Annotated in this window: 50 protein-coding genes and 1 pseudogene (1 of these 51 running past the window's edge); 33 read left to right on the plus strand and 18 right to left on the minus strand. The window is 72.8% G+C overall.

All coding sequences use genetic code 11. The features are described from left to right. Nucleotides 1-50: 50 nt before the first annotated feature. A complete protein-coding gene (locus H9641_RS20730; RefSeq protein ID WP_191803867.1) occupies nt 51-1022 on the minus strand; it encodes a DUF4439 domain-containing protein in 972 nt (323 codons plus the stop codon). A 235-nt stretch (nt 1023-1257) separates the two neighbouring features. On the opposite strand from H9641_RS20730, the gene H9641_RS11460 reads away from it, so the two are divergent. The 5 genes from H9641_RS11460 (at nt 1258) to rbfA (ending at nt 7108) form a co-directional block, all read left to right on the plus strand. Then, nucleotides 1258-1806, plus strand: coding sequence for a ribosome maturation factor RimP (locus tag H9641_RS11460; protein WP_191803869.1), 549 nt, complete (start codon nt 1258-1260; stop codon nt 1804-1806). Between the two features lie 3 nt (nt 1807-1809). Beyond that, complete coding sequence (gene nusA / locus H9641_RS11465; RefSeq protein ID WP_191803872.1) at nt 1810-2925, plus strand: transcription termination factor NusA; 1116 nt, start codon at nt 1810-1812, stop codon at nt 2923-2925. A 147-nt stretch (nt 2926-3072) separates the two neighbouring features. Then, nucleotides 3073-3270 carry a YlxR family protein gene (locus H9641_RS20735; RefSeq protein ID WP_318244552.1) on the plus strand — a complete coding sequence of 66 codons (198 nt, stop codon included), beginning with the start codon at nt 3073-3075 and terminating at the stop codon, nt 3268-3270. Between the two features lie 221 nt (nt 3271-3491). After that, entirely contained in the window at nt 3492-6440 is a 2949-nt protein-coding gene (gene infB / locus H9641_RS11475; RefSeq protein ID WP_191803876.1) for a translation initiation factor IF-2, read from the plus strand. Nucleotides 6441-6631: 191 nt separating this feature from the next. Beyond that, nucleotides 6632-7108 carry a 30S ribosome-binding factor RbfA gene (gene rbfA, locus H9641_RS11480; RefSeq protein WP_191803878.1) on the plus strand — a complete coding sequence of 159 codons (477 nt, stop codon included), beginning with the start codon at nt 6632-6634 and terminating at the stop codon, nt 7106-7108. Nucleotides 7109-7286: 178 nt separating this feature from the next. Here the strand turns inward: rbfA and H9641_RS11485 are convergent, their stop codons facing one another. Further along, a complete protein-coding gene (locus H9641_RS11485; RefSeq protein WP_191803882.1) occupies nt 7287-8777 on the minus strand; it encodes an MFS transporter in 1491 nt (496 codons plus the stop codon). A gap of 77 nt (nt 8778-8854) precedes the next feature. On the opposite strand from H9641_RS11485, the gene H9641_RS11490 reads away from it, so the two are divergent. The 6 genes from H9641_RS11490 to H9641_RS11515 all read left to right on the plus strand — a co-directional run bounded on the left by H9641_RS11490 (nt 8855) and on the right by H9641_RS11515 (nt 14880). Further along, nucleotides 8855-9562: a TetR/AcrR family transcriptional regulator gene (locus tag H9641_RS11490; RefSeq protein WP_225220357.1), complete on the plus strand. Its 708-nt coding sequence runs from the start codon at nt 8855-8857 to the stop codon at nt 9560-9562. A 49-nt stretch (nt 9563-9611) separates the two neighbouring features. Beyond that, nucleotides 9612-10574 (plus strand): tRNA pseudouridine(55) synthase TruB, encoded by a 963-nt coding sequence (gene truB / locus H9641_RS11495; RefSeq protein WP_191803883.1) that lies wholly within the window; start codon nt 9612-9614, stop codon nt 10572-10574. A 149-nt stretch (nt 10575-10723) separates the two neighbouring features. Further along, nucleotides 10724-11836, plus strand: coding sequence for a bifunctional riboflavin kinase/FAD synthetase (locus tag H9641_RS11500; protein WP_191803886.1), 1113 nt, complete (start codon nt 10724-10726; stop codon nt 11834-11836). A 2-nt stretch (nt 11837-11838) separates the two neighbouring features. Continuing rightward, the gene (locus H9641_RS11505) at nt 11839-12534 is read left to right on the plus strand and encodes an ABC transporter ATP-binding protein (RefSeq protein WP_068627434.1); all 696 of its coding nucleotides are present in this window, start codon (nt 11839-11841) and stop codon (nt 12532-12534) included. A gap of 10 nt (nt 12535-12544) precedes the next feature. Then, on the plus strand, nt 12545-14248 hold the full coding sequence (locus tag H9641_RS11510) for a DUF6297 family protein (protein WP_191803888.1): 1704 nt from the start codon (nt 12545-12547) through the stop codon (nt 14246-14248). 101 nt (nt 14249-14349) lie between these two features. After that, nucleotides 14350-14880, plus strand: coding sequence for a flavodoxin family protein (locus H9641_RS11515; protein ID WP_191803890.1), 531 nt, complete (start codon nt 14350-14352; stop codon nt 14878-14880). 45 nt (nt 14881-14925) lie between these two features. Here the strand turns inward: H9641_RS11515 and H9641_RS11520 are convergent, their stop codons facing one another. Continuing rightward, nucleotides 14926-15648, minus strand: coding sequence for an ABC transporter ATP-binding protein (locus H9641_RS11520; RefSeq protein WP_191803893.1), 723 nt, complete (start codon nt 15646-15648; stop codon nt 14926-14928). Nucleotides 15649-15731: 83 nt separating this feature from the next. Next, nucleotides 15732-16841 (minus strand): ABC transporter permease, encoded by a 1110-nt coding sequence (locus tag H9641_RS11525; RefSeq protein WP_191803895.1) that lies wholly within the window; start codon nt 16839-16841, stop codon nt 15732-15734. A 174-nt stretch (nt 16842-17015) separates the two neighbouring features. On the opposite strand from H9641_RS11525, the gene H9641_RS11530 reads away from it, so the two are divergent. The 7 genes and pseudogenes from H9641_RS11530 to H9641_RS11560 all read left to right on the plus strand — a co-directional run bounded on the left by H9641_RS11530 (nt 17016) and on the right by H9641_RS11560 (nt 24575). Then, on the plus strand, nt 17016-18389 hold the full coding sequence (locus H9641_RS11530) for a sensor histidine kinase (protein WP_191803897.1): 1374 nt from the start codon (nt 17016-17018) through the stop codon (nt 18387-18389). Continuing rightward, entirely contained in the window at nt 18386-19015 is a 630-nt protein-coding gene (locus tag H9641_RS11535) for a LuxR C-terminal-related transcriptional regulator (protein WP_191803899.1), read from the plus strand. Before H9641_RS11530 ends, H9641_RS11535 begins: the two co-directional genes overlap by 4 nt. A 134-nt stretch (nt 19016-19149) precedes the next feature. Beyond that, nucleotides 19150-19419, plus strand: coding sequence for a 30S ribosomal protein S15 (gene rpsO, locus H9641_RS11540; protein WP_056648736.1), 270 nt, complete (start codon nt 19150-19152; stop codon nt 19417-19419). A gap of 223 nt (nt 19420-19642) precedes the next feature. Then, entirely contained in the window at nt 19643-21871 is a 2229-nt protein-coding gene (locus H9641_RS11545) for a polyribonucleotide nucleotidyltransferase (RefSeq protein WP_068627427.1), read from the plus strand. A 1-nt stretch (nt 21872) separates the two neighbouring features. Next, a pseudogene (locus H9641_RS11550) lies at nt 21873-23212 on the plus strand (M16 family metallopeptidase). Nucleotides 23213-23304: 92 nt separating this feature from the next. Further along, nucleotides 23305-24114: a 4-hydroxy-tetrahydrodipicolinate reductase gene (gene dapB, locus H9641_RS11555; RefSeq protein ID WP_404821942.1), complete on the plus strand. Its 810-nt coding sequence runs from the start codon at nt 23305-23307 to the stop codon at nt 24112-24114. After that, on the plus strand, nt 24111-24575 hold the full coding sequence (locus H9641_RS11560; protein WP_056648742.1) for a hypothetical protein: 465 nt from the start codon (nt 24111-24113) through the stop codon (nt 24573-24575). Before dapB ends, H9641_RS11560 begins: the two co-directional genes overlap by 4 nt. Nucleotides 24576-24924: 349 nt before the next feature. Here the strand turns inward: H9641_RS11560 and H9641_RS11565 are convergent, their stop codons facing one another. The 6 genes from H9641_RS11565 to H9641_RS11590 all read right to left on the minus strand — a co-directional run bounded on the left by H9641_RS11565 (nt 24925) and on the right by H9641_RS11590 (nt 29408). After that, on the minus strand, nt 24925-25266 hold the full coding sequence (locus tag H9641_RS11565) for an Imm10 family immunity protein (protein ID WP_056648744.1): 342 nt from the start codon (nt 25264-25266) through the stop codon (nt 24925-24927). Between the two features lie 80 nt (nt 25267-25346). Next, nucleotides 25347-25856 (minus strand): GNAT family N-acetyltransferase, encoded by a 510-nt coding sequence (locus tag H9641_RS11570; RefSeq protein ID WP_191803901.1) that lies wholly within the window; start codon nt 25854-25856, stop codon nt 25347-25349. Nucleotides 25857-25951: 95 nt separating this feature from the next. Continuing rightward, the gene (locus H9641_RS11575) at nt 25952-26272 is read right to left on the minus strand and encodes an AzlD domain-containing protein (RefSeq protein WP_056648748.1); all 321 of its coding nucleotides are present in this window, start codon (nt 26270-26272) and stop codon (nt 25952-25954) included. Next, nucleotides 26272-27192, minus strand: a complete 921-nt coding sequence (locus tag H9641_RS11580) for an AzlC family ABC transporter permease (RefSeq protein WP_191803903.1) — start codon at nt 27190-27192, stop codon at nt 26272-26274. Before H9641_RS11580 ends, H9641_RS11575 begins: the two co-directional genes overlap by 1 nt. A 31-nt stretch (nt 27193-27223) precedes the next feature. Then, a complete protein-coding gene (locus H9641_RS11585; protein ID WP_318244537.1) occupies nt 27224-27844 on the minus strand; it encodes a TIGR00645 family protein in 621 nt (206 codons plus the stop codon). 85 nt (nt 27845-27929) lie between these two features. Further along, entirely contained in the window at nt 27930-29408 is a 1479-nt protein-coding gene (locus H9641_RS11590) for an NAD-dependent succinate-semialdehyde dehydrogenase (RefSeq protein WP_191803905.1), read from the minus strand. 1595 nt (nt 29409-31003) lie between these two features. On the opposite strand from H9641_RS11590, the gene dapA reads away from it, so the two are divergent. Further along, on the plus strand, nt 31004-31930 hold the full coding sequence (dapA, locus tag H9641_RS11595) for a 4-hydroxy-tetrahydrodipicolinate synthase (protein WP_191803907.1): 927 nt from the start codon (nt 31004-31006) through the stop codon (nt 31928-31930). Between the two features lie 29 nt (nt 31931-31959). Beyond that, complete coding sequence (locus tag H9641_RS11600) at nt 31960-33645, plus strand: ribonuclease J (RefSeq protein WP_191803909.1); 1686 nt, start codon at nt 31960-31962, stop codon at nt 33643-33645. Nucleotides 33646-33703: 58 nt separating this feature from the next. Here H9641_RS11600 and H9641_RS11605 read toward each other — a convergent pair whose 3' ends face one another. Beyond that, nucleotides 33704-34348, minus strand: a complete 645-nt coding sequence (locus H9641_RS11605; RefSeq protein WP_191803911.1) for a TetR/AcrR family transcriptional regulator — start codon at nt 34346-34348, stop codon at nt 33704-33706. A 101-nt stretch (nt 34349-34449) separates the two neighbouring features. Between H9641_RS11605 and H9641_RS11610 the strand changes: the two genes are divergently transcribed. The 3 genes from H9641_RS11610 to H9641_RS11620 are packed head-to-tail and all read left to right on the plus strand — an operon-like array spanning nt 34450 to nt 35819. Further along, the gene (locus H9641_RS11610) at nt 34450-34860 is read left to right on the plus strand and encodes a hypothetical protein (RefSeq protein ID WP_191803913.1); all 411 of its coding nucleotides are present in this window, start codon (nt 34450-34452) and stop codon (nt 34858-34860) included. 42 nt (nt 34861-34902) lie between these two features. Next, a complete protein-coding gene (locus H9641_RS11615) occupies nt 34903-35268 on the plus strand; it encodes an Imm51 family immunity protein (protein WP_191803915.1) in 366 nt (121 codons plus the stop codon). An 11-nt stretch (nt 35269-35279) separates the two neighbouring features. Next, entirely contained in the window at nt 35280-35819 is a 540-nt protein-coding gene (locus tag H9641_RS11620) for a hypothetical protein (RefSeq protein ID WP_191803918.1), read from the plus strand. A 70-nt stretch (nt 35820-35889) separates the two neighbouring features. On the opposite strand, the gene H9641_RS11625 is transcribed toward H9641_RS11620, so the two are convergent. After that, a complete protein-coding gene (locus H9641_RS11625; protein ID WP_191803920.1) occupies nt 35890-36831 on the minus strand; it encodes an MBL fold metallo-hydrolase in 942 nt (313 codons plus the stop codon). Nucleotides 36832-36969: 138 nt separating this feature from the next. Here H9641_RS11625 and H9641_RS11630 point away from each other — a divergent pair, with 138 nt between their 5' ends. Then, entirely contained in the window at nt 36970-39756 is a 2787-nt protein-coding gene (locus H9641_RS11630; RefSeq protein ID WP_191803922.1) for an FtsK/SpoIIIE family DNA translocase, read from the plus strand. A 16-nt stretch (nt 39757-39772) separates the two neighbouring features. Here H9641_RS11630 and H9641_RS11635 read toward each other — a convergent pair whose 3' ends face one another. Beyond that, nucleotides 39773-41089, minus strand: coding sequence for a CapA family protein (locus H9641_RS11635; RefSeq protein ID WP_191803924.1), 1317 nt, complete (start codon nt 41087-41089; stop codon nt 39773-39775). Nucleotides 41090-41225: 136 nt separating this feature from the next. Here H9641_RS11635 and pgsA point away from each other — a divergent pair, with 136 nt between their 5' ends. The 3 genes from pgsA (at nt 41226) to H9641_RS11650 (ending at nt 42987) form a co-directional block, all read left to right on the plus strand. Beyond that, on the plus strand, nt 41226-41825 hold the full coding sequence (gene pgsA, locus H9641_RS11640; RefSeq protein ID WP_191803926.1) for a CDP-diacylglycerol--glycerol-3-phosphate 3-phosphatidyltransferase: 600 nt from the start codon (nt 41226-41228) through the stop codon (nt 41823-41825). Nucleotides 41826-41835: 10 nt separating this feature from the next. Beyond that, nucleotides 41836-42327 (plus strand): CinA family protein, encoded by a 492-nt coding sequence (locus tag H9641_RS11645; protein ID WP_191803928.1) that lies wholly within the window; start codon nt 41836-41838, stop codon nt 42325-42327. Between the two features lie 312 nt (nt 42328-42639). After that, nucleotides 42640-42987 (plus strand): helix-turn-helix domain-containing protein, encoded by a 348-nt coding sequence (locus H9641_RS11650; protein WP_056648772.1) that lies wholly within the window; start codon nt 42640-42642, stop codon nt 42985-42987. A gap of 3 nt (nt 42988-42990) precedes the next feature. On the opposite strand, the gene H9641_RS11655 is transcribed toward H9641_RS11650, so the two are convergent. Both H9641_RS11655 and H9641_RS11660 read right to left on the minus strand, forming a co-directional pair. Next, nucleotides 42991-43836 (minus strand): DNA-formamidopyrimidine glycosylase family protein, encoded by an 846-nt coding sequence (locus H9641_RS11655; protein WP_191803930.1) that lies wholly within the window; start codon nt 43834-43836, stop codon nt 42991-42993. An 18-nt stretch (nt 43837-43854) separates the two neighbouring features. After that, nucleotides 43855-48918 carry an Lhr family helicase gene (locus tag H9641_RS11660; RefSeq protein ID WP_191803932.1) on the minus strand — a complete coding sequence of 1688 codons (5064 nt, stop codon included), beginning with the start codon at nt 48916-48918 and terminating at the stop codon, nt 43855-43857. An 88-nt stretch (nt 48919-49006) separates the two neighbouring features. Between H9641_RS11660 and H9641_RS11665 the strand changes: the two genes are divergently transcribed. Together H9641_RS11665 and H9641_RS11670 are read left to right on the plus strand one after the other, a co-directional pair. After that, nucleotides 49007-49240, plus strand: coding sequence for a DUF3046 domain-containing protein (locus H9641_RS11665; protein ID WP_191803935.1), 234 nt, complete (start codon nt 49007-49009; stop codon nt 49238-49240). A 160-nt stretch (nt 49241-49400) separates the two neighbouring features. After that, nucleotides 49401-50348, plus strand: a complete 948-nt coding sequence (locus H9641_RS11670) for an IS481 family transposase (protein ID WP_191803937.1) — start codon at nt 49401-49403, stop codon at nt 50346-50348. Nucleotides 50349-50394: 46 nt separating this feature from the next. Here the strand turns inward: H9641_RS11670 and H9641_RS11675 are convergent, their stop codons facing one another. Beyond that, a complete protein-coding gene (locus H9641_RS11675) occupies nt 50395-50652 on the minus strand; it encodes a hypothetical protein (protein WP_191803939.1) in 258 nt (85 codons plus the stop codon). Nucleotides 50653-50842: 190 nt separating this feature from the next. Between H9641_RS11675 and H9641_RS11680 the strand changes: the two genes are divergently transcribed. The 4 genes from H9641_RS11680 (at nt 50843) to H9641_RS20165 (ending at nt 56164) form a co-directional block, all read left to right on the plus strand. Then, nucleotides 50843-53047 carry a phage holin family protein gene (locus tag H9641_RS11680; RefSeq protein WP_225220358.1) on the plus strand — a complete coding sequence of 735 codons (2205 nt, stop codon included), beginning with the start codon at nt 50843-50845 and terminating at the stop codon, nt 53045-53047. Further along, nucleotides 53044-53910, plus strand: coding sequence for an MBL fold metallo-hydrolase (locus H9641_RS11685; RefSeq protein WP_191803942.1), 867 nt, complete (start codon nt 53044-53046; stop codon nt 53908-53910). The genes H9641_RS11680 and H9641_RS11685 overlap by 4 nt, the downstream gene beginning before the upstream one ends. Nucleotides 53911-54176: 266 nt before the next feature. Continuing rightward, a complete protein-coding gene (gene recA / locus H9641_RS11690; protein WP_191803944.1) occupies nt 54177-55265 on the plus strand; it encodes a recombinase RecA in 1089 nt (362 codons plus the stop codon). 365 nt (nt 55266-55630) lie between these two features. Continuing rightward, the gene (locus H9641_RS20165) at nt 55631-56164 is read left to right on the plus strand and encodes a regulatory protein RecX (protein ID WP_318244538.1); all 534 of its coding nucleotides are present in this window, start codon (nt 55631-55633) and stop codon (nt 56162-56164) included. A gap of 163 nt (nt 56165-56327) precedes the next feature. On the opposite strand, the gene H9641_RS11700 is transcribed toward H9641_RS20165, so the two are convergent. Both H9641_RS11700 and H9641_RS11705 read right to left on the minus strand, forming a co-directional pair. Next, nucleotides 56328-57242 (minus strand): amino acid ABC transporter permease, encoded by a 915-nt coding sequence (locus H9641_RS11700; protein ID WP_191803948.1) that lies wholly within the window; start codon nt 57240-57242, stop codon nt 56328-56330. Next, a protein-coding gene (locus H9641_RS11705; protein ID WP_030150550.1) for an amino acid ABC transporter permease crosses the window boundary here: on the minus strand, nt 57239-57671 show its 3' portion. The gene runs 257 nt beyond the window's last position; 433 of the gene's 690 nt are visible here — the last part of the coding sequence; its start codon lies beyond the right edge, outside the window; the stop codon is at nt 57239-57241. Before H9641_RS11705 ends, H9641_RS11700 begins: the two co-directional genes overlap by 4 nt.

Genomic DNA, 57671 nt, shown 5'->3' on the forward strand with positions numbered 1-57671 from the left:
GGGTTCCGGAGCGATGCTCCAGGACCCGGCCCGTCCGTTGAGGAGCGTCCTCAGCCGGCCGCCGGGGGAGTCGTCGACTGCTCGGGCAGGCCCGGGAACGCACCCAGGGGAGCGCCCCACGCGACGGCCGCGAGGCTCGCCTCGGTCGACAGGTCGGCGAGCGGCAGGCGCGTGCCCGTGCCGGCCTCGGCCGTGAGCGCGGCGTACGACTCCGCGAGCGAGGACTCGAGCTGGACGGCGAGCTCCGCCGTCGGGACGTCGGCCGGGACCGAGTAGGCGACCCGGCGCGGGTCCTGCGCCCCTCCCGCGGTGCCGGCCGCCTGGGCCCAGGCCTCGGCACGGGCGCGGTGCAGCACCGCGCGGTCGAGGGCTGCGGCGCGCACGTCGCCGTCCGAGAGGGCCGCGCGGACCTCGAACGCGTACCCCGCGGCGTCCTCGGCCTCGATGATGGTCGCCAGGTCCGTCGCGGTCAGGCCCGACGGCGTGGTCTCGGGGACGAGCAGGCCGGTCGGGAGCACGAGGGACTCGGGCAGCGGGGTGCCCGTCATGGCTGCGAGCTGACGCGCGGAGGCGTCCTGCGAGGACACGATCGACGTCAGGAGCCGTGCGAACGGGCCGTCGTCGGTCTGGTCGATCCCCTCGCGCATGCTCGCGCTCGAGGCGGCGAGCGCGTCGAGGACCTCGGCGGGCGTGGCCGCGGTGGGCGTGGTGGGCTCGTCGGTCGCGCTCGCGGTGGGCTCGGGCTCGGGGAGGCCCGAGTCGTAGACGCCGCCCAGCTGCGTCACGTGGAGGTCGGCGAAGGTGCCCGTCTCGGTGAGCGTCGCGAGCGCGGTCGGGTCCAGGCCCGACGACGTCGCCACCGCCGCCTCGGCGAGGTCACCCACGAGCAGCGCGCCGTCGACCGCGCTGCGGCGCAGCGTCTCCTGGGCGTCGGGCACGGGCTCGGTCGGGGGAGGGGTCTCCAGGCGCAGGCCGCACCCGGCCACGGCGAGCAGCGCGAGGGACGTGACGATCGACACCACCGCGCGACCTGCGGGACGACGACGATTCGCCCGGACCCGTGAATATCCGGGCGAAGCGGACCGTACGGCGTCGCTCGGGGCGCTCGACGGGTGGAGGCGGGGAGTCGGTTCGGCAGTCATCGAGGGTGATGATGTCACGTTCCTGGCGGGTGAGTCGTTAGGCTGAACCCGTACAACAGCACACCGGTCGATTCCACTGCCCGGTGGGCTCTGGAAGCCGACGGGAGACCGAGACATGAACAAGGCGAAGCAGGCCGGTGCGGACAGGGTCCGCCAGGTCGTGGAACCTGCGGTGCAGGCAGCGGGCCTGTACCTGGAGGACGTGACCGTCTCCCTGGCCGGCAGCCGCTCGGTCGTCCGCATCACGGTGGACCTGCCCGAGGACGCGGTGGGCAACCTGGACCTCGACGCCGTCGCGGAGGTCTCGCGCGAGATCAACAACGCGCTCGACGCGTCCGACGCCTTCCCCGGTGCCTACACGCTCGAGATCTCGACGCCCGGCACCTCGCGTCCCCTCACCGAGCTGCGCCACTTCAAGCGCGCTCGTGGCCGCATCGTCAGGCTCACGCTCACGGACGGCGGGAGCGTCGAAGGGCGCCTGCGCGAGGTCGAGGACGGCCGCCTGCTGCTCACCGGTGCCCCGGTGGACTCGGTGGCGCTCGACGACGTGACGCGCGGCGCCATCCAGGTAGAGCTCAAGCGTGCGCTCGAGGCGGACCTCGGCCCGGAGATGGCTGTTGACGAGAACCCCGGGGCGATCGCCCCGAACGACGAGGAGGTCTGATCGATGGACATCGACATGAGCGCGCTGCGCCTGCTGGAGCGCGAGAAGGACATCAGCCTCGACATCCTGGTGGCGGCGATCGAGCAGGCGCTGCTCTCCGCCTACCACCGGACCCCTGACGCGCACGCCCGCGCGCGGGTCGAGCTCGAGCGCCGCACCGGCCACGTGACGGTCTGGGCGCGCGAGGAGATCCCCGCCGAGGAGGACGCCGACGACGCGGCCGACGAGGTGGACGAGGACGGCGAGCCCGTGCGGCGCTACCGCGCGCCCGTGCTGGGCCCCGAGTTCGACGACACGCCCAAGGACTTCGGTCGCATCGCGACCGCGACGGCACGCCAGGTCATCGTGCAGCGGCTGCGCGACGCGGAGGACGACCAGATCCTGGGCAACTTCCGCGGCAAGGAGGGTGAGGTCCTCGCGGGCATCATCCAGCAGGCCAACGACCCGCGCATGGTCCTCGTGGACGTGGGCGGCACCGAGGCGGTCCTCCCGCCGCACGAGCAGGTCCCGACCGAGGACTACGTCCACGGCGAGCGGCTGCGCGCGTACGTCCTGGACGTCGCCCGCGGCATGAAGGGTCCGCAGATCACGCTGAGCCGCACGCACCCGAACCTCGTCCGCAAGCTCTTCGAGCTCGAGGTCCCCGAGGTCGCCGACGGCTCGGTCGAGATCATGGCGATCGCCCGCGAGGCGGGTCACCGCTCCAAGGTCGCGGTCCGCTCGCGCGTCGCAGGGCTCAACGCCAAGGGCGCGTGCATCGGACCCATGGGCGGGCGCGTGCGCGCGGTCATGGCCGAGCTGCACGGCGAGAAGATCGACATCGTCGACTTCAGCGACGACCCGGCGGAGTTCGTGGCGAGCGCACTGTCGCCGGCCCGTGTGACGTCTGTCACCGTGGTCGACGCCGAGGCCCGTGCCGCACGCGTGGTCGTCCCCGACTTCCAGCTGTCCCTCGCGATCGGCAAGGAAGGGCAGAATGCCCGGCTTGCCGCGAAGCTCACAGGGTGGCGCATCGACATCCGCTCGGACGAGGGTGCACACCCCGGTGCGGCCGACGACCGGGCCCGCGGAGGCTTCGACGAGGTCGACGGACCGGGTTCCGGCGACGGAAACCGGTAACACTCGGTGAGCGGGCGCGCTAGACTGTCCCTGACTGGGCCACGGGTCCGGAATCCGTCGCACGACCCTCCAGGCGCTCACGCGCCCGTTCGGACGTGCGTCGGGTGCCGGGAGCGTGACCTACGGTCTGTTCTTCTCCGCCTCGTGGTGGACCAGCCCGACATCCCAGAGCCCCGGCTCGTCGTCGATGTCGGCAGGTCGCTCCCGGGGCGCGGCGCCTGGCTCCACGATGCTCGGCGTTGCCTCGAGCTGGCCGAGCGTCGACGAGCCTTTCCCCGGGCGCTGCGTCTCGCAGGACCCGTGGACCTCGCCGGAGTTCACGCCCATCTCGACAGGGAAGACTGACCCGTCGTCAGTCATCGCCAGTCATCGTCAAGTCGGCGGTCCCGGTCGGCGGCGCACCCGCGCCGCCCCAGCCGAGCCGCGCCAGTACCGCACGAACACCGCACGAATCGTCGACAAGGAAGCGGGTTAGAAGCCGATGGGCACCCGATGAGTACCCAGCGATGAGCACCCAGCACTAAAGACGGTCCTCCCTGTTTCGGGTGGGCCGAGACAGGAGAGTTGTGGCAAAGGTCCGCGTCTACGAGCTCGCAAAGGAGCTCGGGGTGGAGAGCAAGACCATCATGACCAAGCTGACGGAACTCGGTGAGTTCGTCCGCTCGGCATCCTCGACCATCGAACCGCCGGTCGTCCGCAAGCTGCGCGACACCTTCCCGGTCGGTGGCACGGAGAGCGCAAGCGCTCCCGCCAAGCCCGCCGCCGCGAAGCCCGCGCCGGCACGTCCCGCCGCGCCCAAGCCCGTGCCGGCCGCCGAGGCCGCACCGGCTGCGCCCGCAGCAGCGGCTCCGGCTGCCCCCGCGCCGGCACCCGCCGCGCCCAAGGCACCGGCACCCCAGAAGGAAGCAGCGAGCCCCGCGTTCGTCGAGCCCACGCCCGCAGCCCCCGCTGCAGCCAAGCCCGCCGCCACGCCGGCTCCCGCCGCCGAGCGCAAGCCGTCGGCGTCGCCCAAGCCGGCAGGTGGCGGCAACGCCCCCGCGCCGGGCCCCCGTCCCGCAGCAGCTCGCCCCGGCGGCTCCGGCGGAACCGGTGGTGGCGGACGTCCCGGCGCCCCGCGCCCGGGCAACAACCCGTTCGCCTCGAGCCAGGGCATGCCGCGCGCCGGCGCCCCGCGCCCGGGCAACAACCCGTTCGCCTCGAGCCAGGGCATGCCCCGTCCGGGTGCACGCCCCGAGCGCGCCGCGGACCCGGCAGCGAACGCCAACCCCGCAGCAGCAGCAGGCAGCGCCGAGCGCACCGGTGGCCCCCGTCCCGGTGGTCCCCGTCCTGCCCCGCGTCCGGGTGGTCCCCGTCCCAACCCGGGCATGATGCCCGGTCGTACCTCGATCGGTCGCCCCGGTGACCGTCCTGCTCCCGGCGGTCGTCCGGGTGGCGGCGCCGGCGGTGCCGGTGGCGGTCGCGGCGGCTTCGCCGGTCGTCCCGGTGGCGCAGGTGGAGGCCCCGGCGGCGCTCCCGGTGGTGGCGGCGGTTTCGCCGGTCGTCCCGGTGGCGGTGGCCGCGGTGGCGCAGGTCGTGGCAGCACCCAGGGTGCGTTCGGTCGCGCAGGAGGGCGCCCCGTCCGTGGGCGCAAGTCGAAGCGGGCGAAGCGCCAGGAGTTCGAGCAGATGCAGGCCCCCTCGCTGGGTGGCGTGCAGGTTCCCCGTGGGAACGGCTCGACCGTCGTGCGCCTGCGTCACGGCTCCTCGCTCAACGACTTCGCGGACAAGATCGACGCGAACCCCGCGAGCCTCGTGACGGTGCTGTTCCACCTCGGTGAGATGGCGACCGCCACGCAGTCGCTCGACGAGGACACGTTCGGTTCGCTCGCCGCGGAGCTCGGGTACGTCATCGAGATGGTCTCTGCGGAGGAGGAGGACCGAGAGCTCCTCGGTGCCTTCGACATCGACCTGGACGCCGAGCTCGAGGGCGAGGGCGACGACGAGCTCCAGGCCCGTCCGCCCGTCGTCACGGTCATGGGTCACGTCGACCACGGTAAGACCCGACTGCTCGACGCGATCCGCCAGACCGACGTCATCTCCGGCGAGGCCGGCGGCATCACGCAGCACATCGGTGCCTACCAGGTCCGTCACGAGCACGAGGGCGTCGACCGTCCCATCACGTTCATCGACACCCCGGGTCACGAGGCGTTCACCGCCATGCGTGCTCGTGGTGCCCAGGTGACCGACATCGCGATCCTCGTGGTCGCAGCGGACGACGGCGTCATGCCGCAGACGGTCGAGGCGCTCAACCACGCGCAGTCGGCCGGCGTGCCGATCGTCGTCGCGGTCAACAAGGTGGACAAGGAGGGGGCCAACCCCGCCAAGATCCGCCAGCAGCTCACCGAGTACAACCTGGTGGCCGAGGAGTACGGCGGCGACACCATGTTCGTCGACGTGTCCGCCAAGCAGAACCAGGGCATCGACGCGCTCCTCGAGGCCGTCCTCCTCACGGCGGACGCCTCGCTCGACCTGCGTGCCAACCCGGACAAGGACGCACGAGGCGTCGCCATCGAGGCGAACCTCGACAAGGGCCGCGGCGCCGTCGCGACCGTCCTGGTCCAGTCCGGCACGCTCCACGTCGGGGACGCGATCGTCGCGGGCACCGCTCACGGACGTGTCCGTGCGATGTTCGACGAGCACGGCAACAACGTCACCGAGGCCGGCCCTGCCCGCCCCGTGATGGTGCTCGGGCTCGCGTCCGTGCCCAGCGCCGGTGACACGTTCCTCGTGGCTCCGGACGAGCGCACGGCCCGTCAGATCGCCGAGAAGCGCGAGGCGGCCGAGCGCGCAGCCCTCCTGGCCAAGCGTCGCAAGCGCGTCAGCCTCGAGGACTTCGCCCAGGCTCTCGAGCAGGGCAAGGTCGAGACCCTCAACCTGGTCCTCAAGGGCGACGTCTCCGGTGCCGTCGAGGCACTCGAGGACGCGCTGCTGCAGATCAACGTCGGCGACGAGGTCCAGCTGCGGATCATCCACCGCGGCGTCGGTGCGATCACCCAGAACGACGTCAACCTGGCGACCGTGGACAACGCGATCATCATCGGGTTCAACGTCAAGTACGGCGAGCGTGTCGAGGCACTGGCCGAGCGCGAGGGCGTCGACGTCCGCTTCTACTCGATCATCTACCAGGCGATCGACGACGTCGAGGCTGCACTCAAGGGCATGCTCAAGCCCGAGTACGAAGAGGTGCAGCTCGGCACCGCCGAGATCCGCGAGGTCTTCCGTTCCTCCAAGTTCGGGAACATCGCCGGTTCGATCGTCCGCTCGGGCGAGATCCGACGCAACACCAAGGCACGCGTCCTGCGTGGGGGAGCCGTCATCGGCGACAACCTCACGGTCGAGTCGCTCAAGCGGTTCAAGGACGACGCCACGGAGGTCCGCGAGGGCTTCGAGTGTGGTATCGGTCTCGGTTCGTTCAACGACCTGCAGGTCGGCGACACGATCGCGACGTTCGAGATGCGGGAGAAGCCGCGTAGCTGACGTACCTCTCCGCTGACGCCTACCCGTGAGGTGTGGCGGGTCTGCCGCGGGCCTGGTGGCCCGTGCCAGACCCACCACGACCCGCCACACCTCACGGCCCGGCGTCGGCGGAGCTGTTCGTTCAGGACGTGGCCCGAAGGGCCCACCAGGAGCTGACTTCCTGCGGGGCCCTCTGATGAAAGGACTGAACCATGGTCGACAAGCCCAGGGCTCGCAAGCTCGCTGACCGCATCAAGGTCATCGTGGCGCAGATGCTCGACACCCGGATCAAGGACCCGCGTCTCGGGTTCGTGACCATCACCGACGTGCGTGTGACCGGTGACCTGCAGAACGCCTCGGTGTTCTACACGGTCTACGGCGACGACGAGGAGCGGGCAGGGACCGCCGCGGCGCTCGAGAGCGCCAAGGGGATCATCCGCTCCGAGGTCGGCAAGCAGACGGGGATCCGGCTCACGCCCTCCCTCGAGTTCCACCTCGACTCCGTGCCGGACACCGCTGCGCACCTCGACGTCGCCCTCCACGAGGCCGCACGTCGCGATGCCGAGCTGGCCGCGCTGCGCGAGAAGGCCACGTACGCCGGCGACGCCGACCCGTACAAGAAGCCTGTTGCTGACGACGAGGTCGAGGCCGACGGGTCTGCGGACTCCGACGAGGTCGCGCCCGCCTGACGGCGCCCATGCACCTGGCCGAGCGATCGGGCGGGTGCGGCACGACGAGCACACGAACGGCCGGTCCCCGCAGGGGACCGGCCGTTCCGCTGTCCGGCCTCCGGCTGGGCGTTGCCGGCGCCTGCGAAGGGCGTCCAGCCGTCCCCGCATCCCACCGGACCCGCCCCCGGCGGGCGACCTACGCCGTCGGGCGGGCGGAGCGGCGCGGCAGGAAGGTCGCGGCGACCGCGCCCACCCCCACGCTCGCGGCACCCACCCACAGCGCGGCCGGCAGCCCGGCCGTGAAGAGGTCGGGCGTGAGCGCTCCGCCCGCGGCCTGGAAGACCGCGACGAGGACCGCGACGCCCAGCGCGACACCCACCTCTCGGAGCGTCGAGTTGGTCGAGCTCGCGGTCGCGTTGTCGGACTCGTCCATGTCGACCAGGACGGCCGTCGCGCTCGGTGCGAACGTCAGACCCATGCCGATCCCCGCGAGCACGAACGCCGGGACGAGCTGCGCGTACGTCGCGCCCGACGAGACGATCGCGAGCCAGGCGAGCGCGAGCGTCTGGAGGGTCAGCCCGGTCACGAGGAGAGTCCGGATCCCGAGGCGCGGCGCGAGCATGCCCGCGACGGGAGCGACGAGCATGGGGGCCGCGGTCCACGGGAGCGTGCGGATCCCTGCCTCGAGCGGGGAGAGGCCCTCGGCGATCTGGAAGTGCTGGATGAGCAGGAACACGGCGCCGAACATGCCGAGCGAGAACGCGAAGCCGGACACGTTCGCGACCGCGAAGCTGCGCGAACGGAACAGGCGCAGGGGGACGAGCGGCGAGCCGCCCCGGCGGGCCACTCGCTGCTCCCACGCGACGAAGGCCGCGAGCAGCAGGACCGAGCCGGCGAGCAGCGAGAGCACGACCGCTGACGTCCACCCGTCCTCGTTGCCCCGGACGATGCCCCAGACCCCTGCGAAGACACCGGTCCCTGCGAGCGCGAGGCCCACGAGGTCGATCGGACCGCGGCGCCCGAACGACTCGCGCAGCGCGACGAGCACGAGCGGGACCGCGACGAGAGCGACGGGCACGTTGATCCAGAAGATGGCCTCCCAGCTCATGCCCTCGACGACCGCGCCGCCCACGAGCGGCCCGAGCGCGACACCCAGACCGGAGACGCCGCCCCAGATCCCGATCGCGAGCGACCGGCGGGCGCGGGGGACAGCATCGGCGATGAGCGCGAGGGACAGCGGCATGATCGCGGCGGCCCCTGCGCCCTGCACGGCGCGCGCCGCGATGAGCGCGGACGGGGTGTCGGCGAGCGCGCACGCGACCGATGCGAGCGTGAACACCGCGATCCCGACGACGAACACCCGGCGGCGGCCGAACCGGTCTCCGAGCGAGGCCGCCACGAGCATGAGCGTCGCGAACGCGAGCGTGTAGGCGTTGACGAACCACTGGAGCTGTTCGACGCTCGGCCGCAGCGCGCGGGCGATCACGGGCAGGGCGCCGGTGACCACGAGGTTGTCGAGCGTGGCCATGAACATGGGCAGCGAGGCTGCTACCAGGACCAGCGCGAGAGGCCGACGGCGCCGCGCACCGGGGGTGCGTGCGTCGTCGATCGCGGTGGTGAGGTCCGCGGGGAGGGCGGCGTCGGTCGCGAGGGTGGGCGGTCGGTCGGGGGCGGCGGTCGTGGACATGAGGACTCCTCGAAGAGGTAAGCATCGGATGATTACTAGGATTCCGACGCTAGTAATCAACTGATAACCTTGTCAACATGGAGAGCGCACCGAGTTCCGCACGGGCCCAGGTCGCCGAGCCCGAGGCCTCGACGCGGCGCATGTCGCGCGACGAGCGCCGCGAGCAGATCCTCGACGCCGCGACGGCCGTCTTCGCCGCGGGCGGCTACGCCGGGACGAGCACCGACCAGGTCGCCCGGGCCGCGGGCGTGTCCCAGCCCTACGTCGTGCGGATGTTCGGCACCAAGCACGAGCTGTTCGCCGAGGTCTTCGACCGGATCGGCCGCCGCATCGTGGCCGCGTTCTCCGCGGTGCCCGCCGGGCCCGCGGCCGGGGACGAGCTCGCCGCGACCTACGTCCGGCTGCTCGCCGACCGCAACCTCCTGCTCGTCATGATGCACGGCTTCGCGGCCGGCGCGGACCCCGTGTTCGGGGCGCGGTCACGCGAGTTCTTCGTCGAGGTCTTCGAGGTCTACGTGGACCGCACGGGCGGCACGCTCGACCAGGCGCGAGACTTCCTCGCCCAGGGAATGCTGCTCAACACGCTGCTCGCGATCGGCGCCCCCGAGCACTTCGGCGCGGACCCGCGTCTGGGCGAGCTCGTGCGGTGCGCGTTCGGCGACGCGCTCCCCGCGGTCGACCCGGCTGCCCGGCGGACCGGCGAGCGAGGGTCGGGAGAGCCGGGCGGACCCCACGCCGGAGACCCCGACCCCGCCGAGTCCCGCCCCGCCGCCTCCGGGCGCTGAGCCCCCGCCTCCCCACCACCCCGTTCCCGAGCACCGAGGACCCCTCCCGATGACGCACGACCAGAAGCCGGTGCGCGAGCGCCGCCCCACCGCCCCCGACGGTCTCGTGATCGTCGACAAGCCCCAGGGGCTCACGAGCCACGACGTGGTGGCGCGCCTGCGTCGTCTCGCCGGGACGCGCAAGGTGGGGCACGCGGGCACGCTCGACCCCATGGCCACGGGCGTCCTGGTCCTGGGGATCGGGCGCGCCACCAAGCTGCTGACCTACGTGGTGGGCGCGGACAAGGAGTACACCGCGACCATCCGGCTGGGCGCGGCCACGACCACGGACGACGCCGAGGGCGAGACCACCTCGCGCGCGGACGCCTCGGCCGTGACGCGCGAGGCGATCGACGCGGGGGTCGCGCTGCTGACCGGACCCATCGAGCAGGTACCGAGCTCGGTGTCCGCGATCAAGGTCGACGGGCAGCGCGCGTACGCGCTCGTCCGCTCGGGCGAACAGGTCGAGCTCAAGGCGCGGCCCGTGACGATCTCGCGCTTCGACGTCCACGAGGTCCGGCCGGTCGCGGCCGCGGAGCCGGGCGACCTTCCTGCGCTCGACGTGGACGTCACGGTCGTGTGCTCGTCGGGAACGTACATCCGTGCCCTCGCCCGCGACCTGGGTGCGGACCTCGGCGTCGGGGGACATCTCACGGCCCTGCGCCGCACGCGCGTGGGCGGCTACGCGATCGACGGGGCCTCGACGCTCTCCGAGCTCGAGGCTCAGGTCGAGCGCGACGGCGTGCTCGTGACCGTTCCGCTCGCCGACGCCGCCCGCGCCACGTTCCCGGTGCGCGACCTGACGCCCGAGGAGCGCAACGCGCTGTCCTACGGCAAGTGGGTCGACCCGTCGCCCCAGGACACCACGACGGCCGCGATCGGCGACGACGGGTCCCTCGTCGCGCTGCTCGAGAACGTGGTGCGCGAGGGCAAGCACAAGGCCAAGCCTGTGATCGTGTTCGCCCCGGCGTGAGCCCGGGCACGTCCGACGGGTGACCGTTCGCCGGTTCGATGGGGAACACCCGGGCGAGACGTGGCAATCTTGACCAGGCGCGCCGTGGGTGCGCGCCGTCGTCGGGCTTCCTGAGCAGGCCCGCCTCACACACATCTCGAGGAGTACGCGTGCACCTGTGGACGGACCTGGACCAGGTTCCGCCGGGATTCGGACCGTCGGTCGTGACGATCGGCAACTTCGACGGCGTCCACCGCGGCCATGCCGAGGTGCTCGGCCGCATCGTGTCCCTCGCCCGGGAGTCCGGCTCCCAGGCCGTGGCCGTGACGTTCCACCCGCACCCCGCGATGGTCCACCGACCCGAGCAGGCACCTGAGCTCCTGACCGGGATCGCCGACCGCCTGGAGCTCCTGGAGGCCACGGGGCTCGACGCCGTGCTGCTCGTCGAGTACACGCTCGACTTCGCACGGCAGAGCCCTGAGGAGTTCGTGCGGACCTACCTGGTCGACGGCCTGGGCGCGCGCACGGTCGTCGTCGGGCACGACGTACGGTTCGGGCGCGACAACGCGGGCAACCTCGCGACGATGATCGAGCTCGGCCGGACGCACGGCTTCGAGGTGCGCGCGATCGACGACGTCGGGACCGTCGGCGGGGAGCCCGGGCCCGCGAGCGCCTCCGGCGACGCCGCCTCGACGGCAGCGGACACGGCGCCCAGCGGGCGCTGGTCCTCGACCGAGATCCGCGGCCTGCTCACGGACGGCAAGGTCCGCGAGGCCGCGGCGCTGCTCGGACGTCACCACCGCCTGCGCGGCGTGGTGATCCACGGCGACGCGCGCGGGCGCGAGCTCGGGTTCCCCACGGCCAACCTGGGCGCGATCAGCGGCATGGTCCCGGCCGACGGCGTCTACGCGGGTTGGCTGCGTCGTCCCCAGCTCCTCGCGGCGGACCCGGGGAACTGTGACGGCGTGCTGCCCGCGGCCATCTCGATCGGCACCAACCCCACGTTCGACGGCGTCGAGCGCCGCATCGAGGCCTACGTCCTGGACCGCACCGACCTCGACCTGTACGACGAGGAGGTCGTCCTGGAGTTCGTCGAGCACCTGCGCCCCACGCTGCGCTTCGACGGGATCGACGCGCTCGTGGAGACCATGCACGACGACGTCGCGCGAGCCCGCGTGATCCTCGCCCCGGGCGCGAGGACGCCTGCGCGGACCTCCCCCGAGCCGAGCGGGCCAGGTGGACCGGGCGGCGTCGGCGCGTCCACGACCGGGGCGGGGGAGTAGCCGTGTCGGTCAAGAAGCAGCCCGTGCTCGAGACCCGTGCCCTGCGCGTCGGGTACGCCGAGGCACCCGTGTGCGCGCCCGTCGACCTGGCCGTCCGGCCGGGCGAGCTGTGGGCGATCATCGGGCCCAACGGCAGCGGCAAGTCGACGCTCCTGCGTGCGCTCCTGGGGGTGCTCGCGCCCCTGTCCGGCAAGGTCCTGGCGTTCGGGCGGGACGTGGACGAGCGCGAGCGCGACTTCCGCGCCAAGGTCGTCGGCATCCTCGACGACGACGCCTACTTCCCGGGGCTCACGGCGCGCGAGCACCTGGTCCTGACCGCGCGCGGCCACGGCGTGGCGGGCGCGGGCGAGGTCGTGGACCAGCTCCTCGACCGGTTCGGCCTCGCGGCACAGTCCGGGGCCATGCCGACCGAGCTGTCCTCGGGGCAGCGGCGGCGCCTCCTGCTCGCGGCCGGGTTCGCCCGCCCCCGCGAGGTCCTGGTGCTGGACGAGCCCGAGCAGCGCCTCGACCCGGGCATGCGGGCCGACCTGGCCCGCATCCTGGTCGAGGAGGCCGGGCGCGGGGCCGCCGTCGTGTTCGCGACGCACGACCCCGAGCTGGTCGAACGCACCGGTGCGCGCGGGCTCCTGGTCGGCGACGACGAGTGCCTGCGCCTGGGGCACCAGGCCGCGCTCGACGCGCTCGCCCGGGTCCGTTGAGGAGCGGGCGATGAACGCGGCGCAGGGCAGGGGCAAGAAGCGCCCGCACGGCCCGACGAAGGGACCCCACGACGTGGCGGCCGCGGCGGCCGCGGCCGCCGCCCCGGGTGGCCCAGCGGCGCCCGGGCCGGTGGCGCCGGAACCCGAGATCGAGCGCGCTCCGTTGCCGCTGCTCGTCGCGGACCCGGACGAGGAGTTCTCCGGTCGGGAGATCCGTCGCCTGACCGCACGCGTCACGGCCTCGCGGGCCGACGCGGGCCCGGGCGAGCTGCTGGGGAACATCGCCTACGTCGTGGTGTCGATCGCCATCTCGATCGGCTTCGTGATCGGCGCGGCGAACGTGCTCCGCGAGACGATCTTCGTCGAGCCCGCGGGCGGCCGTGACGCGGTCCTGACGGCCGCCACGATCCAGGCGCTCGGCTCGGTCGCGCTCCTGGCGCTCATGACGGGCATGGCCGTGCGCCTCGGCCCCCTGGGGACGGGCAGCGCGGGCGTGCGGTGGTGGGTGCCCATGCCCGTCGACCGGCGTGGCCTGCTCACCCCGTCGTACTGGCGCGGCGTCGCGGTGGCGCTCGTCGTGGGAGCGGGCGGGTTCGCGGTCGTCGCGCTGGCCTCGGGCGCGGACCCGGCCGTGGCAGGGCGCAGCGCGGCCCTGGGCGCCGCGGCAGGGCTGCTGCTCGTGGGCCTCGCGGGGCTGATCCAGCCCCGGACGCCCGTCGCGGCCAGGGTCGCTCGCGTGAGCGACGTGGTGCTCGCGGCGGTCCCGGTCGCGGGCGTCGTGCTCGTCGCGGCCGGCCGGTCCGACCTGCGCGAGCTCAGGGTCCCCGCCTGGGTGATCGGTGCGCTCGGGTTGGGTGCGCTCGCCCTCGTGGTCGTGTGGTGGCGCCGGCTCGAGGTGCTCGGCGCCCAGGTGCTGCGTGCGCAGAGCGCGGTGGCCGACCAGGCGGGCGGGGCGATCCTCTCGCTCGACACCCGCGAGCTGGGGCGCGCCCTGAGCAGGGCCGGCTCGACCCGTGGCGGCAAGGTCCGCAGGCCCACGCGATTCGGGCTCGTCCGGGGGCCGGTGTCGGCTCTCGTCGCGGCCGACCTCACGCTCCTGCGCCGCAGCCCGTCGGCGCTCGCTCAGCTCGTCGGCCTCACTGCACTGGTGATCGTCGCCCAGCAGGTGCCCGCGTTCACGGGCGGGTTCGGGCTGTTCGTCCTGCTGGTCGTCGCGGGCTTCCGCGCCGCGCAGCTCGGTGCGGAGGGGGCACGCACCGCGGAGATGGTGCCCGCGCTCGACGCGATGGTCCCGTTGTCCGCGCGCGACGCCCGGCTGGCACGGACCGTCGCGCCCTCCCTCACGGCGCTCGTGGCCCTCGTGGTCGGGACCGTGCCGCTCGTGCTGACCACGCGTGAACCGCTCTGGTTCGCGCTCGTGGCCGTGGTAGCGGTCGGCATGGGCGGCGCCGCGATCCGCAGCGCCTACCGCAAGCCGCCCAACTGGTCCGGCCCGCTCATGGCGACCCCTGCCGGAGCACTCCCGACGGGGGCGGCCTCGATGGTCGCGCAAGGACCCGACGCGGCCGTCCTCGGCGCGATCCCGCTCGGCATCTGCTTGCTCGTGGGCGCGCCCACGCCGGCGCTCATCGTGTTCCAGGGGATCGCGGTCTGGATCGCCTTGGCCGTGGCGTCGCACGTGCGGGCGACGGGGGCCAAGCCGTTGCTGGGGTGAACGCGTCCGGCCCGGGTCCAAGGACCCGTGCAGCCCGGACCAAAGGTCCTGGCGGTGGTGGTGCTCCGCGAGCAGCCTGGTGCTGACGACAGGAGCGAGCCATGGAAGCAGTCGTGATCTACGAGTCGATGTTCGGGAACACCGCCGAGATCGCACGGGCGGTGTCCGAGGGGCTGGCCGAGCAGGTGGACGTGCGGACGGTCGAGGTCTCCTCGACGCCGCCGGGAGACGACGTCCTCGGGGCCGACCTGATCGTCATCGGTGGCCCCACGCACGCATTCGGGATGTCACGCCCAGCCTCTCGCGAGGAGGCGGCGGGTCGACGGCCGGGCAGCCCGGTCGTCGAACGAGGCATCCGCGAGTGGCTCGACGCGATCGCCGACGACGCCTCGGGGCGGTTCGGCGCGACGTTCGACACCCGCGTCAAGACCGTCAAGCACCTCCCGGGCAGCGCCGCCCGCGCCGCCGACCGGGTGGTCCGCCGCCGCGGGCTCTCACCCGCCGACTCACCGCACTCGTTCTACGTCGAGGGCATGGAGGGGCCGCTGTGCCCGGGTGAGGTCGAGCGGGCCCGCGAGTGGGGCCGAGAGCTCGGGCGGACGGCGTTGCTCGCGCGGCAGAGCACTTCCTGAGGCGCCCCTTCGAGCGGTAGGAGCGCGCACGGGACGCTGCCCTCCTCAGGCCCGCACGACCGCGGCCTCTCCCGCTCCCACGAGCCGCCCGTCCGCCAGGTGCACGCGTGCGTCGACCGTGTCGAGGGTCGCCTCGTCGTGGGTCACGACGATCGTCGCTGCGCCGGTCTCGCGGGTCAGGCGCGTGACGAGCTCGATGATCTGGACGCCGCGCGCGTGGTCGAGCGCCGACGTGGGCTCGTCGACCAGCAGCACCTCGGGGTGGTTCATGAGGGCCCGGGCGATGGCGACGCGCTGACGCTGACCGCCCGAGAGCTGGCCGGGCCGCTTGGCGGCGACGTCGCGGAGCCCGACGGCGTCGAGCAGCTCGAGCGCCCGGTCGCGGTGCGTGGAGGGCCGCTCGCCGCGCAGGTGGCTCATGAGCTCGAGGTTCTCGAGCGCCGTGAGCGACGCGATGAGCTGCGGCTGCTGGAACACGATCCCGATCCGGTCGCGGCGCAGCCGCGCGGAGTCCGAGGACACGGCCGAACCGGCCGCCGCCCCGCCGGCGGGGGCGTTGACGATGTCGTCGCCGATACGCACCTGGCCCGCGGTCGGGGTCGTGAGCGTCGCGGCCACGGCGAGCAGGCTCGACTTTCCGGAGCCCGACGGGCCGAGCACCGCGGTCGTGGTCCCGGCGGGGACGGTCAGGGAGACGTCGTCGACCGCGGTGACGGTCGACTCGCCGTCGGGGTAGACGAGGGTGATGTGGTCGAGGGTGAGGTCCATGGTGTGCCTTTCAGGAGCGAGAGCGATGGGGGCGTGGGCCGCGACCGGTGGGCGCGACGCAGCGGCCAGGAGCGGGGAGCGCCTCAGCGGGCCGCGAGCGCCGCGTGCGGGTCGATGCGCGTGATCCGGATGATCGCCGCGACGGCGCCGACGGTCCCGAGCACCACGAGGATGAGCGCGGGCAGGAGCGTCGTGGCGGGGGAGACGACGACGGGCATGACCTGGGCCGCGAGGGCTCCGGCCCCGGCGGCGAGCGCGCTCCCGACGCCGACGCCGAGCACGAGCAGGACGAGCGCCTGGCCGATCGCGTCGCGCAGCAGGTAGGAGGTCGAGGCGCCGAGCGCCTTGAGCACCGCGACGTCGCCGGCCCGGTTGATGGTCCAGACCGTGAAGAACGCGCCCACGACGAGGGCCGAGATCGCGAGCAGGAAGCCCTGCATCATGGTGAGCGACATGTTCTCGGCCGAGAACGAGCTGACCGCGGCGCGTGCACCCATGGGCGAGAGGGTCGCGGTGCCGGTCTCGTCCGCCGCTGCGGCGAGCGCGGAGCTGCTCGGGTCCCCGGTGATCGCGACGACGGTGGCGACCTCGTCGCCCGACGCTCCGCCGCCGCGGGCGCCGACGGCCTGCCAGTCGGACAGGTCCATCCAGACGACGGGCGTGTGCGAGAAGTCGGCCTGGGTGTCGAGCACACCGGCGACGGTCAGGGTCAGCGAGCCCAGGGCGACCTCGTCGCCCTCCTGGGCACCCAGGTCGTCGGCCGCGCCGCTCGAGAGCAGCACGGTGCCGGGGGCGGCCTCGGCGCCGTCGGGCACGAGGCCCGAGCCTGCGCGCGAGCCGAACGCGGTGACGGCCGCGGTGGTCCCGGCCTCGCCGTCCGCACCCGCGGTGACCGACGCGCGCGTCGTGGCGATGCCCAGGGGCTCGGCCGCGTCGACGCCGTCGACCGCGGCGAACGCGTCCCACTGCGTGGCGTCGACCTGGGACTCGGTGAACGAGGGCTTGGCGTCGCCGGTCACGGTGAACGCGAGCCGGTCGACCGGGAGGTCGGTGATGCCCGACGTGCTCGCGCGGGCCAGGCCCGCGGTCAGCGACGCGAGGAACCCGACGAGGAACGTGATGAGGACGATGACGGTGGACATGAGGACGAAGCGTCCCCGGGCGAAGCGCAGGTCGCGCAGCGCGACGAACATCAAGAGCCTCCGGTGGGTGGGTGGGATTCGATCTGCGTCCAGCCTCCCGCCGGAGCGCCCCGCGCGGATCGGGCCCGTGGACGGTCTCTGGTGGCCGCAGGGTGGGGCCGAGGATCAACCTTTCGATGGATCGCTCGCGGCACGTCGCGCCCGCCGCGTGGCTAGGGTGGCGATGTGAAGCCTCGCGCCGTGATCTCCGCAGCCCTCGGGCTCCAGGTCGCGCTCGACGTGCTCCTCGTGGCCCTCGTGGGGCTCGCGGTCGGCTCGCGCTGGGCCGAGGCCCTGAGCGCCGGGGGGCTGGACGCCGGGGCGTGGGGCGCGCTCGCGTGCGGCCTGGCGCTCCTGGCCGTCTACGGCGTGGGGCGCGCACGGATCAACGTGCGCGACACCGCGGTCGACGCCCCGCGCGGCGCCTGGTGGCCCACGGGCGCCTGGGTCGCCGCGCTGATCGTGGGGTGGGCGCTCCTGCTGCTCCTGACCCCGGTCGCGCTGTGGATCGCTTTCCCCCTGATGTTCCTCGAGATGCACGTGCTCGGTCCGCGCCGCGGGATCCTGGCCGTGGCCGCGACCACGGTGTGCGCGATCGGCGGCGCGATCCTGGGCGGGCAGCAGCTCGTGGGCTCGATCCTGGGCCCGACGTTCGGCGGCCTCGTCGCGATCGCCGTCGTGCTCGGCTTCGAGACGATCGTGCGCGAGTCGCAGGGGCGCCAGGAGCTCATCGACGACCTGGTCCGCACGCGCGCGGACCTCGCGGCCTCGGAGCGCGAGGCCGCGGTCGCGACCGAGCGCGAACGCCTCGCGCGCGAGATCCACGACACGCTCGCGCAGGGCTTCTCGTCGATCGAGCTGCTGCTGCGCGCCGCGGACGCGTCGCTCGAGGAGGTCGTGGCGCCGGGGGCGTTCGCCCCGGGAGCCCCCGGCCCGACGGCGGCACGCGCCGCCCGCGGCTACGTCACCCAGTCGCGGCTCGCCGCGCAGCAGAACCTGGCCGAGGCGAGACGCTTCGTGCGCGACCTGGCACCGGCCGACCTCGAGTCCGCGACCCTGGTGGGCGCGCTCGAACGGGTCGCCGACCGCACGGCGCTCGCTGCCGGGGGAGGGCTGACCGTCACGGTCGAGGCCTCGGGGCAGGCTCGTCCGCTGCCCGTGCCCGTCGAGACCGCGCTGCTGCGCATCGCCCAGTCGGCGCTCGCGAACGTCGTGCAGCACGCGGGGGCGTCGCGGGCCGCGGTCACCCTCAGCTTCCTCGGTGACGCCGTGGCGCTCGACGTGGTCGACGACGGCCGCGGGTTCGACCCGCGGCAGGTGGTCGCCGGTCGGGCCGGCGCGGTGCCGGGCCCGTCACGGGGGATGCGCTCCGTCGTCGGGCAGACCGGCGGGGAACCCGGCGCCGCCGACGAGACCCCCGCGCCCCGCTCGGGCTTCGGCCTGACGGCGATGCGTTCGCGCGTCGCCGAGCTCGGCGGGACCTTCTCGCTCGAGTCCTCGCCCGGCGAGGGGACCGCGCTCGCGGTCCACCTGCCGCTCGACCCCCAGGAGGACTGGTGACCGTCCGCGTCGTGCTGACCGACGACCATCCCGTGGTCCGCGCGGGCCTGCGGGCCGTCGTCGACGCCGAGGGAGACATGGAGGTCGTCGACGAGCTCGCCACGGCCGAGGAGCTCGTGCGCCGCGTGAGAGCGGGGCTCGAGGCCGACGTCGTGCTGCTCGACCTGCGGTTCGGTGACGGGCGCATGGGCGGCGCGCAGGCCGCGCGCGAGGTCGTCCGCCTGGGCGGTCCGCCCGTGCTGATCCTCACGACCTACGACTCCGACCAGGAGATCCTCGCCGCGATCGAGGCCGGTGCCACGGGGTACCTGCTCAAGGACGCCCCGACCGACGAGCTGACCGCCGCGATCCGTGCGGCCGCGGCCGGGCAGGTCGCGCTCGGGCCCAGCGTCCAGCGGCGCCTCCTCGGGCGCATGCGGGCACCCGGCGTCTCGCTCTCTCTGCGCGAGCTCGAGGTGCTCGGGCTCGTGGCCCAGGGACTGTCCAACGACGAGGTCGCGCGCGAGCTCTTCCTGTCGAAGGCGACCGTCAAGTCGCACCTGGTGCACGTGTACGAGAAGCTGGGCGTCGACTCGCGCACGGCCGCCGTGGCCGAGGCGCGACGGCAGGGGTTGCTGCGCGACTGAGCCCGGGACCGTCTCCGAGCCAACCCTGCTAGACTATGGGCGCCGTCAGAACGGCCGCGGAGGCTGGTCAGCCTGCCGAAGAGCCCAGGGATCTAGCCCTGAGGCGCCGCGCAACGAACACTACAAGGAGAGCCGTGCCCCTCGACACTGCCACCAAGCAGCGCATCATGACCGAGTTCGCCACGAGCGAGGGCGACACCGGTTCGCCCGAGGTCCAGGTCGCGATGCTGACGCAGCGCATCAAGGACCTCACCGAGCACCTCAAGGAGCACAAGCACGACCACCACAGCCGTCGTGGCCTGCTTCTCCTCGTCGGCCAGCGTCGCCGTCTCCTCGGCTACCTGCAGAAGGTCGACATCAACCGCTACCGCAGCCTCATCGAGCGCCTCGGTCTGCGTCGCTGACACCCCCTGACACAGCCCGGTCCCACCAGGGACCGGGCTGGTCCGGTGTGATGTACCCGTAAGAAACCCACGCCGCCAGCCTTTCGTTCGGTCCTCGGTAGTGGCCCCCGGAACCCGCCTCGAGCGGGAAGACCGTGAGCCTCGATCGAAGACCGCCGAGCGTCGAGTGGATGCACCCTCGACAGGCACCGAAGGCGGCACTTCGAGAGTGAGGAGGGCACCCGTGGAGGGTCCCGAGATCGAATTCACCGAAGCAACGATCGACAACGGTCGCTTCGGAACCCGTACCGTCCGGTTCGAGACCGGACGCCTCGCGCGTCAGGCCGGTGGCTCCGCAGCCGCCTACCTGGACGGCGAGACCATGCTGCTGTCGACCACGACGGCCGGCAAGCACCCCAAGGACCAGTTCGATTTCTTCCCCCTGACGGTGGACGTCGAGGAGCGGCAGTACGCCGCCGGCAAGATCCCCGGTTCGTTCTTCCGTCGTGAGGGTCGCCCCTCGACCGAGGCGATCCTGGCCTGCCGCCTGATCGACCGCCCGCTGCGCCCCCTGTTCGTCAAGGGCCTGCGCAACGAGGTCCAGGTCGTCATCACCGTGCTCGCGATCCACCCGGACGACGCGTACGACACCCTGGCCATCAACGCCGCGTCGATCTCGACGCAGCTGTCCGGCCTGCCGTTCTCCGGCCCGATCGGCGCCGTCCGCGTCGCCCTGATCGACGGCCAGTGGGTCGCGTTCCCCAAGTACTCCGACAAGGAGCGCGCCGTCTTCGACATGGTCGTCGCCGGCCGTGTCGTGGGTGACGACGTCGCGATCACCATGGTCGAGGCAGAGGCCACCGAGGGTTCCTGGAACCTCATCAAGAACGAGGGCGTCGGCGCCCCGACCGAAGAGGTCGTCGCCGAGGGCCTCGAGGCCGCCAAGCCCTTCATCCGCGTGCTCGTCGAGGCGCAGCAGGAGCTCGCGGCCAAGGCCGCCAAGCCCGTGCAGGACTTCCCGACGTTCCCGGACTACCAGGACGACACCTACGCCGCGGTCGAGGCCGCCGCGTCGGCACGCCTGGGCGAGGCCCTGAGCATCGCCGACAAGCAGGACCGCGAGAACCGTCTCGACGAGATCAAGGCCGAGGTCCAGGCCGAGCTCGCCGGAGACTTCGCGGGCCGCGAGAAGGAGATCTCCGCCGCGTACCGCGCGGTGCAGAAGAAGCTCATCCGCGCGCGCATCCTCACGGACGGCTTCCGCATCGACGGCCGTGGGCTCGCGGACATCCGCACCCTGTCCGCCGAGGTCGAGGTCCTGCCCCGCGTCCACGGCTCGGCGATCTTCGAGCGCGGCGAGACCCAGATCCTGGGTGTCACCACGCTGAACATGCTCCGCATGGAGCAGCAGCTCGACACGCTCTCCCCGGAGACGCGCAAGCGCTACATGCACAACTACAACTTCCCGCCCTACTCGACCGGCGAGACCGGCCGCGTGGGCAGCCCGAAGCGTCGCGAGATCGGGCACGGCGCACTCGCCGAGCGCGCGATCGTCCCGGTGCTCCCGAGCCGCGAGGAGTTCCCCTACGCGATCCGCCAGGTCTCCGAGGCCCTCGGGTCCAACGGCTCGACCTCGATGGGCTCCGTGTGCGCCTCGACCCTCTCGCTCCTCAACGCCGGTGTGCCGCTGCGCGCAGCGGTCGCGGGCATCGCGATGGGCCTCGTCTCCGACACCGTGGACGGTGAGACCCGCTACGCGGCGCTCACCGACATCCTCGGCGCCGAGGACGCGTTCGGCGACATGGACTTCAAGGTCGCCGGCACGCGTGAGTTCATCACGGCCATCCAGCTCGACACCAAGCTCGACGGCATCCCCGCCTCGGTCCTGGCCGGCGCGCTGACCCAGGCCCGCGACGCTCGCCTGACCATCCTCGAGGTCCTCAACGAGGCCATCGACGTGCCCGACGAGATGAGCCCCAACGCTCCTCGCGTCATCGCGGTCAAGGTCCCCGTGGACAAGATCGGCGAGGTCATCGGCCCGAAGGGCAAGATGATCAACCAGATCCAGGAGGAGACGGGCGCGGACATCTCCATCGAGGACGACGGCACCGTGTACATCGGTGCCACCGACGGCCCCTCCGCAGAGGCCGCCCGCGCGGCGATCAACGCGATCGCCAACCCGCACGTCCCCGAGATCGGCGAGCGCTTCGTCGGCACGGTCGTCAAGACCACGTCGTTCGGCGCCTTCATCTCGCTGTCCCCGGGCAAGGACGGTCTGCTGCACATCAGCCAGATCCGCAAGCTCGTCGGTGGCAAGCGCGTGGAGAACGTCGAGGACGTGCTGTCCATCGGCCAGAAGGTCCAGGTCGAGATCGGCGAGATCGACCCGCGCGGCAAGCTGTCGCTGCACGCGGTCGTCGAGGAGACCGACGCGCCCGCCGACGCCGAGGCACCGGCCGGGGACGACGCCTGACGTGCCCTGGAACCTTCCGCTCGTCCCCTCGGGCTCGCCCGAGGGTGAGCTGACCGCCGGGCAGGACGGGGCGACCATCCGTCGCTCCGTCCTGCCCCCCCCCCCCCCCCGGCCGGGGTTCGGGTCCTCACCGAGTCGATGCCGGGCCTGCGCTCGGCGACCGTCGGGGCGTGGGTCGGCGTCGGCTCGCGCGACGAGACCGACGGTCACTTCGGCTCCACGCACTTCCTGGAGCACCTGCTCTTCAAGGGAACTGCACGCCGGTCCGCGATGGACATCGCCGAGGCGTTCGACGCCGTCGGTGGTGAGGCCAACGCCGCGACGGGCAAGGAGCACACCTGCTACTACGCTCGCGTGCTCGACTCCGACCTGCCGATGGCCGTGGACGTCATCACCGACATGGTGACCTCCGCACGCCTCGACGAGGACGAGCTCGAGACCGAGCGAGGCGTGATCCTCGAAGAGCTCGCGATGAACGACGACGACCCCTCGGACGTCGTGCACGAGGAGTTCGCGCAGGCCGTCCTGGCCGGGCACCCCCTGGGGCGCCCGATCGGCGGCACGCCGGACACCATCAACGCCGTGCCGCGCAGCGCCGTCTGGGAGCACTACCAGTGGCACTACCGCCCGGAGACGCTCGTCGTCGCCGCGGCCGGTGGCGTCGACCACGACACGCTGTGCGAGCAGGTCGCGACCGCGCTCACGACCGGCGGCTGGGACCTCGACCCTGCCGGCACCCCGCGTGCCCGCCGCGACAACGCGGACGTGCAGGGCGTGGGGACGGAGGCCGTCGAGCTCACGATCCGTCGGACCGTCGAGCAGGCCAACGTCATCATCGGTGGCACGGGCCTGTCCGCGACCGACGACCGCCGCTTCACGCTCTCGGTGCTCAGCGCCGTCCTGGGTGGCGGCATGAGCTCGCGACTCTTCCAGGAGATCCGCGAGAAGCGTGGGCTCGCGTACTCGACGTACTCGTTCGCGTCGGGCCACGGCGGGATCGGGACGTTCGGCCTGTACGCAGGCTGCGCGCCCTCCAAGGTCGACCAGGTCACCGAGCTCATGACGAGCGAGCTCGAGAAGCTCGCCGAGTCGGGCATCACGGCCGCTGAGCTCGACCGGAGCATCGGTCAGCTCTCGGGCGGACTGGTGCTGGGGCTCGAGGACTCGGGTTCGCGCATGAGCCGCCTGGGCAAGTCGGAGCTCGTGTTCGGCGAGCTGCTGAGCGTGGCCGAGTCGCTCGACCGGATCCGTTCGGTGACGTCCGACGACGTGCGCAAGCTCGCGGAGGAGCTCGCCTCCCGTCCGCGCTCGACCGTGCGCGTGGGTCCCTTCGGGGACTGAGTCTCACCAGGTGAGTCAGGAGGGCCGGTGCGCATCACGCGCACCGGTCCTCCTCGCGTTGCGGCTAGGGTTGTCGGGTGACCTCGAACGACGTGACCCCAGGCCAGAGCGCTCCCCAGCCCACCCCGCAGCCCGCAGGCTCGACGCCCCTCAAGGTCGCCGTCCTGGGTGCGGCCGGGCGCATGGGGGCCACGGTGTGCGCGGCGGTCGAGGCCGCACCGGACCTGGAGCTGGTCGCGCGCATCGACGCCGGGGACGACCTGGCGCAGGTCGCCGCGGCGGGTGCCCAGGTCGCGGTCGACTTCACGGTCCCGTCGGTCACCGAGGACAACGTGCACGCGCTGATCGACCTCGGGGTCCACGCTGTCGTGGGCACCACGGGCTGGACCGACGAGAGCCGTGGCCGCCTGATCGCGCACCTCGGGCGCCGGGCTGCCGAGGGCACGAGCGTCGGCGTGCTGATCGCTCCGAACTTCGGCCTGTCGGCGGTCCTGGCCATGACGTTCGCGGCCAAGGCCGCGCGCTACTTCGAGTCGGCCGAGGTCATCGAGCTGCACCACCCGAACAAGGTCGACGCGCCCAGCGGCACAGCCACGCACACGGCCCACGCGATCGCCCGTTCGCGCGCGGAGGCCGGGCTCGGTGCGAGCCCCGACGCGACCGAGTCGGGCTGGGAGGCGCGCGGCGCCGACGTCGACGGGGTCCGAGTGCACGCGGTGCGCCTGCGCGGTCTGGTCGCGCACGAGGAGATCCTCTTCGGCAACGAGGGCGAGCAGCTGATCATCCGCCAGGACTCGTTCGACCGGGTGTCGTTCATGCCGGGCGTCCTGCTCGGCATCCGCGAGGTCGTCTCGCGCCCGGGCCTGACCGTCGGGCTCGAGAACGTCATGGACCTCTCGTGAGGAACCGCAAGGGCCTGATCGGGGCCGTGGTCGTCACGGCCCTCCTCGCGATCTACGTGTGGGCGATCCTGGGCCGTGCCCGTGGGCTCGTGAGCACGGGAGAGCCCGTGGGGATCGCGATCGGGATCGGCGTCCTGCTCATCCCGCTGCTCGTGATCGGCCTCATCGCGTGGGAGTTCTGGCTCGCCGTCACGGTCCAGAAGATGGCCGACGAGCTGGCGGCCGCGGACGAGCTGCCCGTCGACGACCTGCCGCGTTCGCCGGGCGGCCGCATCGACCGTGCCGCGGCGGACGCCGCGTTCGAGGAGCACCGCGCCCGCGCCGAGGAGCACCCCGACGACTGGCGCTCGTGGTACCACGTGGCGTTCGCGTACGACGCGTCGGGGGACCGCAAGCGGGCCCGCGCCATGCTGCGCAAGGCCGCGGGCATGTACCGCGCCGAGCGCAAGGCGTCTCGCTAGCGCGTGTCTCCCAAGTGGCGAGCGCCCAGCAGAGGCGCTGGGAGTCTGCCCCACCCTGGACACGTGGGTAGCGATTCAGCCAAGGGGCCGTGGGTTGCGGCGCTCCCGAAAGGCGAACCCAGCAAGGTCTCCTTGGGTCGCCTGGTCCAAGCGGACGGCGGGCGCGACGACGCAGAGAACGAGTACTACGAGCGGGCGGCAGATCCGTCGGCAGACCGCATCGAAACCGCTCAACGGCGATTCAGAGCGCAGTTCCGGCGCCGTCAACGCCACCGAGAGGCACGAGCGCGGAGAGACGAGATCCAGAGCTACGTCTAGGCGTTTCTCTAGCCGCTGAGCCGCTGAGCGATCATGCGGTCGGCGCCACGATCCGGGGCAGGTGCTGCTCGATGATGCTGGCTGCATCGTCCACGGCGAGCTCGACCAGTCTGGGCAGTTCGAGCACCGCTGCTGCGTCAGGTGTCAACTCGAGCGCGAGGACGTCGCCCTGCATGGTGAACCGAACGAGGCCGCCATAGTGCACGGCGGCGCCACCACGCACGATGGCGTAGGTGTCCTGGCCGAGGGCCACGTCCTGCGGGTTGTGGGCCAACGAGCGTTGAAACTCGATCGTGTCTCCCGACTCGACGTCCAGCAGCACGATCGCCTCGTAGTTGTCCTCGATGCTGCGCGTAGAGCTCACCGTGATCACAGCCGAGAGTCTGCCCCACCGAGAGACCATGGATGCGCGGTCACCTGACCTGAGAGACACGCCCTAGCACGAGGCGCTCCTCAGATCGACGCGCTCCACCGGTGCTCGACGACGTCGCGCACCCCCGTGGCCAGCGTGCGGGTGCGGTGGTCGGGTCCCAGGCCCGCTCCTCCGAGGAACTGCTCGCGCGCGGAGTCGCCGTCGAGGATCCACGCCACGACCTCCTCCGAACCGTCCTGACGCAACCGGTCGACGGCTGCGGACAGGAGCCGCGACCCGTGCCCGGACCGCTGGTGGGACGGCTGTACCTCGAGCGCGACGAGCTGGCCCGGGGACACGGCTGCGAAGCCGACGATCCGGTCCGCGGCGAGGGCCACGAGCACCGCGAAGCCCGGGCCGGGCGGGGACGAGACCGCCCCGGCCCACTGCTCCTGCATCCGGGGGACGTCGAGCGCGTCGATCACCGCTGCGCCCAGCACGTCGCCGTGCGCGGACCTCCACGACTCGATCTGGATCGCGGTGACCGCGACCTCGTCGCCGGGGACCGCCGGACGGACCGAGACATCTGCCGCCTCGCTGAAGAGAGCCATTCGCCAGACCCTACCGGAGCGGCGTGCCCGGCCGTCGCGAGCGGCCTGGCGGGCACCGCGGCGGGCCGCCGGCGCGTCGACCGAGGACCTCGCCGTCAGGGGAACCCGAGAGCCCGCAGTCCCGCCGCGGTCGCGGCCGCGAGCACGACGACGAGCAGGAACGGGGCACGCAGCGCGAGCGCGACGGCTGCGACGCCGAGCGCCGGCAGCCGGGCGTCGATCGCGATGCCCTGCCCGTCCCCGACGGTCTGGACCGCGACGAGCGCTGCGAGCAGGGACGCCGTGACCAGTGCCGCGGTGCGCGAGACGCGGTCGGACGCGAGCCAGTGCTCGGGGATGAGGTGCCCGGCGAGCTTGAGGCCCAGGCACACGAGGGACGCAGCGACCACGGTGGCCCACAGGGCGGCGTCGGACATCAGGGCTCCTCGGGACGGTCGGTCGCTGCGGGCAGGTCACCTGGGCCGCCCGGCTCATCCGGATCACCGGGGTCGGGCGAGCCGGGCGACGCCTCGCCGGCACGGTCCTGCGGGGCGCTCGCTGCGCCGTCGGGCACGTACTCCGTGACCGTGACGGGCTGCCTGGGCTGCCGGGCGACCTGGCCGACCACGATCGCGACGGCCCCCGCCGCCAGGACGGGGACGCCCGGAGGGACGAACGGGAGCAGCACGACCGCGACGACCACGGCCAGGGCCGCGGTGAGCTGCATGACGCGGCTCGCGAGCCGCGGCCACACGAGCGCGAGGAACGCGGCCCCGGCGGCGGCGTCGAGGCCCCATGCCTTGGGGTCGCCCATGGCGTCGCCTGCGAGCGCCCCGATCAGCGTGAGCAGGTTCCAGACGACGAAGATGCCGATCCCTGTCCACCAGAACCCCGCACGGAACGCGGCGCGGCTCTTCTGGGCCGTGGCGACCGCGGTCGACTCGTCGATCGTGAGGTGGGCCGCGAGCACGCGCCGCCAGCCGTGGAGCGCGAGCAGCGGCGAGAGCTGGGCGCCGTAGAGGGTGTTGCGCAGGCCGAGCAGCCCGGCCGTCGTGATCGCTGCTGCGGACGTGCCGCCCGAGGCGACGACGCCGATGAGCGCGAACTGCGAGCCGCCCGAGAACAGGAGCAGGCTGAGCACCATGGTCTGCGCGAGGTTCAGCCCCGCGACGACCGCGAGCGCCCCGAACGAGACGCCGTAGAGCCCGGTGGCGACCGAGACGGACACGGCCTGCCGGACGGCGGCGCGGACCTCGAGGCGGTCCTCGTCCCCGACGGGGCGCGCAGCCCACGACGACCGACCGGAGCCGTCGCCGGACGAGGCAGCGTCCGGGGAGGGCTCCGGGGTGGTCGTCATCGTCCGCTCCAGGTCGGGGGTCGGGTCGGGGTCAGTGCGCGGGCGAGAGCTGCGGGTCGGGCTCGGCCTCGCCGGCGGCGACCGCGTTGGCGGCCCGCTGGTGCGCGGTGAGCGACATGCGGTCGATGACGGCGAGCGCCAGGGCGCTGACGACGAACGCGAGGTGGATGACCACCTGCCAGAGCATCTGCTGCTCGGGCACCCGGGCGCTGTCGATGAACGTGCGCAGCAGGTGGATCGACGAGATCCCGATGATCGACATCGCGAGCTTCGTCTTGAGGACGTTCGCGTTGACGTGGCTCAGCCACTCGGGCTGGTCGGGGTGGTCGTCGAGACGGATGCGGGAGACGAAGGTCTCGTAGCCACCCACGATCACCATGATCAGGAGGTTGGAGATCATGACGACGTCGACGAGCCCGAGGACGTAGAGCATGGTGTCCGCCTCGGTGAGCCCGTGGCCGGAGAAGGCGCCCTCCGTGAGGTGCCAGAGCTCCTTCATGAACTGCCAGACGTAGACGACCTGCGCGACGATGAGCCCGAGGTACAGGGGGACCTGGAGCCATCGGGAGGCGAAGATGAAGTAGCCGAGCGAGATGGTGGCGGGGTGCTGCTTTCCGGTCAGTGCGGGGTGGTTCGGGGTGGTCGAGGCCACGTGCGGTACTCCGGTGGTGTGCGAGGTCTGCCGGGCGCGAGCCCGGTCGTTCTATCGCTTTTACGGTATCAATCCCTGACCTTGCTCAGAGCGCGACGTACACGGTCTCGAGGTACTCCTCGAGCCCCGCCTCGCCGCCCTCGCGGCCCAGACCGGACTGCTTCATGCCGCCGAACGGTGCGCTCGCGTCGGACACGAGGCCCCGGTTGATCCCGATCATCCCGGCCTCGACCTCCTCGCCGACCCGCATCGCGCGCGCCAGGTCGCGGGTGTAGGCGTAGGCCGCGAGGCCGTACTCGGTGTCGTTGGCCAGCGCGATGCCCTCGTCGTCGTCGGCGAACGCGACGATCGGCGCGACCGGGCCGAAGATCTCCTCGGTGACCACGCGCGAGTCCGCGTCGACCCCGGTCAGGACCGTGGGGGAGTAGAAGTGGCCGGGGGAGCGCGGCCGGTCGCCACCCGTGAGCACCTGGGCGCCCTCGTCGGACGCGACAGAGACGAGCTCGTCGACCTTGTCGACCGCCTTGCGCTCGATGAGCGGCCCGACCTTGACGCCCTCCTCGCTGCCCGGCCCCACGCGCAGCTCGCCGAACGCCCGGGCGAGGCGCTGACCGAAGTCGCGCGCTACGGCGTCGTGCACCAGGAAGCGGTTGGCCGCCACGCAGCTCTGACCCGTGTTGCGGAGCTTGGCGACCAGCGCGCCCTCGACCGCGGCGTCGAGGTCCGCGTCCGCGAAGACGAGGAACGGCGCGTTGCCGCCCAGCTCCATCGAGGTCCGCAGGACCTGGTCGGCGGCTCCCTTGAGGAGCGTGCGGCCCACGCCCGTGGACCCCGTGAAGGAGAGCTTGCGCAGGCGCGGGTCCGCGAGCAGGGGCGAGGTCACCTCGGCGGCCGACGACGTCGGCACGACGTTGACCACGCCCGTCGGCAGGCCCCGGTCCTCGAGGTGCCCGCGGATGATCTCCGCGACCAGGGACGTCGTGAGCGGCGTGAGGTGCGCGGGCTTGATCACGACCGTGCAGCCCGCGGCGAGCGCCGGTCCGATCTTGCGCGTGGCCATGGCGATGGGGAAGTTCCACGGCGTGATGAGCAGCGCGGGGCCCACCGGGCGCCGCGAGACGAGCTGCCGGTTGGCCCCGCTCGGTGCCGTGCGGACCAGGCCGTCGGTGCGCACGGCCTGCTCGGCGTACCAGCGCAGGAACTCGGCCCCGTACACGACCTCGGCGCGGGCCTCGGCGAGCGGCTTGCCGCACTCGGCCGTGATGAGCGCAGCGATGTCGTCGGCGCGGGCCGTGAGCGTCGCGAAGACGGCGCGCAGCAGCTCGGAGCGCTCGCGCGGCGCGACGGCGCGCCAGGCCGGGGCCGCGGCGTGCGCGGCCTCCAGGGCGCGCAGGCCGTCGGCGGGGCTCGCGTCCGAGACGTCGAACAGGACCTCCTCGGTCGCCGGGTCCGCGACCTCGAACGTCCGTCCGGCCTCGGCCGGCCCCCACTGGCCACCGATCAGCAGCCCGGTCGGCAGGTGCGAGACCAGGGCGGGGGACAGGGCGTTCGTGGCGGGCGACATGCTTCGAGTATCACGCGACCTGCGCGGGTTCGCATCGATGGGCTGCCAGAGGACGTCAGGGTGCCGGTGCTCGGTGGCATGGCACGTGCAGGCGGTGGGGCCCGCTGCCGGGGGGGGGATGGGGCGGGATCCGTGGTTTGCACGCTTCGTAGGTATTTGCACTGGGGTCCTGGTGAGTTCTAGTGTCCTGGTACCACCGCTGACTGGATGTTCGCTGAGAGCCGGATTGGGGCCCGCCCGCAGGGGGTGTGTGGGTTTCGGTTCGTGGCCATCATTGATGACGGGTGCGCGGCGTACGGAGCGGCGGCCCGTGGTCTCGTTGTCCTTGTCTGGTGTTCGATCCAGGTTTTCTGTACTCCGTGTGCGTCGTTGTGGTGCGGCTCTTGGGCTTTCGGTGGTCCCGGTTTCCGGGCTTGTGCAGGCTGGGGTTGCTGCGAGTGCCACTTCCGAGGCTGCTGCGAGGTGCGCTGAGGCCGCAACCCTTGCTGACGAAGCCGCGCGGGTCGCGGTGTCGTGCGGTCATGAGGTGGAGACGTCTGCGGTGGCGCGGCACGGATGTCAATGGCGGGTGGCAGGACCTCGACACGAGTGTCGTTGACGGTTCTGAGTGGTTGGGCGTGGTGGCTCCGGCTCTGGCGATGTCGTGGACGGGTGGAATTCTTGATGACTGATGACTTTGCTCTTAGGGCTGCGCGATATACGGAGCGTGTCCGTAGAACAGGGTGGATCGGCAACTACTTTCTGTCGATCGGCATGGTCGGAGTTGGTGTGGGTGTCGGCTGGTGGGAAGTGGTGGCAATCGGGCTGTGGTCCGGGGTTCCAGGGGGCTTGGTGGCCTATGCTGCGCTAGTTGGCCGAAGGTCACGGCTTCAGAGTTCTGGCGGTGGCGGTCGAGTGGTGACCTATGCTTTTGCGCTTTTCGCATTGCTTGCGCTTTCTGCTCTAGGGGGATGGGTGTTGGGGTATGGCATTGCCGCAGTCCTGGGCGTGTTCGTCTGGGTGATGGAGTTTCTCCTTGCTCGCGAATGGCTGGCCCGACAGGCCGGTCGAGGATCGGCGGTATCGATGGGAGGGGATTCGCCTTCGGGTGCGCGGTTCGACCCGCCGACCGGGTAGCCGTCTTCGATGTGCTGGGCGGCCGGGCAGGTGCTCGGGTCCAAGGAGGCGTCGCGGCTCGGATCGAGATGGTGCGGCGCCCAACTGCTCTTCTTCCCGCTCCTCCTCGTGGCAAGGGCGGTGGTGACGTCGGGCGGGACCTGGTAGCCGAAGTGGTCGGGCGAGCCTCGCGCGTCGTCCGGGGGGGGGGGGGGGGGGGAACAGGATCGGCTCGTGCATCGCTTCGGTCGGTGCGTAGCGGGTCCGGGCGACGCTCGTGACGGACCCGTCGGCGGGCTGGGACACGTGCACGGCGTGCTCGACCAGCGGCACTCGCTCACAGCCGCCCCCCGACGCGGGTCTCGTCGGGGCCGGCGAGGTGCGTTGCGGGCCTCTGGCGAGCGGTATGCAGGAACAAGGCGCGCAGGAGCGACCGCGAGCCCCGGCCCCACGCGTGGACCGACACGCCGTTTCGGCCTCGCGCGCGGTAGTTTGTGCACATGGCACTTCCCCCCACGCAGGCCCGACCGTTCGGCGCCGTCCTGACCGCGATGGTCACCCCGATGACCCTCGCCGGAGAGATCGATCTCGACGCAGCGGTCAAGGTCGCCAAGCACCTCGTGGACAACGGGAACGACGGTCTGGTCCTGAGCGGGACCACGGGGGAGTCGCCCACGACGCACGCACCGGAGAAGGCCGAGCTCATCCGCGCGGTGGTCGACGCGGTCGGCGACCGCGCGCACGTCGTGGCCGGGGCCGGGTCGAACGACACCCAGCACGCGGTCCGCATGGCCGAGCAGGCCGCGGAGGCCGGTGCGCACGGGCTCCTCGTCGTGAGCCCCTACTACTCGCGCCCCTCCCAGGAAGGGCTGTACCGCCACATCACGGCCGTCGCCGACGCGACACCGCTGCCCGTGATGATCTACGACGTCCCGGGCCGCTCGGGCGTCCGCATCGCCCCGGCCACGATCGAGCGCCTCGCCGCGCACGAGCGCATCGTCGCGAACAAGGACGCGACGGGCGACGTCTACACCGCGGCCAAGCTCATCGAGTCGACCGGTCTCGCCTGGTACTCCGGGGACGACGCCATGCTGCTGCCGTTCCTCGCGCACGGTGCGGTCGGCATCGTCTCCGTGGCCGCGCACGCGGTCGGCTCGCGCTTCGCCCAGGTCGTCGCGGCGTTCGACGCCGGTGACAACGCGGCGGCCCTCGCGGCCTTCCGCTCGGTCACCCCGGCGATCGACGCCATCAACGGAGCGGGCTTCCAGGCCGTCATGGCCAAGGCCGCGCTCCAGCTCCTCGGAGTCACCGAGAACCGATACCTCAGGCTGCCGTACGTCGCAGCCACGGACGACGAGGTCGCCGTCGTCCGCGCCGGTCTGGAGGCCTCCGGCCTGCTGGACCCGGTGACCCCGCGGCCACGCTGAACAAGCTGAACAACAGGCCAGGAGGCCCCGTGAGCCACCCTCACCCCGAACTGTCCCTGCCCCCCGCGCTGCCGGCCGGTGCCCTGCGCATCGTCGCCCTCGGCGGACTGGGCGAGGTCGGACGCAACATGGCCGTCCTCGAGTACGACGGGCGCCTGCTCGTCATCGACTGCGGTGTCCTCTTCCCCGAGGACAACCAGCCCGGCGTGGACCTGATCCTGCCGGACTTCGACTACATCAAGGATCGTCTCGACGACATCGAGGCGATCATCCTGACGCACGGCCACGAGGACCACATCGGTGCCGTGCCGTACCTGCTGCGCCTGCGCCGCGACATCCCCCTGGTGGGCTCGCAGCTCACGCTCGCGTTCATCTCGGCCAAGCTCAAGGAGCACCGCATCGCCCCCGTGACCCGCGTGGTCAAGGAGGACGAGACGGTCGCCTTCGGCCCGTTCAGCTGTGAGTTCGTCGCGGTCAACCACTCCATCCCGGACGCGCTCGCGGTCGCGGTCACCACGGGGGCCGGCACGGTCCTGCACACGGGTGACTTCAAGATGGACCAGCTGCCGCTCGACGGCCGCGTCACGGACCTGCGCGCGTTCGCGCGCCTGGGCGAGAAGGGCGTCGACCTCTTCATGGTCGACTCGACCAACGCCGAGGTCCCGGGCTTCGTGACCCCCGAGGTCGAGATCGGCCCCGTCCTGGACAGTGTGTTCGGCGCGTCGGACAAGCGGATCATCGTCGCGTCGTTCTCCTCGCACGTGCACCGCGTCCAGCAGGTCCTCAACGCCGCGCACAACCACGGGCGTCGCGTCGCGCTCGTCGGGCGTTCGATGGTCCGCAACATGGGCATCGCGGCCGAGCTCGGCTACCTCAAGGTGCCGGACGGCGTCCTGATCGACCTCAAGAAGGTCGACTCGCTGCGCGACGACGAGATCGTGCTCATGTGCACGGGCTCGCAGGGCGAGCCCATGGCCGCGCTGTCGCGCATGGCCAACGGCGACCACAAGGTCTCGGTCGGCCACGGCGACACCGTGATCCTCGCCTCGTCGCTCATCCCGGGCAACGAGAACGCCGTCTTCCGCATCATCAACGGCCTGACGCGCCTCGGCGCGCGCGTCGTGCACGGCGGCAACGCCAAGGTGCACGTCTCGGGCCACGCGAGCGCGGGCGAGCTCATCTACTGCTACAACATCCTGCGGCCCAAGAACGTCATGCCGGTGCACGGCGAGGTCCGTCACCTCGTGGCCAACGGGGCGCTCGCGGTCAAGACGGGCGTGCCCGCCGACCGCGTGATCCTCGCGGAGGACGGCGTGGTCGTCGACCTCGTCGACGGCAAGGCCTCGGTCGTGGGCGCGGTCCCGTGCGGCTACGTGTACGTCGACGGGTCGAGCGTCGGCGAGCTCACGGACGCCGAGCTCAAGGACCGCCAGATCCTCGGCGAGGAGGGCTTCATCTCCCTGTTCGCCGTGGTCGACTCCGCGACGGGCAAGGTCATCGCGGGCCCGCACATCCTGGCGCGCGGCTTCGCCGAGGACGACGCGGTGTTCGAGGACGTCCGTCCCCAGGTCGTGCAGGCCCTCGAGGACTCGATCGCGGGAGGGGCCACGGACGTGCACCAGCTCCAGCAGGTCATGCGCCGCGTGGTCGGGCGCTGGGTCTCCAACCGTCTGCGTCGCCGCCCGATGATCGTCCCGGTCGTCGTCGAGGCGTAGTCGCTGATCGTCCGACGGGCCCGTCCCCCCGCTCTGCGGGAGGACGGGCCCGTCGTCGTCAGGGGGCTGCGAGGGTGGGGGCGGCTCGCAGCAGCGGCGGCCCGACGGCGAGGATCGCCCTCTCGTAGCGCCTTGCCGCAGCCTCGGCGCCCCCGGGCAGGAGCCGACCGATCTCGAGGCTCACGAGCCCGTGGACGAGGCCCCACAGAGCCAGCGACGCCTCCTCCGCTGCGGCGGCCAGGCCCGAGGAGGCCGGTGGTGCGCCGGCAGCGTCGGAGTCGGCAGAGGCGAGGACCCGGCCTACGGCCCGCCGCAGGACGTCGAAGGTCGGTTCGGCCACGGCAGGCACGGCGCCGGTCTCGGGCGGGACGGACCGCTCGAACATCACGCGGTAGAAGTGGGGGTCGGCCAGCGCGCTGGTCCGGTAGGCGAGGCCCAGGGCCAGGAGGTCGTCGGCGGGCGAGCCGGTCCTCGGTGCGAAACTCAGGTGCTCCGCGAAGCGTCGGAAACCCTCGACGCTCACCGCCGCGACCAGGTCCTCCCGGCTGCCGAAGAGAGCGTAGACCGCGGACGCGCTGGTCCCGGCGGCCTGCGCGACGCCACGGACCGTGACGGCCGACTCGCCGTGCTCGGAGATCTGCTGCGACGCGACGTCCAGCAGTGCCGCACGCAGAGAGTCGTCGTGAAGTCGGGGTCTGGCCACGGACAGGAGTCTAGATCCCTTGACGCAGGTTTGCGAACGGTGTTCTATAACAGTGTTCGTAAATTCTGCCGACCTCGCTCGGCCGACCAGGGGAGGCCCTCGTGCTCGAGCTCACCGACGCCGTCCGCATCACCGCCGGGATCGTCCTCCTGACGATCGTCGGGATCGAGTCCGGCGGGTTCTTCCTCGTCCGGGTCGTCACGGGCAAGGTCCCGGCCACGTCGTTCCAGACCTCCTTCCTCCGGGCCGGGCACGCGCACGCAGGGGTGCTCGTGATCCTGGGGCTGCTGTGCCTCGTGCTGAGCCAGGCGACGGGGCTCACGGGCTTCTGGAGCTGGCTCGCGGGGGTGGGCGTCCTCGTCGGGGCGATCCTCCTGCCCGGAGGGTTCTTCCTGTCCGCGACCGGTGCGGGGCGCGAGGCGCCCAACCGGTGGGTCGTGCTGCTGCCGGTCGGCGCCGGGTTCGTCGCCGCGGGGGTCGTGACGCTCGGGGTCGGGCTGCTGGTCGCGTAGGGCGCCAGGGTCGTGTGGGTGCGGGTCGCTAGCATCACGGCCATGGCAACCTCTGCAGACTTCTCCGGCCTCGCGCCCGTCCTCCTGGTGACCCACGACTCGAGCTCGAGCATCATCTACTCGCCCGGCGGTCCCGAGTACCACCAGCACAAGGACGCGCTCGAGCGCCACGGGGTCGAGGGTTCGGGGTACGACTTCTCGGGGGCTCTCCAGGCCGTGCTCACGGACGAGTCGCCCGAGGCGCTCGAGGCCGTCGGGTTCGACCCCGAGGGCGGGATGGTGAGCGTCTACGGCACCGACCTGGACGCGCTCCTGGTCGCGGCCCGGCACCTGTCGCGGATCATCACCGACGCCGCCGCGCTGGACGCAGCCCTCGCCCGGTCCGTCGAGCTCGGCCTCGACGACTGACGGGCCGCGTCGTGGTCGACCAGCTCTCGGTGGCGGGCGTGCCGGACCTCGGCGCGGTGTCGGTCGAGCTGCTCGGATCGCACCGCTTCGAGGACGGAGAAGGATTCCCGCCCTCCTACCGCCGCCTCGTGCGCCGGGCCGGGTTCTGCCGCCTGTTCGGCCTCTGGCTCGTCTACCCTCCCGCCCGGGACGGGTATGCCGACGGGTGGCAGCACCGCGCCGCGCACCTCACCGGCCGTTTCCGGGCGAGCTACCAGGACGGCCAGGTCGAGGGGTTCGACTGGATGGTCGAGCCCGACGGGGACTGGTCGCTGGCCGGGCGGCTCGTCGTCTTCGCGTACAGCGAGAACGGCGACGCGCTGCTCTGGGACCCCTCGACGCGCAGGGACGGCGAGCTCGCGGTCTGGTGCAGCACCGGTCTCAATGCGCTCACGTTCCTGGGGGCCTCGCTGACCGACGCCCTGCCCCGGGTGAGGGAGCTGAGCGGGCCGTTCGCGGACGACGCGTCGGCCGACCTCGAGTGCCTGGCCCCAGCACGGACGGACGGCTGACCAGGACCGCGTGCGGCGGGCTCGTCCGCGGTCAGGGCGGTCGCCTCGCCCGGCCGGCCGAGGGCGCGCGCTACGCCGAGCGCATCCGACGCAGGTGCGCGAGCTGCCTGCGGTGCTCACCCACGACCCACTCGCCCGTGAGGCGGGGGTCGTCGGAGCCGTCCGCGTCGTCCGTGTCGTCGCGGACGGCCGCCTCCAGATCGTCGAGGTAGGCCCGGTCGGCCCCGAACCGCTCCCAGACCGCGTCGCTGCCCGTGCAGACGTGCCCGTGACCCGGGACGAGCGTGTGCACGCCGTGCTCGGAGATCGCGTGCTCGAGCGCGTCGAGCCCCGCGCGGTAGTCGCCCACGGGGTCGGGTGACGCGAGGTCCAGGAGCGGGACCTCGAGGTCCGAGAGCATGTCGCCCACGACGATCACGCCCGCGCCCGGCAGGACCAGGGCTCCGTGACCGGGTGCGTGCGCCTGGTGCTCGACCACGAGCACCAGCGGCTCGCCCACCTCTGCGCCGGCGCCGGAGGCGGTTGCCGAGCCCGACGACGTCGCGCCCCTCGCAGGGTCGGGCCACGGGAGGCGGACCGCGCCGGACGGGGTGCCCTCGGCCGAGGCGTCCGTCGCGGTCGAGGGGAGGGGCGTGAGTCGACCGAACAGGGCGAGATCGTGCCCGGGTGCCTCTCGCTCGACCTTCACCAGGTCCTCGGCGAGGCTGCGCTCCTGGGCGCGGACCGCCGTCGGGCAGGCCCAGCGCGAGACGTCGCCCAGCGAGCGGGACCACAGGACGTGGTCCCAGTGCGGGTGCGTCGAGAAGCCCGCGGTCACGCGCCATCCCCGGCGCGAGACGGTGGCCGCGAGGGACTCGACCTCCTCGACCGTGATCCCCGGGTCCACGACCAGCGCGCGCCCGTCCGGGGCCACGACGACCGTCGTGATGCTCGTCCAGATCTCGGCGGTCGCGACGTGGACCCCGTCGGCGATCTCGTGCAGCTCGCGGAGGGCGAGGGGAGCGGTGCTCATCCCTCGATCCTGCCCCCGGAGGGCGCCGGTCGGCGAACGCGGGGCTCGCCGGGTGCCCGGAGAGAAGCCGACGTCACATGACACGCACTCCCCGGGTGCGCGCTCGAGCACCCGTGCGCAGGTACCGTGGTGCCTACTATGGCGACCCGGACGTCCACCTCGGCGAAACGGCCCGCGACCTCCCGCAAGAAGCCCACGGCACGTGGTGCGACGGCCAGGAGATCGGGGGGCCCTACGAGCGCGTCACGCGCTCCGACGGGTTCGCAGGCGGGTCGTCGACCCGCCCCCTGGCCGGTCCGCGCGGTGCGCGGGCTGTGGCTCGGATGTGCGCACGCGGTCGGCGCGGTCGCACGCAGTATCGGTAAGGGAGCAAGAGAGCTGGACCCCTCACATCGGCGCGACGGCGTCGCGTTCCTCCTCCTGGCGCTCGCCGTGATCGTCGCGGCCCGCGAGTGGTGGGGGATCTCCGGCGCGTTCGGCACCGCGGTGCACGCGGTGGCCGCAGGAGTCTTCGGCGTGGCTGCGGTCGCCCTGCCGGTCCTGCTCGTGTGGCTCGCGGTCCGGATCATGCGCCACCCCGAACGTTCCCAGGCGAACTCGCGCGTCGCGATCGGCCTGACCTTCATCGTGGTCTCCGTGTGCTCGCTCGTGCACATCGCCGAGGACCTGCCCGCCCCCCGCGACGGCTTCGCGGCCGTCCAGGACGCGGGCGGCGTGATCGGCTACCTCTTCGCGACGCCGGTGCAGACCGGGCTCACGCAGTGGTTCGCGGTGCCGCTCTTCCTGCTCTTCGGGTTCTTCGGGATCCTCGTGGTCACCGCGACCCCGGTGCACGCGATCCCGAGCCGCCTGCGCGGCATCTACGACCGGCTGACGGGCAACCACCGTGAGGGCGAGGACGGGACGGACCCGGACGGTCTCCAGCTGGCCGACGGCGTCTCGCGCCACGATGGCACCGACGAGACCGCGCCGCGCAAGAAGCGGACCGGGCGTGCCCGCAAGACCAAGGCCGAGCGGGACGCGGACACCGCCGAGCGCGAACGGCTCGACGGCGGCTACGTCGGCGACGAGGCGTTCGAGCGCGCGGCGATGCTCGAGGCCGAGGAGGAGGCCGCGCGCAAGACGGCCCGCAGCCGCCGGGCCGCGGCCGCCGCAGCGGCACCGCCCGACGCGCACGAGGACTTCGGGGACCTGCCCACCCAGGTGATCCCCGCGGTCGGGCGGACCGCCGCGTCGCCCACCGCCCCGCCCCCGCCGCCCCCGAACAACCCCGTGCCGCGGGGAGTGCAGCCCATGCTCGAGGGCGACACGGTCTACGTGCTGCCCTCCGAGGACGACCTGGTCAAGGGGGCGCCCCACAAGGTGCGCTCGGCCGCCAACGACCGCGTCGTCGAGTCCCTCACGCGCGTGTTCGACCAGTTCGAGATCGACGCCAAGGTCACCGGGTTCACGCGCGGCCCCACGGTGACCCGGTACGAGGTCGAGGTCGGCCCCGCGGTCAAGGTCGAGCGCATCACGAACCTCTCCAAGAACATCGCCTACGCGGTGGCCTCGGCCGACGTCCGGATCCTCTCGCCCATCCCGGGCAAGTCCGCGATCGGGATCGAGATCCCCAACACCGACCGCGAGACGGTCGTGCTGGGGGACGTGCTGCGCTCCTCGGTCGCGCGCCGCACCGAGCACCCCATGGTCATGGGCGTCGGCAAGGACGTCGAGGGCGGCTACGTCGTCGCGAACCTCGCGAAGATGCCGCACATCCTGGTCGCGGGCGCCACGGGCGCGGGCAAGTCGAGCTTCATCAACTCGATGATCGTCTCGATCCTCATGCGGGCCACGCCCGAGGAGGTGCGCATGGTCCTGGTGGACCCCAAGCGCGTCGAGCTCACGATCTACGAGGGCATCCCGCACCTCATCACGCCCATCATCACGAGCCCCAAGAAGGCCGCCGAGGCCCTCGAGTGGGTCGTGCGCGAGATGGACGCCCGGTACGACGACCTCGCGATGTTCGGCTACAAGCACGTCGACGATTTCAACACCGCGGTCCGCGCGGGCAAGGTCAAGCCGCTGCCGGGCTCGGAGCGCAAGATCGCCACGTACCCGTACCTGCTCGTGGTCGTCGACGAGCTCGCCGACCTCATGATGGTCGCCCCGCGCGACGTCGAGGCCTCGATCCAGCGCATCACCCAGCTCGCCCGTGCCGCCGGCATCCACCTGGTCCTCGCGACGCAGCGCCCGTCGGTCGACGTCGTCACGGGGCTCATCAAGGCCAACGTGCCCTCGCGCCTCGCGTTCGCGACGTCCTCGCTCGCGGACTCGCGCGTCGTCCTGGACCAACCGGGCGCCGAGAAGCTCATCGGGCAGGGCGACGCGCTCTTCCTGCCCATGGGGGCGGCCAAGCCCATCCGCGTCCAGGGCGCGTGGGTCGGCGAGAGCGAGGTCCATGCGGTCGTCGAGCACGTCAAGGCGCAGCTCAAGCCGTCCTACCGCACCGACGTCGCGGCGGCCGCGGCGACCAAGAAGCAGGTCGACGAGGACATCGGTGACGACCTCGACCTCCTGCTGCAGGCCGCCGAGCTCGTCATCACGACCCAGTTCGGCTCGACCTCGATGCTCCAGCGCAAGCTGCGGGTCGGGTTCGCCAAGGCGGGGCGCCTCATGGACCTGCTCGAGTCGCGGGAGATCGTCGGACCTTCTGAGGGGTCCAAGGCGCGCGAGGTCATGCTCACGGCCGAGGACCTGCCCGCGACGCTCGCGATGCTGCGCGGCGAGCCGGACCCTGGCGTCTACGACGGCCAGGGCGGGGGAGGCGGTGCGCCTGCGGGCAACGGCCGCGACTACTCCGACGGCGCCGACGGACACATGCCGCCCGTCGCGCAGGAGTACCACGACGACGCGGGCGACGAGGCGGACTGGCGCGAGCGCTGACCGACGGGTCCGGGCCTCAGCCCTGGTCCGCGGGTCGGGCGTCCGGGGTGGCGGCGTCGACCGCGGACGTGCTCCGTCCGCCCAGCCGCGGGGGAGCACCCGTCGCGACCGGGGGCGAGAGCCGCTCGGACGCCGTGGCACCGACAGCCGTCCGGACACGCTCGTAGCGTGCCGCGACCTCGGCAGGCCCCACGTTCGCGGTGCCTTCGGCGAGGATCTCAGGGAGCACGTGCACCGCGTGCCTGCCCAACCGGTCGACGGTCGTCGCGGTCCACCCGAACCCGGTGACACGCGCAGCGCCGCCCGCAGGCTGGGTCACGGTCGCCGTGACCAGGAGCCCCGACTCGGTCCCCGGGGTGCAGCACGCGGCGTCCTGGTTGGAGACGTAGTTGCCCAGGCCGTAGGCGACCCACATCCCCTGGCCGTCCGGTCCGCCCGGGAGCATCGCGACCGGCTGCGGGACGTGGGCGTGGTGGCCGAGCACCAGGTCGACCTGGCCCGACGCGGCGAGCGCGGTCGCGAGCTCGACCTGCTCCGTGGTGGGTGCCGACCGGTACTCGACGCCCGCGTGCATGCTCACGACCACGAGGTCCGCGCCCGCCGTGCGAGCCGCCGTCGCACGGGCCACCAGGTCGTCCGGGTCGAGCAGGGTCACCGACCAGGGCGCCGAGGAGGGGACGGGCATGCCGTTGGTCCCGTACGTCGCGGACAGGTGGGCGACGACGATCTCCCGTCCTGCGCGCTCGAGCACGTAGAGGGCGGGAGCTGCCGCCTCGGCGGCCGACCGGGCCGTCCCGACGTGCCCCAGGCCGGCCGCGTCGAGCGCGTCGAGCGTGGCGACGACCCCGGGCAGCTCCTGGTCCACGGAGTGGTTGGACGCCGTCGAGCACCCGTCCCACCCCTGCTCGCGGAGGTCGGTCGCCAGGTGGGAGTCCGCGACGAAGGTCGGGAAGCCCTCGGGGCGCCCGCCGGCGGCCGTCAGGGGAACCTCGAGGTGGCACAGCGCCAGGTCCGCCCCCGAGACCCAGGCGTCGGTCCCCGCCAGGAGCGTGCTGAAGTCGTACCCGGCGGAGCCCGTCCGGGCCGACGCGTGCACGGGGAGGTGGGGCAGGACGTCGCCCGCCGCGACGATCGTGAAGACCGCGTCGGGCTCGGGCGGGGGGCTCGGGACGGCGGGAGCCGAGGCGGGGGACGAGGAAGCCAGTGCCGGGGGCACCGCGTCGAGGTCGAGGAGGAGGGCCCCGGAAGCCGCGACGACGGCAGCGACGAGACCGGCGGCAAGGAGCTGGCCGAGCCGGCGGCGGCGTCGGGTCGCGCGGACGTGACGTGTCACGGCTGCGACACTAGCGGCATCGCGCGCGCATTCGAAGACCACGTGGTATAGGACGGATGTTCTGTGCACTCTTGCCCGAAGAGTCCTTTTCTGGACGTGGTCGGACGACCGCTCGCGGAGCGCCTAGGCTTGTCCCGTGGTCACAGCCGTCCCGTCCCCCTGGAACTCCGCGAACGCGGTCACTATCGCCCGGATCGCCGTGGTGCCGTTCTTCGCGTGGGCTCTGCTCGCCGACGGCGGGCACACGGTCACCTGGCGCCTGGTCGCGACGGGACTGTTCGTCCTCGCGGCCGCGACGGACCGGGTGGACGGTTACCTTGCCAGGAAGTACAACCTGGTCACGGACCTCGGCAAGCTGCTCGACCCCATCGCGGACAAGCTGCTGATCGGAGCCGCGCTCGTGCTGCTGTCGGCGCTCGGCGACCTCCCGTGGTGGGTCACGATCGTCATCCTGGCCCGCGAGCTGGGCATCACGCTCATGCGGTTCGCGGTGCTCAAGTACACGGTCATGCCGGCCTCCCGCGGCGGCAAGCTCAAGACGGTCCTGCAGTCCGTGGCCATCTCGATCTTCCTGCTCCCGCTCGACCAGATGCCGTCGTGGATCTCGGTGGTCGGCTGGATCGTCCTGGTGGCGGCTCTGGTCGTCACGGTCGTCACGGGGGTCGAGTACGCGTACCAGGGCTGGCGCCTGCGTCGGGACGCGCTGCGCGCCGCTCGGACGTCCGGGCAGGACTGAGCCGCGCGCCATGGCCACCCCGGACGCGATCGCGCCCCGCGAGGCCGTGGGCGTGCTCGAGGCCGCGACGTCGAGAGGGTGGACCGTCGCGGTCGCCGAGTCGCTGACCGGTGGTCTCGTGTGCGCCCGTCTGGTCGCCGTGCCCGGCGCGTCCGCGGTGCTGCGCGGTGGGGTCGTCGCGTACTCGACGGACCTCAAGCAGAGCGTCCTGGGGGTCGACGGCGAGCTGCTCGCCGAGCGCGGCGCTGTGGACCCGGACGTCGCACGGGAGATGGCCCAGGGGGTCGCCCGGGAGCTGGGGGCCGACGTCGGCCTCGCGACCACGGGCGTCGCGGGCCCCGATCCCCAGGACGGCAAGGCCCCGGGCCTCGTCTTCGTGGCGGTCGCGACGCCCGAGCGCACCGAGGTCCGCGAGCTTCGGCTCGAGGGCGGCCGGGCAGAGGTCCGCGAAGCCGCGACCCAGGGAGTGCTCGAGCTGGCTCGGGCGACGATCAGCGGGTGAAGGTCAGCGGGTGAACTTGCCCTCCGGTGGGACGACCAAGGCCGAGCGCGGGCGAACACGTGGAGAGTTCGTGAACACCAGGCAACCGCGTGGACTTCCGCGTGGTGCGGGAACAACCTTGGTGAGAAGGACGTTGAACAGCACGTGATCGCCAAGAGGCCATTCAACAGATCAGCACATGAGACTGCCCCGGGTGCGGGGTACGGTAGGACGATCCCCACGCGAGGGGCGCGGGGAACGACAGGACAGCGAACCACCACCGGAGCCAGGCAGGCTCCGACGGTCGCACGGGACACGGAAGGGGGCCGCCAGATGATTGTTCTTCGTCGAGAGATCGGGGACGTGCTGCGAGACGCTCGCCAGCGACAGGGCCGCACCCTGCGAGAGGTGTCCTCGGCTGCACGCGTCTCCCTGGGTTACCTCAGCGAGGTCGAGCGCGGCCAGAAGGAAGCGTCGTCCGAGCTCCTGGGCTCCATCTGCGAAGCCCTCGACATCCCCATGTCGTTGGTGCTGCGCGAGGTCAGCGACCGGGTCGCCGTGGCCGAGGGTCTGATGATCCCGGACACGATCCCCGCAGACTTCGCCGTCACGCTCATGGGTCGCGGAGCGGCTGCAGAGAGCGCGCGGCGCATGCGCGAGGACCTTCAGCCGGTCGGCTGAGCCTCAGGGCTTCTGACAGCTCGGACAGTAGAAGATCGGTCGCTCGAACGGCGCCTCGTTCGCCCGGGCGACAGCGACGGGCGTTCCACATCGGTGGCACGCCCGTCGTGCTCTGCCGTGGACGTGTCGCCGCACGGTTCCCACGCCCTCCGCGACGCTGCGGAGCATCTGGCCCCGTGCGGTCCGCAGGAGCGCCTCCAGGTCGCGGTCGGAGACGTCGGACACCTGGGTCCACGGCCACATCCCCTGGGCGAACAGGCTCTCGGCCGTGTAGATGGTGCCGAGACCGGCGACCCCGCGCTGGTCCAGCAGGGCGTCGGCGAGAGGCAGCCCTCGGGCGACGCGAGCGGGAGGTCCGCCCGCGGTCGCCTGCGCCGGGAACCCACCCGTCGCTGCCGCGTCGCGCAGGCGGGCGAGCGCGAGCAGGACGCCGGAGTCCGGAGCGCTGAGGAAATCGTCCGCGAGGACGTCGGGACCCAGGTGCCCGAGCAGGACCTGCTCGTCACGGGTGCGGACCACGTCGAGCATGCCGAGCCGTTCGCCGACGCACGTCCACACCTCGTTCGCGAGGACCGCCCGGACGTCCGTGCTGCGTGCGACGGCTCCGTCCGTCCCTGTGCGGGCGATGCGCCACTGCCCCTCCATCCGCAGGTGGGTGTGCAGGGTCGTCCCGTCGTCGAGGCGGGTCAGGAGATGCTTGGCATACGGCTTGACCTCGACGACGGTCCGACCGCTGAGGTCGACCCCGCCCGCGCTCGGCCACCGTAGGTCGGCACGTTCGAGGACCCGCCCGCGCAGCGCTGCGTCGAGGCGGTCGGCCGTCACCTTGACCACGTCACCCTCGGGCATCGCGAGCTCCTCGACCGGTCATGCGCGCAGGCCTCGCGGGGTGGGGCGGAAGCCCGCCTCCATGAGCGCGGCGGTCACCCCGAACGCGCGCGACGCGGTGCTGCCCGCGCCGGCGAGGGCGTCGATCCCGTCGATCCGTCCGATGACCATCTTGCCGAGCAGCCCGGCGCGCGAGGCGCGTGCGAGCTCGGCGCACGCCAGCGCGAGGCGGCGCGCAGAAATCTCGGAGTCGTCGCCGAACGAGAGGAGGGAGCGGCCACCGCGCTCGACGTACAGGACCAGGTCACCGCCGGCGAGCACGACGACGGAGCCCACCTTGCGCCCGGGTCGATGCGTCGCGCGGGGCGTGCTCCGGGCAGGCCCGGTGCCCGGTGCGAGCGCGACGGCCGTCGAGGCCCCCATGGTCGCGCTCGCCGCCGTGCGCACCTCCGGACGGCCTCCTGGTGCCGACCCGCTCCGCACCCCGAGACCGACGGGCGCCCCGCCTCCCGGCTCGTGCGGTACCCGGGGCTCGGGCCAGGGAAGGGCCGCGCCGTACGGGTTGGCCGGGTCGGTCGCGGCCAGGAGCAGGGCCGAGAGCTCACGGCGCCCCGCCGACTCGGCGGCGTGCTCGCGGTCCTGGGCGTCGGTGCGGAGCTGGTCGACGGCCCCCGGCAGCGCGAACTGCGAGCCTCCGAGGTGCTCGACGAAGTAGCCGCGCCGGACGGTGCCCGTGGTCTCGAGCTCGGACAGGACGCGGTAGACGCCGCGGAAGTAGTTCGTCACGCCTTCGGAGGGGGCTGCTCCGCGGGTCAGCACACCGTGACGGTCCAGCAGGACCCTCGTCAGGGCGTGCGTGCGCCGGGTGGGGTCGGGTTCGCGCAGGGGAAGAGCCGACCATCTGCCCGAGCCGCCGCGCAGGTCGGACTCGCCGCGGGCGGCGGCCATCGACCCTGCTCCGAGCGAGGCGAAGCGGCCGCGAGCCAGAGGGCGGGCACGGACCGGGGCGCGTGGAGCGCGGTGCGCGCCGCCCCCGGGACCGAGCCGGCTGCGCAGGGCCCCGAGCCCGTCGTTGGTGACCCAGCCCGCCCACACCAGGTCCCACAGGACCTCCAGGGTCGCTGCCTGCGAGGCCTCCGCGAGCTCGGCGATGCGGGGCAGGAAGAAGCCGCCCGAGCCGGTCAGCAGGTCGACGACCGACCGGTGCAGGTCGGTGTCGAGCGGGCCGTCCTCCTCGAGGGGCGTCACGTCGGGGAGCGTCAGCGGGGCCGCGTCGGCGAGGTGGAGGCTCACGAGCCCGTCCTTGCCGCCGGGCAACGACGAGTGCCCGCACCACAGGACCTCGCCCGTGGTGGTCAGCTCGTCGAGCAGCGCGGGGGAGTAGTCGGTCACCCGGGAGGGCAGCACCAGGGTCTCGAGCGCCGAGGCCGGGACCGCGGCCCCCGAGAGCTGCTCGACGACCCGCAGCAGCCCGTCGGTGCCCCGCAACGTACCGATCCCGTGCCAGCGCGGCAGGAACACCCCCAGGGCCTCGGGAGCGACCGGCTCGACCTCGGCCCGCAGCGCCGCGAGCGACCGGCGCCGCAGCGTCCGCAGCACCTCGGCGTCGCACCACTCCTCGCCCGTCCCACCGAGGGACTCGGGGCGCAGGCGGCCGCACACCAGCACCCGTGCGGCCTCGAGCCTCCTCAGCACGCCCGTGGCGACCGCCACGCCGATCCCGTACCGCGCCGCGACCTCGTGCGCCCCGAACGGTCCGTGGGTGCGGGCGTGGCGCCGCACGAGGTCGCCCACCGGGTCGGGGACCGGTTCGGTGAAGACCTCGGGGATGCCGGTGGGCAGGGCGACCCCCAGCGCGTCCCGCAGCCGCCCGGCGTCCTCGACCACGGCCCACTGCTGCGCGACGGCGTCGGGCACCCCGGCCAGACGCACCTGGATCACCCGGCGCGCCCCTTCGAGGCCCGTTAGCCACGCGGGCACCTCCTCGCGCACCTCCTCGCGCGTGCGCCGCGCGACCTCCGCGGCAGGGAGCGGCCCGAGCCTGCGCAGCAGGTCCCACACGTCCTCCGCGTGCCGCGCCTGGCGGCTCGGGACCAGGGCGCCGAGCTCGGCCTCGGTCCGTTCGACCGACTCCGGGTCCAGCAGGTCCGCGAGCTGCGAGGCCCCGCCCTCGGTGCCCAGGAGCTCGGCCAGGAGCGTCGGGTCGAGCGAGAGCGCGGCCGCGCGGCGCTCGGCGAGGGGCGCGTCGCCGTCGTACAGGAACTGGGCCGTGTAACCGAACAGGAGGGACTGGGCGAAGGGGGACGGGGTCGGGGTCGTGACGTCGACCAGCCGGACCCGGCCCGCCGTCAGGTCCCTCATGAGCTCGGTCAGCGCCGCGACGTCGAAGTCGTCCTGGAGGCACTCGCGCGCGGCCTCCAGGACGATGGGGAACTCGGGGTACTCGCTCGCGACCGAGAGCAGCTGGGCCGAGCGCTGGCGCTGCTGCCACAGCGGCTGACGCTTGTCGGGGCGGCGCCGGGGGAGCAGCAGGGCGCGGGCCGCCGCCTCACGGAAGCGCGCGGCGAACATGATGGAGCCGCCGAGCTCGGCACGGACCTCGTCGAGCACCTCCTCGGGGGCGAGCAGCAGGTCCTCGGCCGTCACGACGGGTGAGCCGGTGGTCCCGGCAGTGCCGCCGGGCTCCTCGCCCCAGCCGCCGTCTCCCAGGTCCGGGAGCCGCAGCACGATCCCGTCGTCGGAGTGCATGGCCGCGGCGTCGAGCCCGTAGCGGTCGCGCAGCCTCGCGCCCAGGACCAGCGCCCACGGCGCGTGGACCTTGGCGCCGTAGGGCGAGTGGATGACGACGCGCCAGTCGCCCAGCTCGTCGCGGAACCGCTCGACGACGACCGTCCGGTCGTCCGGGACGCGACCCGTGGCCTCGCGCTGGTCGGCGAGGTAGGCGACGAGGTTGTCGGTCGCCCAGGCGTCGAGCCCCGCGTCGCGCAGGCGCTCGGTGAGCGGGCCGTCCGCCGCCGCGAGCGACTCGAGCTCGCGCACCCAGGCGCCCACGGCCCGGCCGAGCTCGGCGGGGCGACCGGGGGAGTCGCCCTTCCAGAACGGCAGGCGTCCGGGGGCGCCCGGCGCGGGAGTCACCAGGACACGGTCCGGGGTGATGTCCTCGATGCGCCACGTGCTCGAACCGAGCGTGAACGTGTCGCCGACGCGCGACTCGTAGACCATCTCCTCGTCGAGCTCGCCCACCCGCCGACCACCCCGGGCCCGCGCTCCCGTCGCGGCGCCCCCGGGTGCGTCGCCGAGCACGCCCGCCGTGTCCTCGGGTCCGGCCGTCGTGGAGGGGTCCGTGGCGAGGAACACCCCGTACAGGCCGCGGTCCGGGATGGTCCCGCCGCTCGTGACCGCGAGCCGGAGCGCTCCGGGTCGCCCGCTGAGCACGCCCGTCGTCCGGTCCCACACGATCCGTGCGCGCAGCTCGCCGAAGTCCTCGCTGGGGTAGCGGCCCGCGAGCATGTCCAGCACGGCGTGCAGCGTCGCGTCGCCGAGGGCACCGTACGGTGCGCTGCGTCGGACGAGGGCCGCGAGCTCCGCGACGGTCCAGTCGTCGAGCGCGACCATGGCGACGACCTGCTGCGCGAGGACGTCGAGCGGGTTCGACAGCACGTGCAGGTGCTCGATCTGCCCGGTGCGCATGCGGTCCGCGATCACGGCCGAGGGCACCAGGTCGCCCCGGAAGGTGGGGAACACCACGCCGTGGGACACCGCGCCCACCTGGTGCCCCGCACGCCCGATGCGCTGTAGCCCGCTCGCGACCGACGGCGGCGCCCCGACCTGGACCACCAGGTCCACGGCGCCCATGTCGATGCCGAGCTCGAGCGAGGACGTCGCGACGACCGCGGGCAGCCGCCCGTCCTTGAGCTCGGTCTCGGTGCGGGTGCGCTCGGCACGGCTCATGGAGCCGTGGTGGGCCCGCGCGATCACGGGCTCGGTGCCCGCGCTCGCGCCCGACTGGGCCAGGACCTGGGCGGGCTGGAGCGTCCCGACGTCCGGCACGTCCTCGCCCTGGCGCTCGGCCCAGACCTCGTTCATGCGGGCCGTGAGCCGTTCGGCGCCGCGCCGGGAGTTGGTGAAGACCAGGGTCGAGCGGTGCTCGGCCACGAGGTCCACGACGCGCTCCTCGACGTGCGGCCACACCGACGGACGCGGAGGTCGACCGGTGGCCGGACCCGAGAGGTCGGGCTCGCCGTCGGGCAGGGCAGGGAGGCCCTCCGGCCCGGAGCTCCCGCCGGGCCCGGGCGCGCTGCGCAGGTCGGAGAGGTCCGGGACGGGGACGACGATGTCTACCTCGATCTTCTTCTCCGAGGGAGGCTGCACGACGACGACCTCGCGTCCCTGGTCGTCCGGCCGGCGGTGCCCCGCGAGGAAGGTCGCGACGGCCTCGACCGGGCGGACCGTCGCCGACAGGCCCACGCGCTGCGCGGGCACGGGAAGCAGGGCGTCGAGCCGCTCGAGCGAGACCGCGAGGTGCGCCCCGCGCTTGGTCCCGGCCACGGCATGGATCTCGTCGATGATGACGGTCTGCACACCGGCCAGCCCCGCACGCGCCTGCGACGTCAGGACGAGGAACAACGACTCGGGGGTCGTGATCAGGATGTCCGGCGGTGCGACGCCGAAGCGCCGCCGCTCGCTCGCGGGAGTGTCCCCCGTGCGGGTGCCGACCACGACGTCCGGGACCGTGGTGCCGAGCCGCACGGCGGCCTGCCGGATGCCCGCGAGCGGCGAGCGCAGGTTGCGCTCGACGTCCGCGGCCAGCGCCTTGAGGGGCGAGACGTAGAGGATCCTGCAGCGCTGCGCACGGTCGTCGCCCTGCCCCGGCGCGGGTCCCCCCGGTGGCTGCTCGTCGGGGCGCGTGAGCAGCCGGTCGAGCGACCACAGGAACGCCGCGAGGGTCTTGCCCGAGCCCGTCGGGGCCACGACCAGCGCGTGCCGGTCGCTGCCGATCGCCTCCCAGGCGCCCGTCTGCGCGGCCGTGGGGCGCTCGAACGCGCCCTCGAACCATGCGCGGGTCGGGGCGCTGAAGCCGGCGAGCGGGTCGGGGGACGTCACCTCGCCATTGTGGGCGCTGCCACCCACAACCGCTCCCCGCCGTGGAACCCCGTCAGGCGGGGCCGCCGAGACGTGGCAGGCTGTCCCCGTGCGGTATCGAGAGTTCTGGCAGCTGGTGGACGAGGTCTTCGGATCGGCCTACGGTCGCGCCCTGACCCGGGACCAGGTGCTCAACGCCCTGGACGACCGCACCGCGGTCCAGGCGCTCGAGGACGGCGTCGAGCCGCGCTACGTGTGGCACGCGCTGTGCGACGCGATGGAGCTGCCGGACGCGCAGCGGTGGGGCAAGGACGCGAACCGGCAGGCGCCGCCCGCGCGGTAGGTGCTCGCTGCGGGGTGGGCGGGTGTGCGGCCGCGAACCGGCAGGCGCCGCCCGCGCGCTAGGTGTACCCGGCCATGAGGTTGGTGTCAGTTCGGGTTGTCGAAGGGAGGACCTCCGGGCTTAGTGGAGATGTCGAAGTCTTCACAACCCGGAGGTCCTCGTGTCCCACGCTAATGCCCGCCTGACCGTTCGCGGCAGGATGTTGATCGTCGAACGTCGTCGTGATGGTTGGAAGCAGGCCCACATCGCGGCGGCGATGGGCGTCTCCCGCAAGTGCGTCCGGTACTGGTTGCACCGGTTCGCTACCGAGGGCGAGTCCGGCCTGGCCGACCGGTCCTCGCGCCCGCACCGGTGCCCGACAAAGACCGCGCCCGAGGTCGAGGCCAAGGTCGTGGCGCTGCGTCAGGCCGAGCGGCGCGGGCGAGACCAGATCGCCGCCGAGACCGGGGTCCCGGCCCGGACCGTCTCTCGAGTCCTGGCCCGCCATGCGATACCTCACCTGGCCGCACTCGACCCGATGACCGGCCATGTCCTGCGGTCCTCAAAGCAGACCGCGGTTCGTTACGAGCGCGACCGGCCCGGCGAGCTGGTCCACATGGACGTCAAGAAACTCGGCCGGATACCTGACGGCGGCGGATGGCGCGCCCACGGACGCGCGATCCCCCGCGATCGCGTGAACGGCCCCGGCTACGACTACGTGCACTCCCTGATCGACGACCACTCTCGCCTGGCCTACTCCGAGATACTGCCCGACGAGAAAGGCGCCACCTGCGCCCAGTTCCTGGCCCGCGCGCTCGACTACTTCGCGGACCACGGCATCCCCCGCATCGAACGCCTCATGACGGACAACGCGTGGGCCTACCGCTGGTCGCTGCGCGAGATCTGCGCCCAGCATGGCATCCAGCAGAAGTTCATCAAGCCCCACTGCCCCTGGCAGAACGGCAAGGTCGAGCGTCTCAACCGCACCCTGGCCACCGAGTGGGCATACCGGCAGGTCTTCACCTCGAACGCCGAACGGGCCGCCGCTCTGACACCCTGGATCGAGTACTACAACACCCAACGCCGCCACCAAGCCCTCGGTGGACTCCCGCCGACCAGCCGGCTGTAACCAACGTCGCGGCCGGGTACAGCTAGGTGCTCGCTGGGAAGACGGGTCAGGACGCGCGTCTGCGGGCCCGGCGGTTCCGGACGGTCGCGACGATGTCGATCGTCGCGACGACCCCGAAGGTCCCGAGCGCGACCACCCAGAAGGACGGTGCCGGGACGTCGAGCAGCACGAGGGCCGCGAGGACCGCGGCCCCGCAGAGCGTGGGAGCGACGACCGAGGACCAGAAGCCCGAGGGGCCTTCGCCCTCAGCGCGGTAGGCGTCGGGGTCGACGGGGGACAGAGGCTTCGGTGCGTCGTGCGTCATGCCGGTCTCCCTGGTGGGCGTCGCGTCGTCGGGCGGTCGGGGCGGTGCGTCCTGGCCCGCCGGTCCGGGCCGACCAACGTACCGCGCCTGCGTCACGGCTCCGCCGCCTCTCGTCGCGACATGCCGTGGCTCGTCCACGCTCGAGGGGCCGGACGGGCGCCCGTCCTGCGCACGCGGCATCATGGCACCCATGTGGCATCGGCTCCCGTTCTCCGTGCACGACCTGACGGGAGCCCTCTGGTCGCTGGTGTCGACGACCGCCGGGCTGGGGCTCGCGATCTGGATCGTGCCGGGTGTGCGGATCACGTCGTGGTGGTCGGTCTTCCTCGCGGCGTTCGTCGTGGGTGTCGGCGACGCGGTGCTGCGGCCCCTGTGGCGAGTGGTCGCCGGGCGTGCGGGAGTCGTCGGGGCCCTGGTCTCGGGGCTCGCGGGCCAGGTGCTCGTGGCGTGGCTCGCGCTCACGTACCTGCCGGGCTTCGAGACCGACGACTGGGGCAGCGTCGTGGCGGTGCTCGTCCTGGCGGCGTTCTTCATGGCGATCGGTCGCTGGGCGATCGGTGCGAGCGACAACGAGTACGTGATCGACAACCTGCTGCGCCGTGCCCGCCGGGCGCAGCGCACGGCCGCCCGCCGGGCCGCGCGGTCGTCGTCGGGCGGTGCGGAGGGCACCGCTGCCGGCCTGCCCGGCGCGTCCGGCCCGTCGGACAGCTCACCGACCACCACTCCCGGGTCACGTCCCGCGGGCCTCCTGGTCGTCCAGCTCGACGGTGTCGCTCGCTCGACGTTCGACCACGCCGTCCAGGCGGGTCTGGCGCCGAACCTCGCGCGCTGGATCAGTGAGGGCACGCACGACCTCGAGACGTGGTGGGCGCGCGTCCCGTCGACCACTCCCGCGAGCCAGGCCGGGCTCCTGCACGGCACGAGCGAGCACGTGCCGGCTTTCCGGTGGTGGGACCGGGAGCAAGGACGACTCGTGGTGACCAACCATCCGGCCGACGCGGCCCGGGTCGAGGCCTCGATGAGCGACGGCCGCGGGCTGCTCGCGGGCGGAGGGGTCGCGGTCTCGACGATGTTCTCGGGAGACGCGGAGACGAACCTGCTCGTCATGAGCAGGGCCCGCGCAGGGCTGGGGCCGGGGCAGGTGTTCGTCCACTTCTTCTCGAGCCCGTTCGTGCTGGTCCGGGCGCTCGTGGGCACGGTGGGCGAGTTCTTCAAGGAGCTCTACCAGGGGTGGCAGCAGGCCGTCCGCGACGTCGAGCCCCGCGTGTCGCGCCTGGGCGCCTACCCGGTCCTGCGGGCCGTCTCGAACGTCGTCCTGCGTGACCTCAACACCTCGCTCGTCGCCGAACAGCTCGTCCGCGGGGCACCCGTGGTCTTCGTGGACCTCGTCGACTACGACGAGATCGCGCACCACGCGGGCCCGCTGCGCCCCGAGGCGATGCGGGCGCTCGAGGGCCTGGACCGGGTGGTCGGGCTGCTCGAGCAGGTCGCCGCGGCGGCGCCCCGTCGCTATGAGGTCGTGGTGCTCTCCGACCACGGACAGTCCCTCGGCGCGACGTTCGAGCAGGTCGTGGGTCGTCCGTTCCTCGACGAGGTGCGCCGGCTCATGGCGGTCCGGCCCTCCCCGGGCGAGCGTCGCCGTCGGGCGTCCGGGGTGCGCTCGGCCTCGGCTGCGGACTCCGAGGCGTGGGGAGCGGTCAACACCGCGCTCAACGCGCTCGGACGCGACAGGGGAGCGCGGAGCGGCCCGGGGGAGCGCGACGGGAAGGGCGCGCAGGGCGGGCGCGTGCTGGTCGGACCGGACCGCGACAGCGCGACGACGGACACGGGCGAGCTGCCCGAGGTCGCCGTCGTCGGCTCGGGGAACCTCGGCCTCGTGTGGTTCCCGCGCTCCCCGGCGCGGCTCGTGGGTGACGAGATCCGGGCGCGGTGGCCCGCTCTCCTGCCGGGCCTGGTCGCGAACCCGGCCGTGGGGGTCGTCGTCGTGCAGGAGAGCAGGCCCGCGCAGGGCGAGGTGCCCGACGTCGTCGCGTACGGCCCGGCGGGCAGCCGCCACCTGGTCTCGGGTCTGGTGCACGGCGAGGACCCGCTCGCGGCGCACGGACCGCGCGCCGCGCCCGACCTCTTGCGGGCGGCCTCGCTCGAGCACGCGGGCGACCTCCTCCTGGTCTCGAGCGTCGACGACGCGGGGCTGGTCCACGCGTTCGAGGGGCTCGTGGGCTCGCACGGCGGGCTGGGCGGCGCGCAGAACGAGGCGATCCTGCTGCACCCCGCGAGCCTGCGGGTGTCGGACGGGGCGCGCGAGGACGTGGCCGGTGCACGCATGCTGGTGGGAGCCGAGTCCGTGCACCGTGAGCTCGTGCGCTGGCTCGAGGAGCTGGGGGTGAGGCGATGACCGGCGACCGGACGGCCCCCGGGCTACGGGTCACGTGGCTCGGGCACTCGAGCACGGTGCTCGACGTCGCCACGCCCGACGGCCGTGTGCGGATCGTCACCGACCCCCTGCTGAAGCGGCACGCGGGCCTGCTGCGCAGGCGCGGCGTGCGGCCCGCCGAGGTCTGGCGGGGTGCCGACGCGGTCCTGCTCTCGCACCTGCACCACGACCACGCCGAGCTGGGGTCGCTGCGGCTGCTGGGGGACGTGCCCGTCCTCACGGCGCCCGCGAACGCGCGCTGGCTGCGCTCGAAGGGGCTCGACGGGGTGGGGCTCGGCGCGGGGCCCGAGCGCGACGAGCGACCGCTCGCGGGCCCCGTGCCGGGTCGTCCGCGGGTCCCCGGGTCGGCAGAGGAGCACGGCTCCTGGCACGACGTCGGAGCGCACGTCCGCGTCCACCTCACCCCCGCGGTGCACGGGCACCGGCCCATGCCGCACCGGCCCAACGCCGCGGTGGGGCACCTCGTCCAGTCGGACGGCTGGACGCTCTGGGCGCTCGGCGACACCGAGGCCTACCCCGGCATGGTGCACCTGCCGGCGCTCGCGGGCGGCCCGGTCGACGTCGCCCTGGTGCCCGTGGCGGGCTGGGGGCCGCGACTGTCGGGCGGGCACCTGGGGCCGGCCGAGGCGGCGCGCGTGTGCGCGGCGGTCGGGGTGCGGGTCGCGATCCCGGTCCACTGGGGGACGCTGCACGCGCCGGGCGGGCAGAACCTGCCGCGCGGATGGATGGACCATGCCGGGGAGGCGTTCGCGGCCGCGGTGCGCCGGTGGGCGCCCGAGACCCGGGTCGTCGTGCTGCGGCCGGGCGAGTCGTGGGAGGGCTGAGGCGCTCGGGCGCGCTGCCCGTGCCGGTCGCTTCCCACGCGTCGGCGTGCTCGACGACACGCCGTGCGGGACCTTCTCTCGAACAGGTGTTCGGGTAGAGTTGTGCACAGCACGAGCCGACCGCCCGTCGTCCACAGGCAGGGCAGGGGGGACGACGAGTGTCAGTGGCGGCACGTACCGTCGGGACACGACACAGGCTTCCCGAGGTCCTCGGCCTCGAACATACTTCGGCACGGTTCCGTGCCCCGCACGCAAAGGTGACCGACATGCCCGCACCCGCAGACCGCGAGAAGGCGCTCGAAGCCGCCCTCGCACAGATCGACCGCAACTTCGGCAAGGGATCGGTGATGCGCCTCGGTGACGAGGGCCGCGCGCCGGTCGAGGTCATCCCCACGGGGTCCATCGCCCTGGACATCGCACTCGGCATCGGGGGTCTCCCGCGCGGTCGTGTCGTGGAGATCTACGGCCCCGAGTCCAGCGGAAAGACGACCGTCGCGCTCCACGCCGTGGCCAGCGCCCAGCGAGCGGGTGGCATCGCGGCGTTCATCGATGCCGAGCACGCCCTGGACCCCGAGTACGCGAAGAAGCTGGGCGTGGACACCGACGCGCTGCTCGTCTCGCAGCCGGACACGGGGGAGCAGGCTCTGGAGATCACGGACATGCTGATCCGCTCGGGTGCCATCGACATCATCGTCATCGACTCGGTCGCGGCCCTCGTTCCCAAGGCCGAGATCGAGGGCGAGATGGGTGACAGCCACGTCGGTCTCCAAGCGCGCCTCATGTCCCAGGCGCTGCGCAAGCTCACGGGCGCCCTGAGCCAGTCCGGCACCACTGCGATCTTCATCAACCAGCTCCGCGAGAAGATCGGTGTCATGTTCGGGTCCCCCGAGACGACGACCGGTGGCAAGGCCCTGAAGTTCTACGCCTCGATCCGCATGGACATCCGCCGCATCGAGACCCTCAAGGAGGGAACTGACGCGGTCGGCAACCGTACGCGCGTCAAGGTGGTCAAGAACAAGATGGCCCCGCCCTTCAAGCAGGCCGAGTTCGACATCCTGTACGGCGTCGGCATCTCGCGCGAGGGCGGGCTCATCGACATGGGCGTCGAGCACGGCTTCGTGCGCAAGTCCGGGTCGTGGTTCACCTACGGTGGCGACCAGCTGGGCCAGGGCAAGGAGAACGCGCGCGGCTTCCTGCGTGACAACCCGGACCTCGCCAACGAGCTCGAGAAGCGCATCAAGGAGAAGCTCGGCATCGGAGCCACGCTTGATGCCCCTGCGGACGAGGTGGCCGCCGGTGCGCCGGTCGTCCCTGCAGCGGCCCCGGCCGGTAAGGGCAAGAAGGCCGTCCTCTGATCATCGACGACCCGCTGGACCGGATGCCCGAGTGGGCGCGTCCCCTTCCCGGTCGGGAGGGGGACGCGCCCATCGGTGCCCCTGGCGCGGCGGGGGACGTCTCCGACGCCACGGGGGACGCCCCGGACCGGGCGGAGCCCGCGGTACGCGCAGGCAGTACACCGAGCCGCGGTAAGCCGGCCCGAGGGACGTCCGGACTCGGTTCGTCCGGGCTCGGCGGAGGCCGGTCCGGTGGCAAGAGCAGCAGCTTCGGCAGGAGCGGGTTCGGGGAGCGCTCCTCGAGCCGAGGATCTGGCTCGACCCGGCGCCGTGAGTACTCTGGCGAACGCAAGGAACGCAAGCCGCGCCCCACGATCGCCGACCGTGTGGAATCGGGTGCCCTGGCAGGAGCCGAGCTCACCGAGCACGCCCGTGAGGCGATCCTCCGGACGCTCACGGCCGCACCCAAGAGCCGACGTCAGCTCATGGACGCCATGACTCGCAAGGGATACCCACCCGAGGTCCTCGAACCCCTCCTCGAACGCTTCGAGGAGGTCGGACTGATCGACGACGCCGAGTACGCCGGGATGATCGTCCGTACCCGCCACGGCGAGAGGGGACTGTCCCGTCGGGCCATCGCGCAGGAGCTGCGACGCAAGGGCATCGACGACGAGACCGCGACGGGCGCACTCGACCAGGTCGACGACGACGACGAGAACGACGCGGCCCGCGACCTCGTCCGCCGACGCCTGGCCAGGACGACGGGCCTCGACCGCGAGGTGCGTATGCGGCGCGTCGTCGGGATGCTCGCCCGCAAGGGGTACAGCCCGGGGCTCGCGCTCAGCCTGGTCCGCGAAGAGCTGGCGCGTGAGGGTGATGAGGCGGACGAGGAGCCCTACGGCGGGTTCGACGACCTCTGAGGACGAGCGTCGCCGTCGACCCCGCACACCGTCCGCGGAGGCCGACGAGCGCTCGCGGTTCGTCCCGACGTCCGCGCCGATGCGGCGTGCTCCTGACGCGACGCAGCCGTCCCGGTCCGTGACGACCAGGACGGCTGCCTCGTGCTGAGCACCTACGGGCCGGTCACTTCGGTGCGGGCGGCGCGGCCGGGGCCGGGGCCGTGCCCACCGGAGCTGCCCCGCGTGCCCCGACCGCAAGACCGGGAGTCGCCGCACGGACCGGGCCCGCTGTCCGACCCCGCAGCCGCCGCGCCAGGATCTCGGCGACCTTCGAGAGCACGTAGTTGATCGTGATGAACAGGATCGCCGCGACCAGCAGCGACTGCAGGATGTTGCCGTAGGCGGAACCCAGACGACGCGACTCCTGGAGGAGCTCGGTGTACGTGATGATGTAGCCGAGCGCGGTGTCCTTGAGGACCACGACGAGCTGGGAGACCAGCGCCGGGAGCATCGCGATGAGCGCCTGGGGCACCTCGACCGACCGGAGCGACTGACCGCGCGTGAGACCCACGGCCAGCGCGGCCTCGTGCTGACCCTTGGGCAGCCCGTAGACCCCCGAGCGGACCAGCTCGGCGACCACCGACCCGTTGTACAGGATCAGGGCGATCACGACCGCCATGAACGGGGCGTCGGGCACCTTGAGCTGGGCCAGGAAGAGCCAGAAGAAGATCATCATGAGCAGGACCGGGACCGCCCGGAAGAACTCGACGACCAGGCCCGAGAGCCAGCGCACGGCCTTGACCGCCGACAGGCGCCCGATGCCGAAGAGCAGACCGAACACGATCGCCCCGACGATCGCGACGCCGGCCGCGCGCAGGGTGTCGAGCAGGCCGGGGAGATAGAAGTTCTCCCAGGCGTCGGCCGTGAAGATCGGCTGCCACTTCTCCGCGGTGAGCTGACCCTCGCGGCCCAGCAGCACCAGGGCGTAGGTCGCGATCCCCGCGACCACGATCGCCCCGACGACGTTGCCGACCAAGATGTTGCGGCGGCCGCGCGGCCCGGGGGCGTCGAACAGGACCGTCTGCTGCTGGGCGGTCATCGCTTCACCGCCAGACGGCGCGAGAGCGCGGTCGTCGCGAGCCCGACCGGGATCACGAGGATCACGTAGCCGATCGCGAAGGTCAGGAAGATCGCGATGATGACGTCGGAGTCGAACTCGATCATGGTCTTCATGAGGCTGGAGGTCTCCGTCGCGACGCCGGCCGCGGCGGCGACGGTCGAGTTCTTGATGAGGGCGATGAGCACGTTGCCGAGCGGGGCCACCGAACCGCGGAAGGCCTGCGGGAGGATCACGATCCGCGCCGCCGGCAGGAACGAGAGGCCGATCGCGCGGGCCGCCTCGGCCTGGCCGATCGGCACCGTGTTGACCCCGGAGCGGATCGCCTCGCACACGAACGCCGCGTGGTAGACCGCGAGGCCCAGCACCGCGAAGCGGAAGAAGTTGGACGGGAAGTCGTCGGCGAGCTGG

Origin of the sequence: Oerskovia merdavium (assembly GCF_014836755.1) — a bacterium.
In the GTDB taxonomy this organism is placed as follows: domain Bacteria; phylum Actinomycetota; class Actinomycetes; order Actinomycetales; family Cellulomonadaceae; genus Oerskovia; species Oerskovia merdavium.

Excerpts from the sequence above, each read along its gene's own strand:
- H9641_RS11460 (WP_191803869.1), top strand. The coding sequence starts at position 1,258 with ATGAACAAGGCGAAGCAGGCCGGTGCGGACAGGGTCCGCCAGGTCGTG.
- nusA (WP_191803872.1), top strand. The coding sequence starts at position 1,810 with ATGGACATCGACATGAGCGCGCTGCGCCTGCTGGAGCGCGAGAAGGAC.
- rbfA (WP_191803878.1), top strand. The coding sequence starts at position 6,632 with ATGGTCGACAAGCCCAGGGCTCGCAAGCTCGCTGACCGCATCAAGGTC.
- H9641_RS11485 (WP_191803882.1), bottom strand. The coding sequence starts at position 8,777 with ATGTCCACGACCGCCGCCCCCGACCGACCGCCCACCCTCGCGACCGAC.
- H9641_RS11490 (WP_225220357.1), top strand. The coding sequence starts at position 8,855 with ATGGAGAGCGCACCGAGTTCCGCACGGGCCCAGGTCGCCGAGCCCGAG.
- truB (WP_191803883.1), top strand. The coding sequence starts at position 9,612 with ATGACGCACGACCAGAAGCCGGTGCGCGAGCGCCGCCCCACCGCCCCC.
- H9641_RS11510 (WP_191803888.1), top strand. The coding sequence starts at position 12,545 with ATGAACGCGGCGCAGGGCAGGGGCAAGAAGCGCCCGCACGGCCCGACG.
- H9641_RS11515 (WP_191803890.1), top strand. The coding sequence starts at position 14,350 with ATGGAAGCAGTCGTGATCTACGAGTCGATGTTCGGGAACACCGCCGAG.
- H9641_RS11520 (WP_191803893.1), bottom strand. The coding sequence starts at position 15,648 with ATGGACCTCACCCTCGACCACATCACCCTCGTCTACCCCGACGGCGAG.
- H9641_RS11525 (WP_191803895.1), bottom strand. The coding sequence starts at position 16,841 with ATGTTCGTCGCGCTGCGCGACCTGCGCTTCGCCCGGGGACGCTTCGTC.
- H9641_RS11570 (WP_191803901.1), bottom strand. The coding sequence starts at position 25,856 with ATGGCTCTCTTCAGCGAGGCGGCAGATGTCTCGGTCCGTCCGGCGGTC.
- H9641_RS11575 (WP_056648748.1), bottom strand. The coding sequence starts at position 26,272 with ATGTCCGACGCCGCCCTGTGGGCCACCGTGGTCGCTGCGTCCCTCGTG.
- H9641_RS11580 (WP_191803903.1), bottom strand. The coding sequence starts at position 27,192 with ATGACGACCACCCCGGAGCCCTCCCCGGACGCTGCCTCGTCCGGCGAC.
- H9641_RS11590 (WP_191803905.1), bottom strand. The coding sequence starts at position 29,408 with ATGTCGCCCGCCACGAACGCCCTGTCCCCCGCCCTGGTCTCGCACCTG.
- dapA (WP_191803907.1), top strand. The coding sequence starts at position 31,004 with ATGGCACTTCCCCCCACGCAGGCCCGACCGTTCGGCGCCGTCCTGACC.
- H9641_RS11615 (WP_191803915.1), top strand. The coding sequence starts at position 34,903 with ATGGCAACCTCTGCAGACTTCTCCGGCCTCGCGCCCGTCCTCCTGGTG.
- H9641_RS11625 (WP_191803920.1), bottom strand. The coding sequence starts at position 36,831 with ATGAGCACCGCTCCCCTCGCCCTCCGCGAGCTGCACGAGATCGCCGAC.
- H9641_RS11630 (WP_191803922.1), top strand. The coding sequence starts at position 36,970 with ATGGCGACCCGGACGTCCACCTCGGCGAAACGGCCCGCGACCTCCCGC.
- H9641_RS11645 (WP_191803928.1), top strand. The coding sequence starts at position 41,836 with ATGGCCACCCCGGACGCGATCGCGCCCCGCGAGGCCGTGGGCGTGCTC.
- H9641_RS11650 (WP_056648772.1), top strand. The coding sequence starts at position 42,640 with ATGATTGTTCTTCGTCGAGAGATCGGGGACGTGCTGCGAGACGCTCGC.
- H9641_RS11655 (WP_191803930.1), bottom strand. The coding sequence starts at position 43,836 with ATGCCCGAGGGTGACGTGGTCAAGGTGACGGCCGACCGCCTCGACGCA.
- H9641_RS11675 (WP_191803939.1), bottom strand. The coding sequence starts at position 50,652 with ATGACGCACGACGCACCGAAGCCTCTGTCCCCCGTCGACCCCGACGCC.
- H9641_RS11680 (WP_225220358.1), top strand. The coding sequence starts at position 50,843 with ATGTGGCATCGGCTCCCGTTCTCCGTGCACGACCTGACGGGAGCCCTC.
- H9641_RS11685 (WP_191803942.1), top strand. The coding sequence starts at position 53,044 with ATGACCGGCGACCGGACGGCCCCCGGGCTACGGGTCACGTGGCTCGGG.
- recA (WP_191803944.1), top strand. The coding sequence starts at position 54,177 with ATGCCCGCACCCGCAGACCGCGAGAAGGCGCTCGAAGCCGCCCTCGCA.
- H9641_RS11700 (WP_191803948.1), bottom strand. The coding sequence starts at position 57,242 with ATGACCGCCCAGCAGCAGACGGTCCTGTTCGACGCCCCCGGGCCGCGC.